General features: G+C 63.1%; 58 protein-coding genes and 1 tRNA gene. 30 read left to right on the top strand and 29 right to left on the bottom strand.

Annotated features, from left to right (window positions below):
- Positions 1–140: 140 nt before the first annotated feature.
- From V6590_RS16440 to V6590_RS16415, 6 genes are all read left to right on the top strand, one after another.
- Complete coding sequence (locus V6590_RS16440) at positions 141–677, top strand: EF-hand domain-containing protein (protein WP_335424766.1); 537 nt, start codon at positions 141–143, stop codon at positions 675–677.
- Positions 678–762: 85 nt separating this feature from the next.
- Entirely contained in the window at positions 763–1,551 is a 789-nt protein-coding gene (gene rpiA, locus V6590_RS16435) for a ribose-5-phosphate isomerase RpiA (protein WP_335424765.1), read from the top strand.
- 2 nt (positions 1,552–1,553) lie between these two features.
- On the top strand, positions 1,554–2,909 hold the full coding sequence (gor, locus tag V6590_RS16430) for a glutathione-disulfide reductase (protein ID WP_335424764.1): 1,356 nt from the start codon (positions 1,554–1,556) through the stop codon (positions 2,907–2,909).
- Between the two features lie 81 nt (positions 2,910–2,990).
- Positions 2,991–4,145: an FtsH protease activity modulator HflK gene (gene hflK / locus V6590_RS16425; RefSeq protein ID WP_335424763.1), complete on the top strand. Its 1,155-nt coding sequence runs from the start codon at positions 2,991–2,993 to the stop codon at positions 4,143–4,145.
- Position 4,146: 1 nt separating this feature from the next.
- A complete protein-coding gene (hflC, locus tag V6590_RS16420) occupies positions 4,147–5,034 on the top strand; it encodes a protease modulator HflC (protein WP_335424762.1) in 888 nt (295 codons plus the stop codon).
- A gap of 178 nt (positions 5,035–5,212) precedes the next feature.
- Positions 5,213–6,679: a DegQ family serine endoprotease gene (locus tag V6590_RS16415; protein WP_434063275.1), complete on the top strand. Its 1,467-nt coding sequence runs from the start codon at positions 5,213–5,215 to the stop codon at positions 6,677–6,679.
- Positions 6,680–6,753: 74 nt separating this feature from the next.
- Here the strand turns inward: V6590_RS16415 and V6590_RS16410 are convergent, their stop codons facing one another.
- Together V6590_RS16410 and V6590_RS16405 are read right to left on the bottom strand one after the other, a co-directional pair.
- The gene (locus V6590_RS16410) at positions 6,754–7,395 is read right to left on the bottom strand and encodes an HD domain-containing protein (RefSeq protein WP_335424761.1); all 642 of its coding nucleotides are present in this window, start codon (positions 7,393–7,395) and stop codon (positions 6,754–6,756) included.
- The gene (locus tag V6590_RS16405) at positions 7,392–7,922 is read right to left on the bottom strand and encodes a peptidoglycan-binding domain-containing protein (RefSeq protein ID WP_335424760.1); all 531 of its coding nucleotides are present in this window, start codon (positions 7,920–7,922) and stop codon (positions 7,392–7,394) included. The genes V6590_RS16410 and V6590_RS16405 overlap by 4 nt, the downstream gene beginning before the upstream one ends.
- 180 nt (positions 7,923–8,102) lie before the next feature.
- Between V6590_RS16405 and V6590_RS16400 the strand changes: the two genes are divergently transcribed.
- Positions 8,103–8,426, top strand: a complete 324-nt coding sequence (locus V6590_RS16400) for a 2Fe-2S iron-sulfur cluster-binding protein (RefSeq protein ID WP_335424759.1) — start codon at positions 8,103–8,105, stop codon at positions 8,424–8,426.
- A 1-nt stretch (position 8,427) separates the two neighbouring features.
- On the opposite strand, the gene V6590_RS16395 is transcribed toward V6590_RS16400, so the two are convergent.
- Positions 8,428–8,835, bottom strand: coding sequence for a DUF1178 family protein (locus tag V6590_RS16395; RefSeq protein ID WP_335424758.1), 408 nt, complete (start codon positions 8,833–8,835; stop codon positions 8,428–8,430).
- A 55-nt stretch (positions 8,836–8,890) separates the two neighbouring features.
- On the bottom strand, positions 8,891–9,376 hold the full coding sequence (locus tag V6590_RS16390) for an NUDIX hydrolase (RefSeq protein ID WP_335424757.1): 486 nt from the start codon (positions 9,374–9,376) through the stop codon (positions 8,891–8,893).
- 184 nt (positions 9,377–9,560) lie between these two features.
- Between V6590_RS16390 and V6590_RS16385 the strand changes: the two genes are divergently transcribed.
- The 3 genes from V6590_RS16385 to thpR are packed head-to-tail and all read left to right on the top strand — an operon-like array spanning position 9,561 to position 11,839.
- On the top strand, positions 9,561–10,106 hold the full coding sequence (locus V6590_RS16385) for a glutathione peroxidase (protein ID WP_434063274.1): 546 nt from the start codon (positions 9,561–9,563) through the stop codon (positions 10,104–10,106).
- Positions 10,103–11,275, top strand: a complete 1,173-nt coding sequence (locus V6590_RS16380; RefSeq protein WP_335424756.1) for an acetoin utilization protein AcuC — start codon at positions 10,103–10,105, stop codon at positions 11,273–11,275. The genes V6590_RS16385 and V6590_RS16380 overlap by 4 nt, the downstream gene beginning before the upstream one ends.
- Before the next feature lie 21 nt (positions 11,276–11,296).
- Positions 11,297–11,839, top strand: a complete 543-nt coding sequence (gene thpR, locus V6590_RS16375) for an RNA 2',3'-cyclic phosphodiesterase (protein ID WP_335424755.1) — start codon at positions 11,297–11,299, stop codon at positions 11,837–11,839.
- On the opposite strand, the gene V6590_RS16370 is transcribed toward thpR, so the two are convergent.
- The gene (locus V6590_RS16370) at positions 11,824–13,107 is read right to left on the bottom strand and encodes a 3-deoxy-D-manno-octulosonic acid transferase (RefSeq protein WP_335424754.1); all 1,284 of its coding nucleotides are present in this window, start codon (positions 13,105–13,107) and stop codon (positions 11,824–11,826) included. The genes thpR and V6590_RS16370 overlap by 16 nt on opposite strands.
- Positions 13,108–13,174: 67 nt before the next feature.
- Between V6590_RS16370 and V6590_RS16365 the strand changes: the two genes are divergently transcribed.
- Complete coding sequence (locus V6590_RS16365) at positions 13,175–13,672, top strand: hypothetical protein (protein ID WP_335424753.1); 498 nt, start codon at positions 13,175–13,177, stop codon at positions 13,670–13,672.
- A gap of 2 nt (positions 13,673–13,674) precedes the next feature.
- Here the strand turns inward: V6590_RS16365 and V6590_RS16360 are convergent, their stop codons facing one another.
- The 7 genes from V6590_RS16360 to V6590_RS16330 form a co-directional block, all read right to left on the bottom strand.
- On the bottom strand, positions 13,675–15,099 hold the full coding sequence (locus V6590_RS16360; RefSeq protein WP_335424752.1) for an amidase: 1,425 nt from the start codon (positions 15,097–15,099) through the stop codon (positions 13,675–13,677).
- Positions 15,100–15,161: 62 nt separating this feature from the next.
- On the bottom strand, positions 15,162–16,187 hold the full coding sequence (locus V6590_RS16355) for an extracellular solute-binding protein (protein ID WP_335424751.1): 1,026 nt from the start codon (positions 16,185–16,187) through the stop codon (positions 15,162–15,164).
- Between the two features lie 27 nt (positions 16,188–16,214).
- Positions 16,215–17,018 (bottom strand): ABC transporter permease, encoded by an 804-nt coding sequence (locus V6590_RS16350; RefSeq protein WP_335424750.1) that lies wholly within the window; start codon positions 17,016–17,018, stop codon positions 16,215–16,217.
- The gene (locus V6590_RS16345; protein WP_335424749.1) at positions 17,011–17,916 is read right to left on the bottom strand and encodes an ABC transporter permease; all 906 of its coding nucleotides are present in this window, start codon (positions 17,914–17,916) and stop codon (positions 17,011–17,013) included. The genes V6590_RS16350 and V6590_RS16345 overlap by 8 nt, the downstream gene beginning before the upstream one ends.
- Before the next feature lie 4 nt (positions 17,917–17,920).
- Positions 17,921–18,985: an ABC transporter ATP-binding protein gene (locus tag V6590_RS16340; RefSeq protein WP_335424748.1), complete on the bottom strand. Its 1,065-nt coding sequence runs from the start codon at positions 18,983–18,985 to the stop codon at positions 17,921–17,923.
- A 69-nt stretch (positions 18,986–19,054) separates the two neighbouring features.
- Entirely contained in the window at positions 19,055–20,509 is a 1,455-nt protein-coding gene (locus tag V6590_RS16335; RefSeq protein ID WP_335424747.1) for an amidase, read from the bottom strand.
- A gap of 70 nt (positions 20,510–20,579) precedes the next feature.
- On the bottom strand, positions 20,580–20,885 hold the full coding sequence (locus V6590_RS16330; RefSeq protein ID WP_335424746.1) for a DUF6476 family protein: 306 nt from the start codon (positions 20,883–20,885) through the stop codon (positions 20,580–20,582).
- Here V6590_RS16330 and V6590_RS16325 point away from each other — a divergent pair.
- From V6590_RS16325 to V6590_RS16300, 6 genes are all read left to right on the top strand, one after another.
- The gene (locus V6590_RS16325; RefSeq protein WP_335424745.1) at positions 20,884–21,945 is read left to right on the top strand and encodes an RluA family pseudouridine synthase; all 1,062 of its coding nucleotides are present in this window, start codon (positions 20,884–20,886) and stop codon (positions 21,943–21,945) included. The two genes, V6590_RS16330 and V6590_RS16325, sit on opposite strands and share 2 nt — an antisense overlap.
- 228 nt (positions 21,946–22,173) lie before the next feature.
- Positions 22,174–23,067: an RNA polymerase sigma factor RpoH gene (gene rpoH / locus V6590_RS16320; protein WP_335424744.1), complete on the top strand. Its 894-nt coding sequence runs from the start codon at positions 22,174–22,176 to the stop codon at positions 23,065–23,067.
- Between the two features lie 294 nt (positions 23,068–23,361).
- Positions 23,362–24,066 (top strand): phosphatidylserine decarboxylase, encoded by a 705-nt coding sequence (locus V6590_RS16315; RefSeq protein WP_335424743.1) that lies wholly within the window; start codon positions 23,362–23,364, stop codon positions 24,064–24,066.
- A 3-nt stretch (positions 24,067–24,069) separates the two neighbouring features.
- Positions 24,070–24,831 (top strand): CDP-alcohol phosphatidyltransferase family protein, encoded by a 762-nt coding sequence (locus V6590_RS16310; RefSeq protein ID WP_335424742.1) that lies wholly within the window; start codon positions 24,070–24,072, stop codon positions 24,829–24,831.
- The gene (locus V6590_RS16305) at positions 24,821–25,441 is read left to right on the top strand and encodes a class I SAM-dependent methyltransferase (RefSeq protein ID WP_335424741.1); all 621 of its coding nucleotides are present in this window, start codon (positions 24,821–24,823) and stop codon (positions 25,439–25,441) included. The genes V6590_RS16310 and V6590_RS16305 overlap by 11 nt, the downstream gene beginning before the upstream one ends.
- Before the next feature lie 97 nt (positions 25,442–25,538).
- Positions 25,539–26,516 (top strand): Gfo/Idh/MocA family protein, encoded by a 978-nt coding sequence (locus V6590_RS16300; RefSeq protein ID WP_335424740.1) that lies wholly within the window; start codon positions 25,539–25,541, stop codon positions 26,514–26,516.
- 9 nt (positions 26,517–26,525) lie between these two features.
- Here V6590_RS16300 and V6590_RS16295 read toward each other — a convergent pair whose 3' ends face one another.
- Positions 26,526–27,488: an NADPH:quinone oxidoreductase family protein gene (locus tag V6590_RS16295; protein WP_335424739.1), complete on the bottom strand. Its 963-nt coding sequence runs from the start codon at positions 27,486–27,488 to the stop codon at positions 26,526–26,528.
- 312 nt (positions 27,489–27,800) lie between these two features.
- Here V6590_RS16295 and V6590_RS16290 point away from each other — a divergent pair, with 312 nt between their 5' ends.
- The 4 genes from V6590_RS16290 (at position 27,801) to V6590_RS16275 (ending at position 30,874) form a co-directional block, all read left to right on the top strand.
- Positions 27,801–28,163, top strand: a complete 363-nt coding sequence (locus tag V6590_RS16290) for a helix-turn-helix domain-containing protein (protein WP_335424738.1) — start codon at positions 27,801–27,803, stop codon at positions 28,161–28,163.
- Positions 28,164–28,229: 66 nt separating this feature from the next.
- A complete protein-coding gene (locus V6590_RS16285; protein ID WP_335424737.1) occupies positions 28,230–29,030 on the top strand; it encodes an inositol monophosphatase family protein in 801 nt (266 codons plus the stop codon).
- A 112-nt stretch (positions 29,031–29,142) separates the two neighbouring features.
- Entirely contained in the window at positions 29,143–30,489 is a 1,347-nt protein-coding gene (locus V6590_RS16280; RefSeq protein ID WP_335424736.1) for an 8-oxoguanine deaminase, read from the top strand.
- A 67-nt stretch (positions 30,490–30,556) separates the two neighbouring features.
- The gene (locus tag V6590_RS16275) at positions 30,557–30,874 is read left to right on the top strand and encodes a hypothetical protein (RefSeq protein WP_335424735.1); all 318 of its coding nucleotides are present in this window, start codon (positions 30,557–30,559) and stop codon (positions 30,872–30,874) included.
- A 32-nt stretch (positions 30,875–30,906) separates the two neighbouring features.
- Here V6590_RS16275 and guaD read toward each other — a convergent pair whose 3' ends face one another.
- A complete protein-coding gene (gene guaD, locus V6590_RS16270; RefSeq protein WP_335424734.1) occupies positions 30,907–32,184 on the bottom strand; it encodes a guanine deaminase in 1,278 nt (425 codons plus the stop codon).
- A gap of 120 nt (positions 32,185–32,304) precedes the next feature.
- On the opposite strand from guaD, the gene mgtE reads away from it, so the two are divergent.
- Positions 32,305–33,684: a magnesium transporter gene (gene mgtE, locus V6590_RS16265; protein WP_335424733.1), complete on the top strand. Its 1,380-nt coding sequence runs from the start codon at positions 32,305–32,307 to the stop codon at positions 33,682–33,684.
- Positions 33,681–34,229: a 5-formyltetrahydrofolate cyclo-ligase gene (locus tag V6590_RS16260; protein WP_335424732.1), complete on the top strand. Its 549-nt coding sequence runs from the start codon at positions 33,681–33,683 to the stop codon at positions 34,227–34,229. Before mgtE ends, V6590_RS16260 begins: the two co-directional genes overlap by 4 nt.
- A gap of 75 nt (positions 34,230–34,304) precedes the next feature.
- Here V6590_RS16260 and V6590_RS16255 read toward each other — a convergent pair whose 3' ends face one another.
- The 13 genes from V6590_RS16255 to V6590_RS16195 form a co-directional block, all read right to left on the bottom strand.
- Complete coding sequence (locus V6590_RS16255; protein WP_335424731.1) at positions 34,305–35,618, bottom strand: DUF8689 domain-containing protein; 1,314 nt, start codon at positions 35,616–35,618, stop codon at positions 34,305–34,307.
- A gap of 74 nt (positions 35,619–35,692) precedes the next feature.
- Positions 35,693–36,190 carry a prepilin peptidase gene (locus tag V6590_RS16250; RefSeq protein WP_335424730.1) on the bottom strand — a complete coding sequence of 166 codons (498 nt, stop codon included), beginning with the start codon at positions 36,188–36,190 and terminating at the stop codon, positions 35,693–35,695.
- Between the two features lie 3 nt (positions 36,191–36,193).
- The gene (locus V6590_RS16245) at positions 36,194–37,042 is read right to left on the bottom strand and encodes a tetratricopeptide repeat protein (RefSeq protein WP_335424729.1); all 849 of its coding nucleotides are present in this window, start codon (positions 37,040–37,042) and stop codon (positions 36,194–36,196) included.
- Positions 37,043–37,080: 38 nt separating this feature from the next.
- Positions 37,081–37,551, bottom strand: a complete 471-nt coding sequence (locus V6590_RS16240; protein WP_335424728.1) for a tetratricopeptide repeat protein — start codon at positions 37,549–37,551, stop codon at positions 37,081–37,083.
- Positions 37,552–37,658: 107 nt separating this feature from the next.
- On the bottom strand, positions 37,659–38,633 hold the full coding sequence (locus V6590_RS16235) for a type II secretion system F family protein (protein ID WP_335424727.1): 975 nt from the start codon (positions 38,631–38,633) through the stop codon (positions 37,659–37,661).
- Between the two features lie 7 nt (positions 38,634–38,640).
- Positions 38,641–39,609: a type II secretion system F family protein gene (locus tag V6590_RS16230; protein WP_335424726.1), complete on the bottom strand. Its 969-nt coding sequence runs from the start codon at positions 39,607–39,609 to the stop codon at positions 38,641–38,643.
- 9 nt (positions 39,610–39,618) lie between these two features.
- Positions 39,619–41,070: a TadA family conjugal transfer-associated ATPase gene (locus V6590_RS16225; protein WP_335424725.1), complete on the bottom strand. Its 1,452-nt coding sequence runs from the start codon at positions 41,068–41,070 to the stop codon at positions 39,619–39,621.
- Positions 41,071–41,093: 23 nt separating this feature from the next.
- On the bottom strand, positions 41,094–42,374 hold the full coding sequence (locus V6590_RS16220) for a CpaE/TadZ family protein (RefSeq protein ID WP_335424724.1): 1,281 nt from the start codon (positions 42,372–42,374) through the stop codon (positions 41,094–41,096).
- A gap of 266 nt (positions 42,375–42,640) precedes the next feature.
- Entirely contained in the window at positions 42,641–43,294 is a 654-nt protein-coding gene (locus V6590_RS16215) for an OmpA family protein (RefSeq protein WP_335424723.1), read from the bottom strand.
- Between the two features lie 5 nt (positions 43,295–43,299).
- Positions 43,300–44,691: a type II and III secretion system protein family protein gene (locus V6590_RS16210; RefSeq protein WP_335424722.1), complete on the bottom strand. Its 1,392-nt coding sequence runs from the start codon at positions 44,689–44,691 to the stop codon at positions 43,300–43,302.
- Positions 44,692–44,925: 234 nt separating this feature from the next.
- Positions 44,926–45,828, bottom strand: a complete 903-nt coding sequence (cpaB, locus tag V6590_RS16205; protein ID WP_335424721.1) for a Flp pilus assembly protein CpaB — start codon at positions 45,826–45,828, stop codon at positions 44,926–44,928.
- Positions 45,829–45,871: 43 nt separating this feature from the next.
- Entirely contained in the window at positions 45,872–46,045 is a 174-nt protein-coding gene (locus V6590_RS16200; RefSeq protein ID WP_335424720.1) for a Flp family type IVb pilin, read from the bottom strand.
- Between the two features lie 144 nt (positions 46,046–46,189).
- Positions 46,190–46,381, bottom strand: coding sequence for a Flp family type IVb pilin (locus tag V6590_RS16195; protein WP_335424719.1), 192 nt, complete (start codon positions 46,379–46,381; stop codon positions 46,190–46,192).
- Positions 46,382–46,756: 375 nt separating this feature from the next.
- Here V6590_RS16195 and V6590_RS16190 point away from each other — a divergent pair, with 375 nt between their 5' ends.
- Entirely contained in the window at positions 46,757–47,638 is an 882-nt protein-coding gene (locus V6590_RS16190; RefSeq protein WP_335424718.1) for a lytic transglycosylase domain-containing protein, read from the top strand.
- 72 nt (positions 47,639–47,710) lie between these two features.
- Positions 47,711–47,794: transfer RNA gene (locus V6590_RS16185), tRNA-Leu, on the top strand.
- A gap of 562 nt (positions 47,795–48,356) precedes the next feature.
- Here the strand turns inward: V6590_RS16185 and murD are convergent.
- Together murD and V6590_RS16175 are read right to left on the bottom strand one after the other, a co-directional pair.
- Positions 48,357–49,757, bottom strand: coding sequence for a UDP-N-acetylmuramoyl-L-alanine--D-glutamate ligase (gene murD / locus V6590_RS16180; protein WP_335424717.1), 1,401 nt, complete (start codon positions 49,755–49,757; stop codon positions 48,357–48,359).
- A 66-nt stretch (positions 49,758–49,823) separates the two neighbouring features.
- On the bottom strand, positions 49,824–50,498 hold the full coding sequence (locus V6590_RS16175; RefSeq protein ID WP_335424716.1) for a GNAT family N-acetyltransferase: 675 nt from the start codon (positions 50,496–50,498) through the stop codon (positions 49,824–49,826).
- 51 nt (positions 50,499–50,549) lie between these two features.
- Here V6590_RS16175 and V6590_RS16170 point away from each other — a divergent pair, with 51 nt between their 5' ends.
- The 5 genes from V6590_RS16170 to V6590_RS16150 all read left to right on the top strand — a co-directional run.
- The gene (locus V6590_RS16170; protein WP_335424715.1) at positions 50,550–50,903 is read left to right on the top strand and encodes a cupin domain-containing protein; all 354 of its coding nucleotides are present in this window, start codon (positions 50,550–50,552) and stop codon (positions 50,901–50,903) included.
- A 136-nt stretch (positions 50,904–51,039) separates the two neighbouring features.
- Entirely contained in the window at positions 51,040–52,209 is a 1,170-nt protein-coding gene (locus V6590_RS16165; protein WP_335424714.1) for a peptidoglycan glycosyltransferase FtsW, read from the top strand.
- Positions 52,210–52,211: 2 nt separating this feature from the next.
- Entirely contained in the window at positions 52,212–53,309 is a 1,098-nt protein-coding gene (locus V6590_RS16160) for a UDP-N-acetylglucosamine--N-acetylmuramyl-(pentapeptide) pyrophosphoryl-undecaprenol N-acetylglucosamine transferase (RefSeq protein ID WP_335424713.1), read from the top strand.
- 31 nt (positions 53,310–53,340) lie between these two features.
- Positions 53,341–54,762, top strand: a complete 1,422-nt coding sequence (gene murC / locus V6590_RS16155) for a UDP-N-acetylmuramate--L-alanine ligase (RefSeq protein WP_335424819.1) — start codon at positions 53,341–53,343, stop codon at positions 54,760–54,762.
- Positions 54,763–54,937: 175 nt separating this feature from the next.
- Positions 54,938–55,533: hypothetical protein (locus tag V6590_RS16150; RefSeq protein ID WP_335424712.1), on the top strand; the 596-nt coding region annotated here is incomplete at its 3' end.

Here is a 55,533-nt window from a genome sequence, read left to right as displayed (position 1 = left end):
CGGTCAGTGTGGGCTCTTCGCGCAAGCGGTCAGGACAGAACTCAAGCATTTCTATCTTTGGCGCAAGCGACCCGTTCAGCACCATTAGGGATTTCTTAACCGGAATCAGTCGAAGTGGGCTTGAACATAAGGGGAACATGATGCGGCTGTTATTGATCCTGTTTGTGCTATGGCCCGGTTTTGCGCTGGCTGACCCTGATCTGCCTGCCTCTGTGAAGGCGCGCATCCTGAAGGCACCTGACCGATGGCTGGCCGAAATGACCCGCCTCGTTGCCGGGTTTGGCGGACCGGCAGGGCTGACGTCCGAAGGGATCGACCGTCACGTCGCGGTGGAACGGGCTGCTGCGCGTGCCAATGCGCTGCGCGATCTGCTCAGCGCGGATCTTGATGGCGATGGCGCTGTCTCGGCGGAAGAAGGGCAAGAGATGAACCTGGTGCTGTCGGCGCGGGGGCGGGGGGCCTGGGCCTTGCGCCAGGCGGCTGCCGATCAGGATGGCAATGGCACCCTGGTTGGCGCCGAAATTGTGGGCTTTGCGCAAGCGCAAGCCCTTGACCGGTTTTCTGACCGGCGGGCCGATGGACTGCGCGCCGTCCTCGCCTTCGATGCAGACGGGGACGGTGCCGTGTCGATTGCGGAACTGCTCAAAGGGGTGGCCACGCTTGTGGACGGGGCCTGATTGCGGGACGGGCGCGGGATAAGCACTCGCACCCGGCGCGGGATTTGCCTATAAGCAGGCAGGATCACGTCTCTGGAGCCCTGCCATGCCCGCCGACCTTTCGCCCATCGACAAGGCCAAATTTGTCGCCGCCAAACGCGCGGTGGACTATGTGGAAACCGGGATGAAGCTGGGTCTGGGCACTGGGTCGACAGCGGCATGGATGGTGCGCTGCCTGGCTGAACGGATCCGTGAAGAAGGGATTCGGGTGGTTGGTGTGCCGACCTCGACCCGCACCGCCGAACTGGCCCGGCAACTCGGTGTGCCGGTCATGTCGTTGGACGAGGCGAAATGGCTGGACCTGACCATTGATGGCGCAGATGAAATCGATGCGCAGATGAACCTGATCAAGGGGGGCGGGGCGGCGCTGCTGCAGGAAAAGATCGTGGCCACCGCCAGTGACCAGATGATCGTGATTGCCGATGCCGCCAAGGAAGTAGGCCATCTGGGGGCCTTTCCTTTGCCGGTCGAGGTGATCCCCTTTGGTTGGCAGACCACCAAGGCGCTGATCGAGGAAACGCTGGTCAGCATGGATGTGCTGAACCGCGATGTGACGCTGCGGATGAATGGCGCGGCACCGTTGGTGACGGATGAGGCCAATTACATCCTTGACCTTCACCTGAAGCGGATCGGCAACCCGCGTCAGCTTTCGTTGGTGCTGAACCAGATCCCGGGTGTGGTGGAAAACGGGCTGTTCATCGACATTTGCGATGTGGTGGTGATCGGCCATAGCGACGGGCGTGTCGCGGTACGCGACATCAATTCCGGCGAAACCAGCGACGACCGCATCGAATTTGCCCCGACCGACAATATCTTCGCCAATATGGACGACTGATCATGGCCTATGACTACGATCTCTTCGTGATCGGCGGCGGTTCGGGCGGCGTGCGCGCGGCGCGTATTGCCAGTGCCGAAGGCAAGGCCCGCGTCGGTCTGGCCGAGGAATCACGGATGGGGGGCACCTGTGTCATCCGGGGCTGCGTGCCGAAAAAGCTGATGGTCTATGCCAGCGAATATCCGGGCACGATGGCCGATGCCCGCGCCTATGGCTGGGAGGTGACGGCCGGCGGTTTCGACTGGTCCCGCTTTCGCAGCCAGCTGGAGACCGAACTGACCCGGCTGGAAAATGCTTATCGCAGCACATTGAAGAATGCCGGGGTCGAAACCTTTGATCTGCGCGCCACGGTGGTGGATGCCCATACCGTGCAATTGGCCGATGGTCGGCGGTTCAGTGCCGGGCATATCCTGATCGCCACCGGAGGGCGCCCCTTTGTGCCCGATGTGCCCGGGGCGGAACTTGCGGTCACCTCGAACGAGATGTTCCATCTGCCTGCGTTGCCTGCCCGCGCGGTCGTGGTGGGCGGCGGCTATATCGCCAGCGAATTTTCCTGTATCCTGAATGGGTTGGGCGTGAAGGTCACCCAGATTTATCGTGGGGCGAAGATCCTGCGTGGCTTTGATGACGAGGCGCGCAGCCATGTGGCCGAAGCCATGGCCGCGAATGGTATCGAGATCCGCTGCAATGCCGATGTGACCGCGCTGGAACAAACAGCAACCGGGATCACCGTGCAATTGACCGAAGGCCGGGTCGAGGCCGATCTTGTGCTTTACGCCACCGGGCGGCGCCCCAACAGCGCCGGGCTGGGGCTGGAGGCGCTTGGTGTGCAGATCGCAGCCAGCGGGGCGATCCAGGTTGACGGCAACAGTCAGACCAGCGTGCCGTCGATCTATGCCGTGGGCGATGTGACCGACCGGATCAACCTGACCCCGGTCGCGATCCGCGAAGGCCATGCCTTTGCCGATACGGTGTTCGGCGGCAAGCCTTGGCAGGCCGATCATGATCTTGTGGCCAGCGCTGTCTTTACCCAGCCGGAACTGGGCAGCGTCGGGCTGAGCGAAGAGGCCGCCCGCGCCACTGGCCCGATCGAGGTTTATGTCGCACGCTTTCGCCCGATGCAGTCGCTGTTTGCCGGGCGCGACGACCGGGTGTTGATGAAATTGGTGGTGGGTCGCGACAGCCGTCGCGTGCTGGGCTGCCATATCGTCGGCCCGGGGGCGGGCGAAATGATCCAGTTGGCCGCCATCGCGGTGAAGATGGGGGCCAGCAAGGAAGATTTCGATCGCACCGTCGCCGTGCACCCGACCATGTCAGAGGAACTGGTGACCATGCGAAGCCCGGTCCGGCGTGACTGATCGCCGCAGGGATCGGGGTGGCTTGATTTTTGCGGCGGAATGACCAGTTAGCAACTAACGGAACAGGACGGGGAACGGCCGATGGCGAATGGTGGACCTTGGGGTGGCGGCGGCGGCGGTGATGACAACCGCGACGGACGCAATGACGGGCGTGGCCCGCGCAGGCCCGCTGGCAATGACGGGCCGCAGATCCCCGAAATCGACGAGATCGTCAAGAAAGGCCAGGAACAACTGCGCGTGCTGATGGGCGGGCGTGGCCGCTCCGGCAATGGTGGCGGTGGCGGTGGGGGCGGCGGCAATCCCGTGGGCCCGATCTTTTCCGCGCAGGGGCTGGCGCTTGGTGCGCTGGTGGCTGTGGGTCTTTGGGGCTTCATGTCCTTCTACACGGTGAAGCCGGAAGAACGTTCGGTCGAATTGTTTCTGGGGGAATTCAGCGCCGTGGGCAATCCGGGGCTGAACTTTGCACCCTGGCCGCTGGTGACGGCTGAAAAGGTTCAGGTGACCGGCGAACGCACCACCGATATCGGCACGGGCAGCAATGGCCAGAATGACAGCGGGCTTATGCTGACGCGCGACCAGAACATCGTGGATATCGAGTTCCAGGTGGTCTGGAATGTGTCGGACCCTTCGGCCTATCTGTTCAACCTTGCCGACCCGACCGATACGATCCGCGCCGTGGCCGAAAGCGCGATGCGCGACATTATCGCCCGGTCGGAACTCGCGCCGGTGCTGAACCGCGATCGCGGGGCGATCGCCGCCGATCTGCGGGCCAATGTGCAGGCCACGCTGGACAGCTACAAGGCCGGGATCAATGTGGTCCGGGTGAACCTTGGCCGGGCCGACCCGCCAGGCGCCGTGATTGATGCCTTCCGTGATGTGCAGGCCGCGCAGCAGGAACGCGACCGGCTGGAAAAAGAGGCCGATGCCTATGCCAACCGTGTAACCGCCGAAGCCCGGGGTGAGGCCGCACGGCTGATGGAGGACGCTGAAGCCTACCGCGCCAAGGTGGTGAATGCCGCCGAGGGTGAGGCCAGCCGCTTCCTGTCGGTCTATGCCGAATATGTGAAGGCGCCCGATGTGACGCGCCAGCGCATGTATCTGGAAACCATGGAAAACGTGCTGGGCCGCATGAACAAGGTGATCCTTGATGGCGTTTCGGGCGAACAGGGGGGCGTGGTGCCCTACCTGCCGCTGAATGACATGATTGCGCCGCGCGCATTGCAGGGGGGCAACTGAGATGGCCAAGGCACAGATCATCCTTCCGGCGCTGTTTGCGCTTGGGGCGCTGGCCCTTTCGTCGGTCTTCATCGTGGATGAACGCGAAAAGGTGCTGGTGCTGCAATTCGGTCAGGTGAAGCAGGAAATCAGCGAACCGGGGCTGGGCTTCAAGGTGCCCTTCATCCAGGACGTTGTGCGCTACGACGACCGTATCCTGGGCTTGCCCACCCCGCCGGCGGAAATCACCCCGCTGGATGACCGCCGCCTGGTGGTCGATGCCTTTGCGCGGTGGCGCATCGTCAATCTGGTCGATTTCCGCGAGGCGGTCGGCTCGGGCGGGGTGGATACCGCCCAGATGCGGCTGCAGAACATCCTGTCGAATGCGATCCGCGAGGTTCTGGGGGCGGTGCCGTCCAACGCCGTGCTGTCGGAAGACCGCACCGCGCTGATGAACCGCATCCGCGACATTGCCCGGCGCGAGGCGAACAGCCTTGGCGTCGATGTGATCGACGTGCGACTGACGCGCACCGACCTGCCGGAACAGAACCTTGAAGCGACGTTCGCCCGGATGCGGGCCGAACGTGAACGCGAGGCGGCGGATGAGCGGGCGCGTGGTGGCGAAGCGGCGCAACGTGTGCGCGCTGCTGCCGACCGTGCCGTGGTCGAACTTACATCCGAGGCGCGCAAGACTGCCGAAGTGGTGCGCGGTGAGGCGGATGCGCAGCGTAACGCGATCTACGCCCAGGCCTTTGGCAAGGACCCGGAATTCTTCGCTTTCACCCGGTCGCTGACGGCTTATGAACGGGCGCTGCGCGAAGGGAACTCCTCCATCGTGATGCAGCCCGACAGCGCGTTCTTCAACTATCTGAATGATGCAAATGGCCGCGCGGCCCCGGCTGCACCCTGACAGACCGGAATACCGAACCGGGCCGCCCTTCGGGGCGGCCTTTTTCTTGCAATGTTTTTCACATGCAGTTGAGGGCGCGCGACGGGGTTTGCATTGCGCGCAACCCCACTTACCTGTTTGCTGTGACCATGATCCCGGCGCGCCCGGGAATGGATTTGCGACCGAAAGGAGTTCTGCGGTGCAATCTCAAGCGATGATCCTGCAATTGCCCCAGCCTGATACCAGGCTGCGGTTGATGCGCCTGCTGGGGGCTTCCCTCCTTGGGGTGGCCCTCGCGCTCGGCTCGGCCGGGCTGACCCATGCGCGCGGCGCCCCCGAAAGCTTTGCCGATCTGGCCCAACAGATCAGCCCTTCGGTGGTGAACATCACCACCTCTGCCGTGGTCGAAGCTTCGACTGATGACATGCCGCGCCTGCCAGAGGGTTCGCCCTTTCAGGATTTCTTTGACCAGTTCCAGAATGATGAAGGAGGGCCGCGCCGGTCCGAGGCGCTTGGCTCGGGCTTTGTCATTTCGGAAGACGGCTATATCGTCACCAACAACCATGTGATCGAAGGTGCCGACGAAATCGAGATCGAGTTCTTCTCGGGGGACCGTCTGCCGGCCAAGCTGGTGGGCACCGATCCCAAGACCGATATCGCGCTCTTGAAGGTGGACAGCAGCAAGCCCCTGCCTTTCGTCAATTTCGGGGATAGCGATCTAATGCGCGTGGGCGATTGGGTCGTGGCCATGGGCAACCCGCTGGGACAGGGCTTTTCGGTCAGCGCGGGCATCGTGTCGGCCCGCAATCGTGCGCTGAGCGGCACCTATGATGACTATATCCAGACCGACGCTGCCATCAACAAGGGCAATTCGGGTGGGCCGTTGTTCAATATGGATGGTCAGGTGATTGGGGTGAATACCGCGATCCTGTCGCCGACAGGCGGGTCGATCGGCATCGGCTTTTCGATGGCATCGAATGTGGTGACCAAGGTGGTCGATCAGCTGCGCGAATTCGGCGAAACCCGGCGCGGCTGGCTGGGCGTGCGGATTCAGGACGTGACACCGGATGTGGCCGAGGCGATGAACCTTGCAACCGCTGCAGGGGCGCTGATCACCGATGTGCCGGATGGCCCGGCCAAGGATGCGGGCATGCTGGCGGGCGATGTGATCACGATGTTTGATGGCAAGCCGATCAAGGATGTCCGGGATCTGACGCGCCGTGTGGCCGATGCCCCGGTGGGCGAGGCCGTGCGCGTGGAGGTGCTGCGCGAAGGCAAGTCAGAATCCCTGACCGTGACCCTGGGCCGTCGCGAAGAGGCCGAGGCCGTCGAAACCTCTGCCAAGCCCGGCGAGGCCCCCGCCCCGAAAGAGGCCGAACTTCTGGGCATGACCCTGGCCCCGCTGACGGCTGACAGCCGCAAGGCGCTTGGCCTTTCGGCAGATGCGCAGGGGCTGGTGGTCACCAAGGTCGATGCCGCGTCGGAGGCCTATGGCAAGGGGCTGCGCGAAGGCGATCTGATCACCGAGGCCGGCCAGCAGAAGGTGCAGCGCATCAAGGATCTGGAGGACCGTCTGGCCGAGGCCAAGGAAGCCGGGCGCAAGTCGATCTTGCTGCTGATCCGCCGGGGCGGCGATCCGCGCTTTGTGGCGCTGCCGCTGGAATAAGCCGGGCCGTCAGGCCACGCGACGCAACACAGGACGGCGGCAGGATCACCCTGCCGCCGTTTTGCATGTGGGGATCAGCCGATTTCGCGCAGAAGGCGCGTGCGGAACGAAGCCATCCATTCTGCGGCCTCCTCCGCCATGCGGCGGCCTTCGGCGGTCTGCATGGTCTGGACGATGGGGAACAGCTTCACTTCCAGATGATCCAGCGCAAAGGCGCGATCATCCAGCGGACGGTTTTGGGCCAGAGGGTCACCCGAATCGAACAGTGCGCCGCCCATGGCACCTGCAACACTGAACATGCGGGCAATGCCAAGGGCGCCAAGCGCCTCAAGCCGGTCGGCATCCTGCAGGATGCGCGCCTCCAGCGTTTCGGGGGCAATCCCGGCAGAAAAGCTGTGCGCGGCAATGGCATGGGCAACCGCGTTCAGCTTTTCGGGCGGAAAATCGGTCTGCGCCAGCCAGGTGCAGGCAAATTCGGCCGACAGTCGCGAGGCCTGCGCCCGGTCGGGATGGTTTTTCGGCAGGTTCACCACATCGTGGAAGATCGCGGCCGCCAGCAGGACTTCGGCATCCGCCTCCGGGTGATCCAGCGCGATGCGCTGGCAATTGCGCCAGACCCGGCGCAGATGGCCCAGATCATGCGCGGCATCGCGTGCCGCCCCCCAATGGGCCAGCACGGCGGCCTCATAGGTGGCCTGTCTTTCGGTCGGGGTCACAAATCCTCCAATGCCGTGGCGATGATGCCAAGGCTGCGCGCCCCGGCCAATGAGATGACCGGACTGTCCAGCCCGAGCGGTTCCTGAAAACGGCGGATCGCATCGCGCGTGGCGGCATCCATCATCCCGGTCACTGGTTGCAGGAAATATCCCCGGGCCTTCAGCGCACGCTGCAGGGTGGCGATGAAGTCCACCGTCATCGCCTCGGCGCAGGGGGTGCGGAAATGTACCACCGTGCGATCCTGCACCATGCGCTGACGGGTTTCTGTGCTGATCTGCGCGGGGCTGATCACCCGGCCCGTGGCATCGGTCACGGCGGGGGCAAGGATCACCTGTTCGCTGACCGTTTCGATGATCGCAGGTGTGACATCGGTGGCCCAGCATTCGCCGGGCTTGCCTTTCGGGGGGGGCGTATCGGGATCGCGCGGGCGGATGATTTCAGCCCCCAGATCAGCATTGCCGGGCGCGACCGGCACACCCCCCGGCGTGCAGGCGGAAAGAAGCGCCGCCGCGATCATTGCTGTCATGCCTGTACGGCCCATACTGCCCCGTTGTTCGCGTGCCGGTTGATCCGGCCTTGACCGGCTGCAAGATAGCGGCATTCCACGGGCGGCGAAAGAGGCGTGGCAATGTCGCAGGCGCACTGGAAGCCCTGCGCCGAATGTCCTATGTGTTGCGCAAAGGAAGTGATCGAAGGGTCCGTCGAAATGGCGAAAATCACCTATGTGGAACATGGTGGCAAGCAGCATGTGATCGAGGTCGCAAATGGCCTGACCGTGATGGAAGGCGCGCGCGACAATGGCGTGCCGGGGATCGAGGCCGATTGCGGCGGTGCCTGCGCCTGTTCCACCTGCCATGTCTATGTCGCGCCGGAATGGGTGGATCGTCTGCCCAAGAAAGACGCGATGGAAGAGGACATGCTGGATTTCGCCTGGCAACCCGATCCTGTTCGCTCGCGCCTGACCTGCCAGTTGAAGGTCAGCGATGCGCTGGACGGGCTGGTGGTGCAACTGCCCGAAAAGCAGATCTGATCTAATTGGTCTTGCGCGCGGGCAGGAAGGGCAGGGGCGCCACTGGCACCCCGTCTTCCAGCAGCTTGCGGGCCTCATCCGGGCGGGCTTCGCCATAGATCGCCCGGGTCGGGGCCTCGCCATCATGGATGGCGCGGGCTTCGGCGGCGAAGTTCATCCCGACATATTCCGAATTCGCCTCGATCTCGGCGCGCAGGGCTGCCATGGCCTGTTCGATCTGGGATTGCGGTTCAGCCAGGGGGCGCGTGGCGGAAACCGCCGGGGCCATCAGCGCCTTTTCCACCTTGGCACTTCCGCAGACGGCGCAAGACACCAGACCACGCCGCTGCAAATCGTCAAAGGCCGCACCACTGGCGAACCAGCTGTCGAAATCATGCCCTTCGGCGCAGTGCAGCGAAAATCGGATCATCGCAGGGGTCTTTCGGGCGGATCAAATCCAGAGGTGGCGTTGATCCCGGTCATGGTCAAGGCAAGGCGGGAAGATCGGCCAAACCCTCCAGCCTGGCCAAAATGCGCTTCAAACCGGGTTCGGCCACTTTGCGCGCGGCCTTGGCCGGCGAAAACCACTTGCGACGGCGCTGCCGCATTTCGGGGAAGCGGTTTGCGAGCTTTTCGACCCACAGCGGAAACACCTCCACCTGACAAGGCACGGTTTCGCCCGGTGCGTCGCTTTTGCCAAGGTTCTTGTCATAGCTGTAGTCACCGATCGGCCGGTCGGTGGGTTTGCCTTCGACACCGGCTTCTTCCCAGGCCTCGCGGGCGGCGGAATGTGCCGGGTCCAGATCCTTCATCGGCCAGCCTTTGGGGATCACCCAACGGCCGGTATCGCGGCTTGTCACCAGCAAAACTTCAATCCCGGCGTCGCCACGACGCCAGCACAGCGCCCCATATTGCTGCCGGGGCGCTTCCCCCCGGTTTTCTAGGGGGCGCGGGGTACCATCAACCATCATCACCAAATGCCTGCCGAAGTCCTCAATTCCACGTCGCCGGGATCGCCGCGTCGCGATACGTCCGTTTTATCCTGATCCGCAAGAATAGGTATTTTGTTAATGCATTGCCAGCAGGCATTGGGATTTTTTCGGGTTTGACGCCATTTCCTGCCAAGCTAGCTTTGACACAGGGCAGCGGCGGAGAATGGCGATGCGCATCGGGCGGCGAGGGATTGTTGTGGGTCTGGGCCTTCTGGCGGCGGGCATGGGTCATGCAGGCGACGGGGCGGCACCGACATTCCGCTTTGCCGCGATCGAGGGGGGCGAGATTGATACCGCAGGCTGGCGGGGGCGCCCGGTTCTGGTGGTCAACACGGCCTCACTATGCGGGTTCACCCCGCAATTCGACGGGCTGCAGGCCCTGCAAGACCGATATGGGGCGGCGGGGCTGGTGGTGCTGGCCGTGCCATCCGATGACTTCCGGCAAGAACTGTCGGACGCGTCAGCGGTCAAGGAATTCTGTGCCGTGAATTTTGACCTGACCCTGCCAATGACCACCATCACGCCGGTGCTGGGGCGCGGGGCGCATCCGTTCTATCGCTGGATGGCGGATGACCATGGCTTTGTGCCGGGTTGGAATTTCAACAAGGTGCTGCTTGGGCCGGATGGCCAGCCCGTCGGCACCTGGGGATCGGCGGCCCGGCCCCTGGGTGGGGCCATCGAAGCCGCGATCAAGGCGCAATTGGGGTGACAGGCCCGATCTTTCTGGGATCGGACATTTATCGCGGCTCGTCCTACGGGCCGCGTCATCCGTTGCGGGTGCCGCGGGTGCCCGTGGCAACCGATCTGTGCCGGGCGCTTGGCTGGTTTGGCCCGGGCCGCTATCGCAACAGCCCGCGCGCCAAGCCGGCGGCGCTGTCGCTCTGGCACCATCCGGCCTATGTCGCGGCCCTGCAAGAGGCCGAGGCGCTTACCCGTGCTGGCCAGCCTTTGCCCGAGGAATGGCGGGCACGGTTCGGGCTGGGAACGCTGTCGAACCCGGCCTATCCCGAGATGTTTCGCCGCCCTGCCACCGGGGCCGGGGGGATGCTCTGGGCGGCGGAATGGTTGGCCACACGCGCCGCTGGGGCGGTGCATGTGCCGGGTGCGGGGACGCATCACGGCCTGCCTGATCGGGCGGCAGGCTTTTGCTATCTCAATGACGTGGTGCTGGGCGTGAAGGCGCTGCAGCATCTGGGTCTGACGCGGCTGGCCTATATCGACATTGATGCCCATCACGGCGACGGGGTGGAACTGGCCTTCGCGGGCCAGCCTGATGTGCTGGTGATCTCGGTCCATGAAGAGGGGCGCTGGCCCTTTACCGGGGCCTTGCGCGATGATGCCGGGGGCAATGCCTTCAACTTGCCGGTGCCCAAGGGGTTCAACGATACCGAAATGGCGGCGGTGCTGGATCGGTTGATCCTGCCCCGCGTGGCCGCCCATCAGCCGCAGGCCATCGTGCTGCAATGCGGGGCTGACGGCGTGGAGGAAGACCCGCTGGCGCGGCTCTCCCTGTCAAACCGGGCACACCTGTCCGTCCTGAAGGCGCTGCGCCCGCTTGCGCCCCGGCTGATCGTGACGGGCGGCGGCGGCTATAATCCCTGGACGGTGGGCCGGTTATGGGCGGCGATCTGGGGTGTCCTGTCGGGACAAGAACTGCCGGATCGCCTGCCGCCCGATGCGGTGGCGGTGCTGGCGGCGCTGGATTGGCAAGGAGGGGGCCGCCCTCCACCTGCGCCTGCCCTTCTGACCACGCTGGTCGATGCGCCGCGCGACGGGCCGCTGCGCCCGCAGATCCGCGACCGGCTGGATCGGCTGGCCCTGCGCCCCGATCCGGCCCATTTGGCAGGAACGTCGCGCAACCCCTTGCCCGTCGGCTGAAATTCGCTCACCTTCCCCGTCATGATCCGCAGCTTCATCGCCCTGCCCATTCCCGAGGACATCTGCCAGAAGCTGCGCCTGCTGCAGTTTCTGCTGCCCTTGCCCGCCCGGGTGGAGCCCGAGGATTTTCACCTGACCCTGGCCTTTCTGGGCGATCAGCCCGTGGATCGGCTGGAAGAGGTGCATGACGGGCTGGAACGTCTGGCTGCGCCGCCCTTTCCCATGCTGCTGGAAGGGGTGGGGCTGTTTGGCGGGGCCAAGCCGCGTATCGCCTTTGCAGCGCTGCCACCCAATCCGGCGCTGATCCATCTTCAGGCCAAGGTGGCGCGCGTGGCCGTGGCGGCCGGGATATCAATCCCGGCGCGGGGGTTTACCCCGCATGTCACGCTGGGCCGTTTCGATCCGCCCGCGCCCGATGCGGCATTGCGTCTGGAACGCGCTGTAGCGGCAGAACAGGGGTTTCGTGCCGGGCCATGGCTGGCGTCGGAACTGGTCTTGTATGCCAGCCATCCCAAGGCCAAGGGACAGCGGTATGAACGCCTGTCCACCTATCCTCTGGCCTGATCGATCAGCGCCAGCACCCGCGTCAGCAGAGCCGCCGTGTCTTGCCCTCCGGCCAGAACCTGCCGGGCTTGCGCGGCAAGTCTGGCCTGCAGGTCAGCATTCAGCCCGGCCAATGCAAGGCCAAGCCCCTGCACATTGGCCACGGAAATCGCCCCTTCAGCCTGGTCAAGATGTTGGAAGATTTCAAGAAAGTTCGATGTTGAAGGACCATGCAGCAGCGCCGATCCATGGGCGGCGGGTTCAAAAGGCGTATGGCCCCCGCGATCTGCAAAGCTGCCGCCGATCACCGTTGCCCCCGCCATGCCATACCAGGCCCCCATTTCCCCCAGCGTATCGGCCAGATAGACTGCGGTGCCCGGCCCCGGTGTCTCACCCTGGGATCTGATCGCGAAATCCAGCCCGCGCGCCGCGATCATCGCCGCCACGGCAGCGCTGCGCCGGGGGTGACGCGGGGCAAGTATCAGCAGATCGAACTGCGCCCGTGCCGCCATGAAGGCGTCCAGCATGATGTCTTCCTCGCCCTCATGGGTCGAGGCCGCCAGCAGGATGCGGTGGCGGGGGCTGGGCGAGGGAAAGGGCGGGGGGACCGGATCGGCCTGCAGGGCCGCGGCCTTCAGCATCAGCCGGGGGGCCAAACGGTCGGCTGGCAAGCCAAGCGCGCAGAGCCGCGCCTCCGATCCGGCATCCTGCGCCGAAACCAGCGCAAAACGGTGCAAGGTCGCGGCGATCAGATGCGGTGCCAGCCGCTGCCAATTCCGGGCCGATCCCGCTGACATTCGCGCTCCAAGCCCGATCACCGGCCCCGGCATCCGGGCTATGCGTTCGGGCCAAAGCTCGTTTTCCAGCAGGATCAGCGCCTTGGCCTGTGTTCTTGCCAACAGGCGTGCCACGCAGCCCGGTGTATCGAACGGCGCCAATTGCGCCTGCACCCCCGGCAGGCCCCAGTCTGCCACCATCTGCCGCGCCGTTTCGGTGTTGCTGGTGACAAGCACCGCCAGACCCGGTCGCGCCGCGATGATCTGCGCCAGCAGAGGCCGCACCGATGTCAGCTCGCCATTCGACGCCCCATGCAGCCAAACGTCGGCGCGGGGCGCTGTCAGGCCCAAACGGGCCCGTCCTGCGCCCGGTCCGACAAGCCCGCGCAACCGCTGCACCAGCAGATACGCCAGCAGCAACGGCAGGATGGCCCGCATGATGATCCGGTACAGCCGCACCTGTGCCCCTTTCTGATCCGCCCCGACATAGGCCCCATGGGCCCCGGCCTGCAAGAGCCTTGCGGCTTGGCAGGCGTGGCCAGCCCTGCCATGTTGCGCGCAACGAATATGACAGGCCCCCATGCGTTCATTGATTGCAACGATCCTTCTGGCGCTGCCGACCCTTCCGCAGCCCGCCTTTGCTGCCCCTGCCTGCCCTCAGGCCGAACTGGTGCATTTGCCGGGGCAGGGCGAAGCCATCGTCGAGGGTGTGCAGGGTGGGCTTTGCCTTTTGCGCTTGGCAGATGGTCGGCAGATCAGCGCGGCCCCCGCCGATCTGATCCCGGTCGCGGCGGGCGACACTCCGCCCGCGCCTTCGCTGCCGCTGGGTTTGTTTCGCTGCCAGTTTCCTGGCGCAGGGCGCGCGCCCTTTGGTCTGGCCATCGCGCCGGGGCTCTATATCCTTGACGATGGCAGCGCCGGTAGCCTGAGCCAGACCGGCGCGGATATCAGCTTTGACAGCGGCCCGCTGCAAGGGGCCCCGGCCCGGATCGAAAGTTCAGGCCCTGTCCCCCAACTGGCGCTGACCCCGCCAGGCACGCGTGCCGAAGCCCGCTGCCTGCCCTGGCACGCGGAGTGAGGTCACAGCGGCGGCGGGCGACGCCCCGGCCAATCGGTTGCCAGATGATAGCACTGGCCCATCGCCAGAATCTCGGCATCCGAGCCGGTCCGCCCGATCAGCTGCATCCCCATCGGCAGCCTGTCAGGGCCAAAGCCGCAGGGCAAAGCCAGCGCGGGCAGGCCGATCAGGCTGACTGGAACCACCACCTCCATCCAGCGGTGATAGGTGTCCATCATCTGGCCATTGATCTGCTGCGGCCAGCGCCATTCCACCGGAAAGGGCCAGACCTGCGCTGCGGGCATCACCAGCGCGTCAAAGCGCCGGAACAGCTTGGCCGCCCGTGCATACCAGCGTGACCGGATCACGCTGGCGGCATGCACCTCTGCTGCCGTCAACCCCAACCCTTGTTCGATCTCCCATTGCGTTTCGGGCTTCAGCTTGTCCCAGCTGGCGGGTGTGTCGCGCAACCCGCCCTTGGCCCCGGCATTCAGGAAGGCGCGCAGCGTGGTCCAGGCCTGCCAGAGCTGTTCTGCCGGGAAGGGTGGGGGGATGTCTTCGATCTGGGCGCCCTGATCGGCCAGAACTTGCAGACCCGCGCGGCACATATCCAGAATTCCGGACTCGCAAGGATAGGCCCCGCCCCAGTCGCCCAGCCAGCCGATGCGCTTGCCGCGCAGATCGGTTTGCAGCAGATCGCCATAGGGCGCGGTCGGGCGGCCAAAGGGCACCTCCGGGTTCTCGCCCGCCAGCACAGCCAGAAGCAGGGCCAGATCCTCGATATTGCGCGCCATCGGCCCTTCGGTCGCCAGCGTCGCCATGAAACTGTCGCCCATCGCATCACCCGGCACGAGACCCCAGGTCGGGCGGAAGCCATAGATGTTGCAAAAGGCCGCCGGATTGCGCAGCGATCCCATCATGTCGCTGCCATCGGCTAGCGGCACCATCCGCGCCGCCAGCGCGGCTGCAGCCCCGCCCGATGATCCGCCCGCACTGCGCGTCAGATCATAGGGGTTGCGGGTTGCCCCGAAGACCGGGTTGAAGGAATGGCTGCCATGGCCCCATTCCGGCGTATTGGTCTTGCCGATGAAGATGGCCCCGGCCGCCCGCATCCGTGCGGCGACCAGATCATCCGCGCCCGGCACAAAATCGGCAAACAGTGGCGATCCCCAGGTGGTGCGCAGCCCTTGCACTGCCACCAGATCCTTCACCGCAATCGGCAAGCCATGCAGCACACCGCGCGGTGCGACGTCATCCAGCGCCTGCGCCTCGGCCATCAACGTGTCAGGGTCGCGCAGGCTGACGATGGCAGTGATGGCCGGATTGGCCGCCTCAATCCGCGTGAGATGCGCGGCCATCACTTCCGATGGCGCGATGTCGCGCAACGCAATCCTGCGGGCCAGCTCTGCCGCGCCCATCCCGGCAAGCTCCACTCCCGCCTCCTTCATCTTGGTTCAAATATCCTCAGGGGGTGCGGGGGGCAGACAGCCCCCCGCGGCATCATCCGGGATTACTTCTGCAGCTCGGTCCAGATCGCGGTCACATATTCCTGCGCCTTGCCGGTGCAGGTGGGCAGGAAGACCCCCGCCGCCTTGTGCGCTTCGGGGATCACCACTTCGGGCGCGGTCTTCATGTCTTCGGGCATGAAGGCCTCGGACCCGGCGATGCCATTGGCATAGCGCGCAAAGGCCGAAATCATCGCGGCATTTTCCGGCACCATGATGAAGTCGAGGAACTTGTAGGCCTCTTCCACATTCTGCGCGTCCTTCAGCAGCGCGACCGAATCCATGAACAGCGGATAGCCTTCCTTGGGATAACCATAGGCCACATCCGCATTGGCCACCCGTGCCCGCATGGTTGACCCGTTCCAGTTGACCGAGGCCGCCCAGTCATTGTTCGACAGCTTTTCGGTCGCGCCGTAATCCATGCTGATCCAGTTCGGTTTGGCTGCGATCAGGGCATCGCGCGCCTTTTTCAGCACTTCGGCATCTTCGCTGCAGGGCTGACCACCGGCCCACATCGTGGCCATCGCCACCACGTCGTTCATTTCGGGCACGACATTGACCTTGCCCTTCAGCTCCTCCGGCACTTCCAGCCAGACCGACGAGGTGTTGATGTCGCCGCCATAAACCTTGGTGTTCACGGCAATGCCGGTCGAACCCCACTGCCACGGAATGGTGAACTTGCGGCCCGGATCCCAGGTCACATCTTGCCATTCGGGGGCGATATTGCCCTTGTTGGCCAGCTTGCTGGCGTCCAGTTCGACGATCAGGCCCTTTTCCACCCAGATCGGCACATAATTGGCGGAAGGCACCACCAGATCGAAACCGTGGCCGCCAGCCTCGATCTTGGCCAGCGCGGTATCATTGCTGTCGTAATCGGTGACGGTGACCTTGATCCCGGTCTCGGCTTCGAATTTCGCCAACAGTTCGGGGCTGGTGTAATTGCCCCAGTTATACAGTTGCAGCACGCCTTCGGCGCTGGCAAGGCCGGTCGAGGCCATCAGCAGGGCGGTGGCAGTCAGAAGTCTTTTCATGGTTGTCTCCCGGTTGGTTCTTGTTGTTCATCCCTTCTTCCGCGTCAGCAGGAAGAAGGCCGTCAGCAGCAGCACCGTCAGCGCCAGCAATCCGGTCGAGATCGCGTTGACCTCGGGCGTGATCGCGCGGCGCATCTGGCCCAGCATATAGGTAGGCAGGGTGTCCTGTCCGCCCGATTTCACGAATTCGGTTATCACCACGTCATCCAGACTGATGACGAAGGCCAGCATGGCCCCGGCAAGGATGCCCGGCGCCAGCAGGGGCAGGGTGACATGGCGGAAGGTCTGCCAGCGGCTGGCATACAAATCGCCTGCTGCGGTTTCCAGGCTCATGTCCATCCCCTCCAGCCGGGCGCGGATCGGCAGATAGGCAAAGGGGATGCAAAAGGCCGAATGGGCCAGAACCAGATAGCCCAGACCCTGATAGCCGGTCCATTGCTTGACCATGCCGAACAGGATCAGCAGGGCCACCGCGGTTACGATTTCGGGCACCATCAGGGGCTGGTTGATCATGACATAGACGAATGTCTGGCCCTTGAACGCCTTGCGCCGGGTGGTGCCAAGTGCCGCCAGGGTGGCCGCACTTGTCGCGATGATGGCGGCCAATGTGGCAATGGTCAGCGACCGCAGGGTTGCGGCCTTCACCGCCTCGTTTTCCCAGGCGCGGGCGAACCAGTGCAGCGAAACCCCTTCCCAGACCGCGATGGAGGTTCCGGCATTGAAGGCATAGGCCACTAGCGTGAAGATCGGCAGATACAGTGCCACGAAGGCCAGCACGGCGATGGTGGCAAAGCCTGGCAGGCGGGCCGGTTCGAACACACGCTCAGCCATGGCTGTTCTCCTTGCTGGCGGCGCGGACATAGACCAGCAGCGCCACCATGACGATCATCAGAAGCGAGATCGACAATGCGGCGCCCAGGGGCCAGTTGCGGCCCTGACCGAACTGCAGTTCGATGAAATTGCCGATCATCATGTTCTTGCCGCCCCCCAGCACGCGCGGCGTGACATAGGCCCCGAGCGAGGGCACGAAGACAAGGATCGACCCGGCCACGATGCCCGGCCGCACGATGGGCAGGATCACCCGGCGCAAGACCTGCAGGCGGCTGGCATAGAGATCATAGCCCGCCTCCAGCAGCCGCATGTCGAAGCGATCAATCGCGGCAAAGAGCGGCAGCACCATCAGGGGCAGATACACATAGGTCATCCCCATCAGCACGGCGGCATCGGTGTTGATGATGCGCAGGGGCTCGGAAAACAGGCCCAGCTTGATCATCACTGTATTGAACAGACCTTCGTTGCGGATCACCTCGTTGATGGCAAAGGTGCGGATCAGAAGGTTGGTCCAGAACGGAATGGTGATGAGAAACAGCCACATGGCCCGCGCCTTGGGCGGGCGTGTCGCGATGAACCAGGCAGTGGGAAAGCCGACGAGGAAGGTCAGTCCGGTGGTCAGCAGCGACAGTTTCACCGAGCGCCAGAAGATCGTCAGATGGGCATCGGCGAGCTTCAGCGTGTCGTCAAAGATGTCCTTGGTGTAAAGGATGCCCATCCAGCCATCGGTGCTGAATTCCCAGACCACATTGCCGTATTTGCCGGGCGTCAGGAAGGAATAGACCAGCACGATCAGTAGCGGACCGGCGGCGGCGACGGTCAGGATCACGAGTGCCGGGCTGACCAAGGCCCAGGCACGGCGGGTGGCGGCGGCTTCGGCTTGGGTTTCCAGGCTCATGGCGCTAATCCCCCAGAACCTGCGCCGCACCGGGCGCAAAGCGCAGCCCGACCCGGTCGCCGCTGGCCAGACCCACATCGCCGCTGGGGTTGCTTTGCAGCCGCGCCACCACCTCTGTGCCATCGCTCAGATGCAGATGCACATGGGTATCGGTGCCGAAATAGACGCAACTGCGGATCGTGGCGGGGATTGCGCCGGTTTCGCCTTCCGTGACCAGCCGCACCTGTTCTGGGCGCACAGCCAGCGTGGCGCTGCCGCTGCGGCCTTGCGCGTCCACCTCGATCCGTTCGCCGCCAGCCAGCAGGGCGGCATTGCCCTGCAAGGTGACGGGCAGGAAATTCGTCTCGCCGATGAAGCTGGCGACAAAGCGGTTGACCGGGCGGGTATAGATGTCGCGCGGGGCACCGATCTGCTGGATCTTGCCCGCGCTCATCACCCCGATCCGGTCTGACATGGTCAAGGCCTCTTCCTGATCATGGGTGACAAAGATGAAGGTGATGCCGGTTTCGGTCTGCAGCCGCTTCAGTTCGATCTGCATTTCCTTGCGCAGCTTCAGGTCCAGCGCAGACAGCGGTTCGTCCAGCAACAGCACCTTGGGCTTGGGCGCAAGGGCCCTTGCCAATGCGACCCGCTGCTGCTGACCGCCCGACATCTGGGTGATCTTGCGATCCGCCAGATGTTCCAGCTTGACCAGCGCTAGCATGGCGCGCGCGGTGTCTTCGACCTCGGCCCGGGGCTTGCCCTGCATCTGCAACCCAAAGCCCACATTCTGCGCCACCGTCAGATGCGGAAACAGCGCATAGCTTTGAAAGACCGTATTCACCGGGCGCTTGTTGGGCGGCAGATGGGTGATGTCTTGCCCATCCAGCCGGATCTGACCCGAAGTCGGTGTGTCAAACCCGGCGATCAGCCGCAGAAGCGTGGTCTTGCCGCAGCCCGAAGGGCCAAGCAGCGTAAAGAACTCGCCCCGCCTGATATCGACCGACACATCGTCCAGTGCCCTGACTGCCGCCGCGCCCTGCCCGAACGCCTTTATGGCATTGCGCGCCTCGATGATCGTGTCAGTCACTCTGCCACCCCGCTGCTGAGTCTCGATCCGATTTTGATCATATTTTCGCGACAACTGAAGTGGCGCAAGTCATTTCATGCGCACAGGAGGCTTGCGCGTTTCCCTAGGGGCAGATTTTTCCACTTCTGCACAAAGGGCGATCAGGTCATCATCCGCACCGAAGGCTGCCGCCAGATGAATGCCGATGGGAAGCCCGGATTTCGTCATGCCCAGCGGAACCGAGGCTGCCGGTTGCCCGCTGGCATTGAACACGGCGCAGAAGGGCGAATATTCGAAAATGCCGCCCGGCCCGGTGCGATAGGCGACGTAATCTTCGGTCGTATGGGCAAAGCGGCCGATCTGGGCAGGCGGTTCGGCCAGTGTGGCCGACAGGATGATGTCGCAATGGTCGAACACGGCTGCCATCTGGCGGCCAAAGGCGTGAATTTCCCCCACAGCCTCCAGATAGCGGGTTGGATGCAGGCTTTCGGCATGGGCCACGGCCCCCCGGCCCACACCTTCGACCAGATCGGCGGTCAGCGCCCGGCCCTTCAGCGCCTTGCGGATGCCAAGCGCGGTGCCGATGCCGACGATATCGGTCCAGGCCCGCATCATCATCGGCACATCGGCGGCTGGCAGGCCCGGGGTGACCTCATGCCCCAGAGATTCCAGAAGGCGGGCGGCGGCTTGCACGGCGGCGGCCACCTCAGGGTGGATGGATTGGCCGGTAAAGGTGCCTTCGACCAGCATGATGCGCATCCGGCGCGGTGGGCGGCTGATCGCCTCGGCATGGCTGCGGCGCAGGGGTGGGGCGTGATAGGGTGCCCCCGGATCAGCCCCGGCGCAGGCATCCAGCATGACTGCCGTGTCGCGCACAGTATGGGTCAGGAACCCGTCGATCGCCATGCCGGCCCAGCCTTCGCCGACATAGGGGCCATCGGGCAGCCGCGCCCGTGTGGGCTTGAACCCGAACAGCCCGCAGCACGAGGCCGGAATGCGCACCGAACCGCCGCCATCCGATCCATGCGCAATAGGCACGATGCCGGCCGCCACTGCAGCACCCGCGCCGCCCGACGATCCGCCGGGCGTGTGGTTCAGGTTCCAGGGGTTCCGGGTCGGGCCACGATAGACGGCGGCCTCGGTCGCGGCACCGATGCCGCCTTCCGGGCTGGTGGTGCGGCCCCAGACCGCCACCCCGGTGGCGGCGATGCGGTCGAAGATCGCGCTGTTCTGCGTATAACGGGTATTGGCCAGAAGGCGCGATCCGTTGTGCGACGGGTAATTGATCGCCTCGCACCCCAGATCCTTCAGAAGGAAGGGTACGCCGTGGAACGGCCCGCGCGGCAGGCCCACACCGATGGCCCGCCGCGCCGCCAGTTCCTGCGGCAGCACCACGGCATTCAGCCTTGGGTTCAGCAATTCGCAAGCGGCGAGCGAGGCTTCCAGCAGGTCGGTTGGGCTGACCTCGCGCCGGGCGACAAGGGCGGCCAGATCGGTGGCATCCCGCGCGTCAAAGGTTTCCAGCATCCCGACTCTCCCTGACATTTTTCCCCATGCTGGCGGGGGCAAGGGGGCGGGGCAAGGCCGGGTCCGACAGGGTGATGTCGGAAATGCCTTAGCGCTGGATCAGGATTTCCTGTGTCAGCCGCCCGTCGGGGGTAAAGACGAACATCCGGCCATCGGTGGTCACGACGCCGATCCAGTCGCGGCCCCGGGTGATCGCCTCGGGCGTCGCGCCTTCGGGCAGGGCAATGCTGTCCGGCAGGGGGGGGGCGGCGGGCTTTCCCAGCGGCAGACGGGTGACAAGCAGCCCGACGATGGTTATGACGCCCGCAATCAGCGTGAGCGTCAGCCCCGTCACCAGCCGCTTAAGCCAGCGCAGTTCGGGCGGAAAGACGTTCGGTTCGGAAGGATCATCCATGACCAGCCCCCTTGAAGACGATGACGACGCGCCCGAGGGCTTGTTGCGTGTGGTGATCGGCGAAGACCCGCCCGACCGTCTGGATAAGGCCTTGGTGCGCGAAGTGCCAGAGGAAGCCGCGCTGTCGCGGTCGCGTCTGATGAAGATGATCGAAGCGGGGCATGTGCTGCGCGATGGCCAGCCGGTGACCAATCCCAAGGCCCGGGTGGCCGAGGGTGAGGCCTATGACCTGATCATCGAGGTTGCCGAAGATGCGGCGACCCTGCCTGAGGACATTCCGCTGGATGTCCTGTGGGAAGATGCCGATCTGATCGTGGTGAACAAGCCGGTCGGCATGGTGGTTCATCCGGCACCGGGCTCTTACAGCGGCACGCTGGTGAATGCGCTGCTGCATCACTTCGGCGGCGCGCTGTCGGGGGTGGGCGGTGCGCGCCGCCCCGGCATCGTGCATCGCATCGACAAGGACACTTCGGGCCTGCTGGTCGTGGCCAAATCCGACCGGGCCCATCACGGGCTGGCCCGGCAGTTCGAAAAGCATACGGTGAACCGCCATTATCTGGCTTTGGTGCATGGCGTGCCTTCGGCCGCCGATCCGCGTCTGCGCGGGGTGAAGGGGGCAAGTTTCGAACAAGGCGGTATCCTGCGCATCGCCACCCATCTGGCCCGCCACAAGACCGACAGGCAGCGGCAGGCCGTGGTCTGGAACGAGGGCCGCCATGCCATCACGCGTGCTCGGGTGCTGGAAATCTATGGCACGCCCGAAACTGCGGCGCTGGTGGAATGCTGGCTGGAAACCGGGCGGACCCATCAGATCCGGGTGCATATGGCCCATGCGGGCCACGGGCTGATCGGCGATCAGACCTATGGCGGCAAGCGGCGCGTGGCACCCAAGGCGGTGGGCGATGCGGCGGCCGAGGCGGCGAACCAGTTTCCGCGTCAGGCCCTGCATGCGGCAACGCTGGGCTTTCTGCACCCCGTCACCGGTGAAACCCTGCAGTTCGAGGCACCACTGCCGCCCGACATGCAGGCGTTGGTCGATCTGTTGCGCCGTGACGGATAAGGACAAGGCGGGCTGTGCGCCGGTCTGCGGCTTGCGGGGGCCTTCACACAGATGCGTGAAAGTTCTGACACAAATCTTATATTGCCGACGGAACATTCCCATCTGCCGTTGAACAGGACGTGACGGGTCAGGGCTGCACGCAATGGTTGCGGGTTGCCTGACCCGGTCCTAGACTGGGCGCTGCATGCGGGGAACACATCCGCAGGGGCGCCTGAAGGGGGTCAGAGAATGAGTACCTATACCAATCTTCCCGCACCCAGCCCGGAACAGGGTCTGAACCGCTATATGCAGGAAATCCGCAAGTTTCCGCTGCTGGAGCCGGAACAGGAATATATGCTGGCCAAACGCTGGGTCGATCATCAGGACCCGGCGGCGGCGCACAAGCTGGTGACCAGCCACCTGCGTCTGGCGGCCAAGATCGCCATGGGCTATCGCGGCTATGGTCTGCCGCAGGCCGAGGTGATCTCGGAGGCCAATGTCGGCCTGATGCAGGCGGTCAAGCGCTTTGATCCCGAAAAGGGCTTCCGTCTGGCCACCTATGCAATGTGGTGGATCCGCGCCAGCATCCAGGAATACATCCTGCGGTCCTGGAGCCTGGTGAAGCTGGGCACGACAAGCGCGCAGAAAAAGCTGTTCTTCAATCTGCGCAAGGCCAAGGCAAAGGTCGGCGCGCTGGAAGAGGGCGATTTGCGTCCGGAAAACCTGGCCCAGATCGCCAAGGACCTTTCGGTCAGCGAGGCCGAGGTGATCGACATGAATCGCCGCCTGTCGGGCTCTGACGCCTCGCTCAATGCCACGGTGGGCAGCGAAGAGGGCGGCGCGCAATGGCAGGACTGGCTGGAGGATGAAGACAGCGATCAGGCCGGCGCCTATGCCGAGCGCGACGAGTTGGATGCCCGCCGCGCCCTGCTGGCCGAGGCGATGAATGTGCTGAATGACCGCGAAAAGGACATTCTGGTACAGCGCCGTCTGGCCGATGAACCGGTCACGCTGGAAGACCTGTCAGAAAGCTATGGCGTCTCGCGCGAGCGTATCCGCCAGATCGAAGTGCGGGCCTTCGAAAAGCTGCAAGCCCGGATGAAGGAACTGGCGCGCGGCAAAGGCATGCTGATCGACGCCTGACATGACCAGCACGGCATCGGGCGGGGGCGGCCATCGGCTGCCCCTTTTGCATTGCGGGCCGGAATTTGCCCTCTGGAAGCGCGCCTTGGCGGTATCTGCTCCAACCTTGCGCTGACTTTCGCGTGAAAGTTGCGATCCCTTGCGTCAAGGGGTTTACATCGCGTCGCATTTACCGTTCAAAGCGTCGCAATCCGCCCGCGCCTTGGCGCGGATCGAGTCGGATCGCAGGGCGGGCGTTGAACCCCCGCGCCGCAGTCACTACCAAGGGTGCAAACGGATCAAGGACAAGAGACCATGAGCGACCCGACCGACATGCTGAAGACCTTCATCAAGCCGATGCACCCGGAAGGGATCAAGTTCGTGGCGATCTTTGCCGCGATCACGCTGGTCCTGTTCTGGCTCTGGGAACCGCTGGGTTGGATCGGGGTCGGGCTGACAGTCTGGTGCTATTACTTCTTCCGCGATCCCAAGCGCGCCGTGCCACAGGGCGAAGGGCTGATGGTTTCCCCCGCTGATGGCGTCGTGTCGCTGATCGAACGCGCCGTTCCACCGCCCGAACTGGGCATGGGCGATGCGCCGATGCTGCGGGTTTCGGTCTTCATGTCGGTCTTCAACTGCCATGTGAACCGCGCGCCGATCGCCGCCCGGCTGGTGAAGATGGCCTATCGCCCCGGCAAGTTTCTGAATGCCTCGCTGGACAAGGCGTCGGAAGACAATGAACGCAACAGCCTGTGTCTGGAACTGGCCGATGGCCGCCAGATCGCTGTTGTGCAGATTGCCGGGCTGGTGGCCCGCCGGATCGTGCCCTTCGTGAATGAAGGGCAAGGGCTGAAGACCGGCGAACGCTTTGGCCTGATCCGCTTTGGCAGCCGGGTGGATACGTACTTGCCCGAGGGTGTGCAGCCGCTGGTCGCCGTTGGTCAGACCTGCATCGCCGGAGAAACGTTGATCGCGGAATTGGGCCGCGACCTGCCGCAGCGCCACGCGAAACTGGTGTAAGCCATGACCACCGACCGCCCGGAACGCCGCCTGCCGCTGGTGCGCCTGTTGCCCAATCTGATGACGGTCAGCGCGCTCTGCGCAGGCGTTACAGCCATCCGTTTCGCGGTGGAGGGGCATTTCAAGCTGGCCGTCGCGCTGATCCTGCTGGCCGCCATTCTGGATGGGCTGGATGGCCGTCTGGCCCGGCTGCTGCGCAGCGAAAGCCAGATCGGTGCGGAACTGGATTCGCTCTGCGATTTCGTGAATTTCGGCGTGGCGCCGGGATTCATCATCTGGCTTTGGGCGCTGCAGGACATGAAGGCCGCTGGCTGGATTGCAGTGCTGGTCTATGTGGTGGCCTGCCTGATGCGGCTGGCGCGGTTCAATCTGGGCAATCGCGCCATCGACAAGACCGCCGAGCAGACCGGTTTTCAGGGCGTGCCTTCGCCCGCCGGGGCCATGCTGGTTTTCCTGCCGATGTTTCTGGCCTTCACCCTTCAGACGGAACCGTTTCATGGCGGGCTGATCGCACTGTATATGGCGCTGGTGGGCGGCATGATGGTCGGGCGTTTCCGTACCCCTTCGTTCAAGCAGGTCAGCTTTGCCGCGCGCTATGTGCGCTATATCCTGCTGGGCTTTGTCGCGCTGATTGCGGCGATGCTGGCCTATCCCTGGGTCACGCTGGTGGCGGTGGATCTGGGCTATCTGATTGTCGTGCTTGTCAGCCTGATGCGCGGCACCTCCCCCCCGATCGAAGAAGAGGAACCGCTCGATGGAGCTTGAAGCCGTCGCCAAAAGCTATGCCCGCTGGGCACCGGTCTATGACCGGACCTTCGGGGCGGTGACCAATGCCGGCCGCCGCCGTGCCACCGGCTTTGCCAATCAGGTGGGCGGATCGGTGCTGGAAGTGGGGGTGGGCACCGGGCTCGCCCTGCCGTTCTATGCGCCGCATATGCAGGTGACTGGTGTCGATTTTTCAGAAGACATGCTGGCCAAGGCCCGGCAGAAGGTGCGGGAACAGGGGTTGCGGCAGGTGCGTGCGCTGCAACAGATGGATGCGCGCGATCTGGCCTTTCCCGACCAGAGCTTTGACAGCGTTTGTGCCATGCACATCCTGTCGGTCGTGCCCGAACCCGAACGGGTGATGGCTGAAATGGCTCGGGTTTGCCGGGTGGGCGGGCATGTGCTGGTGACCAACCATTTCGCCGCCGAGGGTAAGGGCCTGATGGCGCGGGTCGAACGTCTGTTTGCCCCGCTGTCCGATCTGCTGGGCTGGCACAGTGATTTCGAACGCGCCCGGGTGCTGGGCGATATCCGGTTGCAGCTGGTCGAGGAAGACGGGTTGCCGCCTTTTGGCATGATGACCTATCTGCGGTTGCGCCGGGTGGCCTGATCGCGGTTGTGCGCCAGTCGTTAGCGCCAACATTTCCCATTGCCGCCCAAAGCCGCCCTGCTTACCTTGCGGGCGGGGGACCATGATGGGGGAGCAGATGATCCGCTGGGGAATTCTGGGTGCGGCGAAATTCGCACGGGTGCACATGGGGCCTGCGATCCATGCCGCAGAGGGCGCGCGCCTTGTGGCGCTGGCCACAAGAGATGCGGAAAAATCGAATGGTTTCCGGGCGTTCTGCCCCGATCTTCATGTTCATGGCAGCTATGATGCCTTGCTGGCCGATCCAGGAATCGACGCGGTCTATATTCCCCTGCCCAATCACCTGCATCTGGAATGGTCGCTGAAGGCCATTGCGGCGGGCAAGCATGTGCTGACCGAAAAGCCGATGGTGATGCAGGCGGCCGAGTTTGATCAGCTGATTGCGGCCCGCGATGCCAGCGGGCTGCAGGTGGCCGAGGCCTATATGATCGTGCATCACCCGCAATGGCAGAAGGTGCGCGATCTGATCGATGCGGGGGAAATCGGTCGGATCGATCATGTCGATACGGCCTTCAGCTATGACAACCGCGCTGATCCGGGCAATATACGCAACCGCCCGGAAACCGGCGGCGGCGGGATTCGGGATATCGGGGTCTATACCTATGGTTCGGTCCGGTTTGCCGCGCGTGCGGAACCCGTGGCGCTGGAGGCGCGGCTGCGGCTGGAAAACGGGGTCGATACCTGGGCACAGGTGACAGGCGAAATGGCGGGGCCGCAGGGCCGATTCACTTATTCCGCGATAACATCCATGCGGCTTTTCCCCCGGCAAGAGGTGGTGTTTCAGGGCGAGCGCGGCTTGATCCGGGTAACCGCGCCGTTCAATGCAGGCCTGTTCGGCGAAGCGCAGGTGACCTTGCACCGCAACCCGAACCACATGGAATTGTTCCGCTTTCCGGCTTTGAACCACTATGTCCTGCAGGTTGAGGCCTTTGGCCGTGCGATCCGCGATGGCGGCGGTTATCCTTGCCCGCTGGAGTTTTCGAAAGGGACGCAGCAGATGATCGACCAGATCTTTGCGGTGGGTCGCGCGATCTGATCCAGCGGCCTAGCCCATGGTCACCACGACCTTGCCCGTCGATCTGCGTGCCTTCAGGCAGGCCAGCGCATCTGCGGCCTGTTCCAGAGGAAAGGTCTGGCTGACATGGGGGTGCAGGCTGCCCTCTGCGATCCATTGCGCCAATGTTGCAAGGCTGGCAGTCAGAACATCGGGGCGGAAGGTCAGATAGCCCCCCCAGTAGAGACCCATGACCGAAAGGTTCTTCACCAACAGCAGATTGGCGGGAACCTGCGGCACATCGCCCCCGGCAAAGCCGATCGCCAGCAGGCGACCTTCGGGCCGTGTGGCGCGCAGGGCCTCCATGAATGCGGGGCCGCCGACACTGTCATACATGACGTCGATGCCGCCAAGCGCCTTCAACTGACCACGCAGATCGGGGCTTTCGCTGTCAATCAGCACATCAGCCCCCGCCGCTCGGGCGACGGCAAGCTTTTCTGCGCCTCGGGCCGATGCAATCACCCTTGCGCCCATGCGTTTGCCGATTTCAACCGCTGTCAGCCCGACGCCACCTGCCGCCCCGGTGACGAACAATGTTTCCCCCGGCTGCAGCCGCGCTTTGTGATCCAGGGCCAGGTGCGACGTGCCATAGGCAATCTGAAAGGCCGCAGCGGTGACGAAATCCATGGTGCCGGGCAGGCGCAGGCAACGATGGGCCGCGAAATTCCCCTCGGGCGCCAATCCTCCCTGTCCGGCAAAACAGGCGACGCGATCCCCTGGGGCAAAGCCTGTCACTCCGGCCCCGATCTCGGTAACCGTCCCGGCAAGTTCCATCCCCATGGTAAAGGGCAGGGCGGGGATATCCTGATACTTGCCGTCGATCATCAGCAGATCGGCAAAGTTCAGGCCGCAGGCGGCAATCTGCACACGCAGCTCACCCGGCCCCGGAGGCGGGAGAGGGATTTCTGCAAAATCAGGTTGGGATCCCGTCGCGGCCAGTTGAAATGCGCGCATCATATCCTCGTCGCATGGGTGTTTCCCGGCGATAGTAAGGGGGCTGATTCTCTTGTCCAACCCACGGGATCAGCCCTAATTGCCGCGCTGCGGGTTTTGTGACGTAACGTTACCGCGGCTCGCAACCCAAGGTAGCCAAGCGATTTTCCATAAACTTGTTCATTCGTATAGCTGCATCTATCCTAAAAGACAGCTACTGCGATCACAAGTTGCGTGGAATACATGGGAAACATGGCATAGTGTAGGGATGCGGCTGCCAATGCCACGCCCTTTCGCGGAAGGGTTGAAGCCCATGATCAAGGAGTTAAGCATATGAAGCACCCAGTGGATGCGCATGTTGGCAAGCGAATCCGGCACCGTCGCTGGATGATCGGCATGACGCAGCAACAACTGGCTGACCGTGTCGGGATCAAGTTCCAGCAGATCCAGAAATACGAAACCGGCATGAACCGCGTCAGCGCGTCGCGCCTGTGGGATATTGCAGATACGCTGGGCGTGAATATCGGCTTCTTCTTCGAAGGCATCGACGAGACCCGCGAAACCGCAGGTCCGGTGGAAGGCGATATCCTGGCCGACAAGGAAGCACTGGAACTGGTGCGGTCCTATTATGCAATTCCCGAGGCACAGCGCCGCCGCCTGTTCGATCTGGCCCGCGTGCTGAGCGACGCGGCCTGATCGCCAGCGTCTTGCCCCCTTGCACCGGACGGGCTAGCCTGTCTCGTCCGGTGGGAAGGGTGAACCATGGCAGAGCTTTCAAACGAAACGCGTGCGGAACTGATTGATGTTGCGCACGCTCTGGCCGACGCGGCGCGCGAGGCGACCTTGGTGCATTTCCGATCGCTGGCGCTGACGGCGGAATCCAAGGAAAGCCAGCGGTTCGATCCTGTGACCGTGGCCGACCGGCTGAGCGAAGACAGGATGCGTGCCATTCTGGCGCAGCGGCGTCCGCAGGATGGTATTCTGGGCGAAGAGCGCGGGTCACAGGCCGGAACCACTGGCCTGACATGGGTGCTCGATCCCATTGACGGCACAAGATCCTATCTTGCCGGCACACCCACCTGGGGGGTTCTGATCTCGGTCGCGGATGAAACCGGTCCGATCTACGGGATCATCGACCAGCCCTATATTGGCGAACGGTTCGAAGGTGGCTTTGGGCGGGCCCAGATGCAAGGGCCGCATTGGCAGCGCGCCCTTGCGACGCGCGGGCCGCGCGCCTTGGCCGATTGCCTGATCATGTCCACCTTCCCCGAGGTTGGCACCGCTGATGAAGCTGCGGCCTTTCACCGTCTGGCGCGCCAATGTCGGCTGACACGCTATGGAACGGATTGCTACGCCTATGCGCTGCTGGCGGCGGGTCATATCGATCTGGTGGTCGAGGCCGGGCTGCAGGCTTATGATGTGCAGGCCCCGATTGCCGTGATCACAGCGGCGGGTGGCGTGGTGACCGATTGGCAGGGCCAACCCGCCCCGCAGGGCGGGCGCATTCTGGCGGCAAGCTGCCCCGATGTGCATGCCGCCGCCCTGGCGGTGCTGAACGGTTGACCCTTTGCCGCGCCGCGCGCTAGATTGACCGCGACGCGGCGAGTCCTTCCCCCTTCTGTCGCGCGTCCACAGGGCTTCCGAAGGGGCGTTTCACCAAACGGGGGACTCGTGCATGACACAGACCGAAATCCTGATCCGCAAGGCCGATGCTGTTGTCACGATGGATGCCGGGCGGCGTGAAATTGCCAGTGGCGATGTGCGCATTCGTGGCGGTGTGATCACAGAAGTCGGGCAGGGCTTGACCACATCCGGCACGGTGGTAGAGGCGGCGGGCTGTGTCGTGACGCCCGGTTTGGTGAATACTCACCACCACCTGTATCAGACCCTGACGCGCGCCGTACCGGGCGGGCAGGATGCGCTGCTTTTCGGCTGGCTCAAGACGCTCTATCCGATCTGGGCGCGCTTTGGCCCCGAAGAGATGTTTGTTTCGGCCCAGATCGGTCTGGCCGAACTGGCTCTGTCGGGCTGCAGCCTGACCTCGGATCATCTGTATCTTTATCCAAATGGCGCGCGGCTGGATGACACCATCGCTGCGGCGCGCGATGTCGGGTTGCGCTTTCACCCGACGCGTGGGGCCATGAGCATCGGGGAAAGCGCAGGTGGCCTGCCCCCCGACAGTCTGGTAGAAGCCGAGGCCGCGATCCTGAAGGATTGCATCCGCGTGGTTGATGCGTTCCACGATCCATCGGATGGTGCCATGGTCCGCGTTGGCCTTGCCCCCTGTTCGCCCTTCTCGGTCAGTCGCGATCTGATGCGCGACGCTGCCGTGCTGGCCCGCGAAAAAGGGGTCATGCTGCACACCCATCTGGCGGAAAATGACGAAGATATCGCCTATTCCCTGGCCCGCTTCGGCTGCCGACCGGGGCAATATGCCGAAGATCTGGGCTGGACAGGGCCCGACGTCTGGCATGCCCATTGCGTCAAGCTGGATAGTTCGGAAATCACAAATTTTGCCCAGAGCAGAACCGGTGTTGCCCATTGCCCATGTTCGAATTGTCGCCTTGGGTCGGGTATAGCGCCAGTGCGCGCCATGCGCGATGCGGGGGTGAAACTGGGTCTCGGGGTCGATGGATCGGCCAGCAACGATGCCGGAAACCTGATGGCCGAGGCGCGGCAGGCCCTGCTGTTACAGCGTGTGGCACGGGGGGCCGATGCCATGTCGGCGCGCGAGGCGCTGGAGATCGCCACGCTGGGCGGCGCACAGGTGTTGGGGCGCAGCGATTGCGGCAGCCTTGCCCCCGGGCAGCGGGCTGATGTGGCGATCTGGGATCTGCGCGGGATCGAGGCGGCGGGGGCTTGGAATCCAGTTGCGGCGCTGATCCTGTGCGGCCCGACACGGGTGCGCGATCTGTTCGTTGAGGGCCGTCAGATCGTGCGCGATGGCCAGATGACCACGATTGATCTGGGCCGGGTGGTCGAAACCCAGAACCGCCTGGCCCGCCGTCTGGCCGGGCTGTAATCCTGCCAAAGCTTGCAGAACCGGCGTCGAACGGGCATCACCGGACCCAGCAGCACGGAGCAAACCGATGACCCATGACTACAAGGCCCAAAGGGCGGAAACCCTTGAAAGCTTCGCTTCCTTCGCGAACGAGGCGCCCGAACAAGCCGTGATCACCTATCAGTTCTACCCCGAAGACGTGGATGCCGATTGGGACGGGCTGGAACGCGCCCTGCAGGCCAAAGGGTTCCGCACCCAGCGGGATGAGGATGAAGACTTGCTGGATGCCCTGATCGGCCCGGTGAAGATCACCGCCGAAACCATCTGGACCCATGAGAAAATCGCCACCGAGATCGCTTTGGGGTTCGATTTCACCCCCGATGGCTGGGGCCTGATCGAAGACTGACCGGCGCGGCCTCGCTGTTAGGCCTAGCCTGCCTATTTGCGCCGGGCACCTGCGATCCACACCGCGCTGATCGCCCGGTCATCGCCCATCATGATGGTGGGAAACAACGCCTGCCACAGAGTGTTTGCCCGCGCGCTGGCCTGTGCGATGGCGGGGGTGGAGCCCAGATCGACCGCAATCAGATCGGCCTCCATCCCCGGTGCGATGTTGCCGATCTGATGCCCGGCCCGCAGGGCCTGCGCCGATCCCATAGTGGCCAGCCACCACAATTCGGCCGGATGCAATGCGCGGCCCTTCAGTTGCGCGACTTCATAGGCCGCTGCCATGGTCCGCAGCATGGAAAAGGACGACCCGCCCCCGGTATCGGTGGCCAATCCGATGCGCAGGCCCGCCGTCTTCAGCCCGCCCATGTCGAACAGGCCTGATCCGATGAAAGTGTTCGATGTCGGGCAATGGATCAGGCTGGCATCCACTTCGCGCAGGCGACAGATTTCGCGCGGTTCCAGATGGATGGCATGGCCATACAGCCCCCCCGTCCCCAGCAGGCCAAAGCGTTCATAGGTGTCCAGATAATCCCGCGCCTCGGGAAACAGGCCCCTGACCCAGGCAATTTCATCGATCTGCTCGCTCAGATGCGTCTGCATCAGGCAGTCGGGATGCGCGGCCCAGAGCGCGCCCAGGGCTTCAAGCTGTTCGGGGCTGGATGTGGGGGAGAACCGCGGTGTGATCACATAGGACAGCCGGTCCACCCCATGCCATTTTGCCAGCAATGCCGCACTGTCATCATGGGCGGATTGCGCGGTATCGCGCAGGCCTTCGGGGGCATTGCGATCCATGCAGGTCTTGCCCGTCCAGATCCGCTGCCCGCGCGCCTGTGCCGCCTGCATCAGCGCATCCACCGATGCCGGGTGGATCGTGGCATAGGAACAGACCGATGTGGTCCCTTCGGCCAGGGTGAGATCCAGATAGCGGGTGGCGATGGTCTGGGCATAGGCCGGATCGGCCAGCCGCATCTCTTCGGGGAAGGTATAGGTGTTCAGCCAGTCGATCAGCCGCTTGCCCCAGCTCGCGATGATCGCAGTCTGGGGGTAATGCACATGGGCATCGACAAAGCCGGCAGAAATCAGATGCCCGCCCATATCGGTGACCTTGGCTTGCGGCCAGTCGCGCCGCAGGGCATCGGCCGCACCCACAGCCCGGATGTGCCCGTCTGCCACCACCACGCCTTCATCCACCCGCGCGGCATCCGGGCCAGCCTCGAAAGGATCGGCCTTGAAATGCAGCACCCGGCCCAAGATCAGTTCCGCCATGCCCGTCTCCTGTTGCGCAGCGCAGATTAGGGTCTTTCGCGCCAAGGGTAAATTTCCGCCTGCACCCTGTTTCTTTGAAACAGCTTATCCTAAGGTCGCGGCAATCGGGCAGGGGATCGCATGGCAGAGTTTGACTCATTTTCAGCAGAGACAGAGGACGAACCGCTTGATCCGCGCCGGGTGGCCGCGATTCGTGCTGCAGTCGAGGCTGGCGATGCTGCGCGGCTGACCGGTCTGGTCGAACCGCTGCACGCAGCCGACATTGCCGACCTGCTGGAGCAGATGGCACCCGCCGACCGGCGCGATTTCCTGCGGCTTTACAGCGGCGAAATGGATGGCGACATCCTGTCGGAAATCGATGATTCGATCCGCGAAGAGGTGATCGGCGCCCTGCCGCATGATGTTCTGGCCGAAGCGGTCCGCGATCTTGAGACCGACGATGTGGTGGATATTCTGGAGGATCTGGAGGCCCCGGAACAGGCCATCATCCTCTCGGCGCTGACAGCGGCCGATCGTGCTGCTGTCGAACAGGCGATGGCCTATCCCGAATATTCGGCAGGCCGCCTGATGCAGCGCGAAGTGGTCGTGGCCCCCGCGCATTGGACAGTGGGTGAAACCATCGATCACCTGCGCGGTGCCGAATGGCTGCCCGATCAGTTCTACCATGTGATCCTGGTCGATCCGCGGATGCGGCCGCAGGGCTATGTCACCCTGGGGCGGCTTTTGTCCTCGCGCCGCGAAATCGCCTTGCGCGACATTGTGGAAGACAGTTTCCGCACCATCGAGGCGACGGAAGAAGAGGCCGAGGTCGCCTATATCTTCAACCAGTATCACCTGATTTCCTGCCCCGTTGTGGATGAGGGCGGGCGGCTGGTCGGTGTCATCACCATTGATGACGCGATGAACGTGCTGGATGAGGAACACGAAGAAGACATGCTGCGCCTCGCAGGGGTGGGGGATGAAAGCTCGCTCTCCGACGGGGTGCTGGCCACCGTGCGCCGCCGCATTCCCTGGCTTTTCATCAATCTGGTGGCGGCCAATCTGGCCGCGCTGGTGATTGCGCAGTTCGAAGGCACGATTTCCGGGTTGGTGGTTCTGGCCGCGCTGATGCCGATCGTGGCCTCCATGGGGGGCAATGCAGGCACCCAGTCGCTGACCGTGGCGGTGCGGGCGCTGGCCACCCGCGATCTGACCGGGTCCAATGCCTGGCGGGTCATCCGGCGCGAGGCCGGGGTGGGGCTGGTGAATGGCTGCGCCTTCGCGCTGGTCATGGGGGGCGTGGGCTGGGGGATTTATGGTTCTGGGCTGCTGGGGGGGGTATTGGGCGCGGCGCTGGTGTTCAATCTGTTCACCGCGGCGCTGGCGGGCACGGTTGTGCCGCTTTTGCTCGACCGGCTGGGCTTCGATCCGGCATTGTCATCTGGCACTTTCGTGACAACCATCACCGATGTCGTGGGCTTTTTTGCCTTTCTCGGCCTCGCCAGCATGATCCTGATATGACCATTACCGATACCAAATCTGCCGCCCGCAAGGCCGCTTTCGCCGCCCGCAAATCCGCCTTTGCCGCAGGGCAGGGGCAGGCCGCGCAGTTGCTGGCCGATTTCCTTGCCCCGCATCGCCATCGCCCCCTGGCCGGTTACATGGCGATGCGCACGGAGATCGACCCCATCGCGGCCATGGCAGCCCATGCCGGGCCGGTCGGCGTACCGGTGATCCTGGGCCCGGGTCAGGCGCTGAAGTTCCGCGAATGGACCCCGGGCTGTGCCATGATCGAAGGCGATTTTGGTGCCTTCATCCCGAAGGAAGGTGCCTGGATCGATCCCGAGGTGCTGATCGTGCCCTTGGTGGGCTGGGACCGGCGCGGCTTTCGGCTGGGCTATGGCGGCGGCTTCTATGACCGCACACTGGAAGGCCTGCGCGCCAAACGTCCGACTTTGGCCATCGGCTTTGCCTTCGCGGCGCAGGAACTGCCCGAAGTCCCCATTGAAGCCACCGATCAGCGGCTGGATGCGATCATCACCGAACAGGGCATCGTGACCTTCTGATCGCTGCCCCTTTATCGTGGCCCAAAAATCCTCCGGGGGGGCAAACGGCCCCCCAGCTATGTCGCCGTGCCCGGTTTACTTGGCGATTTTTTCGTCTTTCACAAACATGTTCGCCCAGGCCCGGTCGATCAGTTCGGGGCTCATCTGATAGGGGATGCCTTCGAATTCGCAGATTGCGATCATCTGATCGATCAGGAAGACCGGCTGGTAATTGGCGTAATTGTTGTTGATCGTCGGGTATTTGTTCTTCAGCAGATGCACCATGGCCGCCTGATCGATCGGCATCTTTTTCTTGCGGGCGATCATTGCGAAGATCTTCAGATAGTTTTCCTGGTTCGGCCCGTCGATCTTGATCTTGAAGAATATCCGGCGCAGGGCCGCGCCGTCGAAAATCTCATTCGGGTGGAAGTTTGTGGAAAAGATCACCAAGGTGTCAAAGGGGACGGTGAACTTTTCCCCTGATTGCAGTGCCAGAATGTCACGGCTTTCTTCCAGCGGTACGATCCAGCGGTTCACCAGTTTTTGTGGCGGGTCCGACTGGCGGCCAAGGTCGTCCACGATGAAGATGCCGCCATTGGATTTCAGCTGCAGCGGCGCCTGATAGGTCCGCGCAACCGGGTTGTAGGACAGATCAAGCATATCCAGCGTCAATTCGCCCCCGGTGATGACCGAGGGCCGCTGGCAATGCACATAGCGGCGGTCATACCGGTTCGACGTGCGGCGCAGGCTGTTGGGATCATCCGTCGCCTCTTCGGCGGCGGCATGCACGATCGGATCATAAACAGTGATCACCTGGCCGGAATATTCGATGGCGCGGGGAATATAGATCCGGTCTCCCAAGGCATCGCGAATGCCGTTGGAAATACTCGATTTCCCGTTGCCCGGCGGGCCATACATCAGGATCGACCGGCCCGACCCCACAGCAGGGCCCAGATTGCCGATCAGGTCTTCGGGCAGGATCAGATGACCCATGCCCTGCATCAGCTGATCGCGCGTCAGCTTCATGTTGCGCACCGACTGGCGCTTCACCTGTTCGCGATAGCTTTCCAGCGGAACCGGCATGGCTCCGTAATATTCCGATTGCGCCAGAGCGTCCAAAGCCCGCGCCTTGCCGCTTTCGGTCAGCTGATAGCCCATCTCGTTGCCCGATGTGGCATGCAGCGTGCCGGTGGCTTCGATCAGCTTCTGGCCACGGCCCATGTCGATCAGCTCTTGCGTGGCAGGAACCGGCAGGGCCACCTGCTGCGCGAGCTGCGAGACCAGGTCCAGATTGGTGCGGAACATGGTCTTGAGCAGAATGTCGCGCATCATCACCAGCGACAGGCCGGTTTCGGCCAGATTGCGGGGCGCAGTCGGGGCGATCACATTGGGGGTGACCTGCATGTTCATGGGCGTGACCTTCGGCCTTGTAGGGGGCGCTGCCCGGCCTGCGGGCATGCGCTGTCACCGCTCACAAGGCCAGATCAATTGGCCAGAATTGGGGCAAGAAGGTAGAAAATCAGCGTCCCCGACAGGGCCATCCCCATGGGAAACTTCTTGTGCGTCCAGCTGGCCCAATCCGGCGTGGCGCGGCGAACCGGGGGCAGGGCGCGCGCCAGACGATGCACGGCAAAGGCCGCAATCAGGCAGGCGGCAAACAGGGCCAGCACCTGCCGGATATCGCCAGTGGAAAAGACCGGGGCCATGGCCGCGGCGAATTTAGAATCGCCCGCCCCCGCCGCGCCCACTGCGCTCAGCATGAAGCCCGCAACCAGCACGATGCCCAGCACCGCCCAGCCCCAGCCCCAGGCAGGCAGTGAAAAGCTCATGGCCGGCAACCCGGCCAACGCCCAGACCCCGGCCATGGCCAGCACGGCCTTGTTGGGGATCTTCATGAACTTCATGTCCGACCATGCCACCCAGAGTGCGATGGGCAGCGACAGGGGCAAAAGCCACAGGGCAGCATTCAGAGTCAGGCCCATGGATCAGGCTTCCAGCGCAGCAAGGCTGTTGGCGGCGGCCTCGAAATGCTGGGGATGGGTTTCCACCGCCTCGCGCAGCAGGTTGCGACCCACATTCACATCGCCCTGCTTCACCGCGGCCAGACCCAGCGTATAGAGCAGCTCGGCCCGTTCCTTCTGGCTCATGTCCACGACCGGCAGGTCATATTTGCGCTGTGCCCCCCGTGCCAGCACCAGATTGTTCTTGGCGGTGAACATGGTGGGATCATGGGTCAGCGCTTCGGTGAACAGCCGTTCCGCCCCGGCATGGTCGCCGCGCGTCAGCTTGGAAAAGCCCCAATTGTTCAGCACATTGGCCGGTTTGGTGGTCAGGCCTGCCGCGATTTCATAGAAACTGTCGGCCTTTTTCCAGTTCTTGCGGCTGTCGGCCACCATCGCTTCCAGCCGGTAGCGTTCATAGGTTTCAAAGGTCGGGGGGATGCGGTTCAGTTCGGCCTCGGCCTCGGACCAGTTGTTCGACCGGATATGGGCATCGGCCAATCCGACGCGATCTTCATTCGTGCCATTGCCGGATTGCACCAGCGCGGCCCAGACCTTTGCCGCCTCTTGCGGCTTGCCCGCCCGCACCAGCGATTTTGCCAGACCGCGCTGCAGATCGGGGCGACCGGGGTTCTGCGCCAGCGTATTGCTGAAATAGGTGACCGCCTCGTTCGGGTCGCCCACGGTCAGCATGATATCTGACAGGTTGCTTTCGTCGATGACGTTGACGTCTTTCAGGGCCCGTTGCACTTCGGCATCCGACGTGCCGCGCCCGCAGCCCGCAAGGGCCGCCATGCCGCCAAGGCACAGCGCAAGAATGACAGGGTGGCGCATTTCGCGTCCTTTTGCTGCTCGGGTTCCGCGATCCTGCCCTAAAGCGCGGACAGGAGCACATATTCCCCCTGGCCCCGCCGCACGAGCGAGAAGTTGTGAACCTCTTTTTCCTCGGGTTCAGAATAGACCGAATTTTCCGACATGGCTATTGCGCGCTTCAGATTCTCGCGGATCGAGTCCGTCTTGCCACTGTCCAGCGCGAAGGCATGCTGAAAGACCACCCGTGCTTCGGGCACCTTGCCGCGTTCCATCAGCACGACACCCAGATTGTTCTGTGCCGGGACGAAAGACGGGTCCAGCTCGATGGCGCGGCGCAGCAATTGTTCCGACTGGCCAAGCCGCCCAAGGGCAAGATTGGCCGATCCCAAGGCGGAAAGGACATCCACGCTCATGCCGTTTTCGGCGGCGGCGCGCAGATAGGCCTTCAGGGCGAGTTCATGTTCGCCCGCCTCCATCAGCCGATGGCCGACCAGCAGGCCATCCACCCCATCCTTGCGGCTATCGGCCACGGGGGCGGCATTTTCGGCTTGCTGCAAAGCCGATCGGCCGCCCGGAACACAGGCGGCCAACAGCAGGACGGACAACAGAAAAACTGGTCTCAAGACGGCTCCGGCGTTCAGCCCCCACCGCCCAGCTGGGTGGCAATGCCATGGATCGACGGCCCGATCAGGATGATCATCAGCGGCGGCAGGGTGAACAGCATTGTGCCCAGTGTCAGCTTGGTCGGCAAGACGTTTGCCTTTTCTTCCGCACGCATCACGCGCTTGTCACGCATTTCGGCGGAATAGACCCGCAGCGCCTCGGCGATGCTTGTCCCGAAAGTGGCCGATTGTACCAGGGTGGTGACAAAGCTGGCCACATCCGGAACGCCGACACGTTCTGCCATGTCCTTGAGAACATGGACGCGTTCCTTGCCGGCCTTGACCTCCTGGCTCACGATTTCGAATTCCTCGGCCAGTGCCGGATAGCCCGCCCGGGTTTCCTTGGCGACGCGGTTGATGCACTGATCCAGCGATTGGCCCGCTTCCACACAGACCAGCATGAGATCAAGCGCATCGGCAAATCCGCAGATGATTTCCTCTTGCCGGGTCTGCAATCTGCGCTGCACCCAATAGGCGGGAAGGTAGTAACCCGCTGCCGCCGGAAGGATGGTGTAAAGGATCAGCGTCTGCGTCTCCATCTCGCCATGCTGGGCTTTCAGGATCATGGTGTAGATCAGGCCCAGGATCAGAAAGCCGATCCCCAGGCTGAATTGCGCGAAGTGATACATGCGCACGGCATTCTTTTGCCGATATCCGGCGCGCATCATCTTCAACCGCGAAGCCGACATCTGTTCGGCATTCTGGGGTTCCAGGAAGGCCGCATATTTTTCCAGCTTGGCGGCGCCGTCTCGCTGGCGCAGCGTGGCCCCTTCTTCCGACATGCCGCTGGCCTTGCGCAGCGCCTTGAGCTTGTCGAGAGGATCCTTGCGCTTTTGCAACAGCGTCGGCAGGGCCAGTGCCGTCAGCAAAAGGCCCAGGCCCAGCAGCACAAGCACCGGCCCCAAGGGCCCGAAACTTTCTTTCAGCAAGGCGTTGATAGTGTCGAACATGCCAGCCTCACACCTTGATATTGACCATGATCTTCATGAAGAAATAGTTGCAGGCCAGAAACACGCCCACCACCAGCGCAGCCGGCACGAACATCGAGGTTTCCTTTACCTTGTCGAAATAATCGGGCTTGATCATCAGGATCATCAGAAGCGCCACGATGGGGAACATGGACAGGAACATCCCCGACCATTTCGCCTCGGCAGTGATCGCCTTGACACGACGAAACAGCTTGAAGCGAGACCGGATGACCTTTGCCAGTCCTTCCAGGATTTCGGCCAGATTGCCGCCTGATTGCTGCTGGATGGTCACGGCCACGGCAAGAAAGCGCAGATCCTGGTTGTCCATCCGTTCGGCAAAGGCCTTCAGGCTTTCCGACACGTCGCGCCCATAGGCCGCCTCATCGCCGATAAAGCCGAATTCGGTGCCCAGCGGATCAGGCACTTCCTTGGCGACGATCGACAGGGCCGAGGCGAAGGGGTGCCCCACCCGCAGGCTGCGCACCATCAGCTCCACCGCATCGGGCAGCTGTTCCTCCATCAGCGCGATACGTTTCTTGGCCTTCTTGTTCACCCACATGTAAACCCCGCCCACGCCCATCGCGATGGCCAGAAGCAGACGAACCGAAGGCTCGGCCGGGGTGCCCACCTGCAGGCCGAAATAGGCAAACACCGTCAGCAGCCCCATCACCCCGATCAGCTGAATGGGCGAAAAGGCAATATTGGCCTTCTGCGCCCGGTCGGCCAGAATGGAATAGAGCGGGATCGACCGCGCATTCATGTGCTGGCCCATTTCCTTGCGGAGCTGTTCCAGAACCTTTTCGCGGTTGTTGGTCTTTTCCATCAGCGCAAGACGACGCGACATCCGGCTGTTGAGGCTGATGGATTTGCCGAAGACCGTCAGATAGATGCCTTCGACCAGCGCCAGAACGGCGACAAAGATCAGGACATATACGATAATTGCGGGATCTATCGTCATCATCGCACCTCAGGCAATCGGTTCATAGATGGAGGCAGGCAGGTTGAAGCCCCATTGCTTGAAACGGTCGGAGTAATGCGACCGCACACCGGTCGCATTGAACCGCCCGATGATCTTGCCATCCGGCGCAAGCCCCAGCCGTTCATAGCGGAAGATTTCCTGCATGGAGATCACGTCGCCTTCCATGCCGGTGATCTCGGTGATCGACACCATACGGCGCGATCCGTCCTGCAGGCGGCTGGCCTGCACGATCAGGTTCACAGCGCTGGCGATCTGGCTGCGCACGGCCTTCAGTGGCATTTCGATGCCGGCCATCGCCACCATGTTTTCCAGACGGCTGATGCCGTCGCGGGCGTTGTTGGCGTGAATCGTGGTCATTGATCCGTCATGGCCGGTGTTCATGGCCTGCAGCATGTCGATCACTTCCTCGCCGCGGGTTTCGCCCACGATGATCCGGTCAGGCCGCATCCGCAGCGCGTTGCGTAGGCAGTCCCGCTGGGTGACGGCACCCTTGCCTTCCACGTTGGGCGGACGGCTTTCCATCCGGCCCACATGCACCTGCTGCAATTGCAATTCCGCGGTATCTTCGATGGTCAGCACCCGTTCGCGGTTGTCGATGAAGCTGGACAGCGCGTTCAGTGTGGTGGTCTTGCCCGACCCCGTACCGCCCGACACGATGATGTTCAGACGGGTAGAGACGGCAGCTTCCAGATACAGTGCCATTTCCTCGGTGAAGGCGCCGAAGCGGACCAGATCGGGAATGCCCAGCTTTTCCTTCTTGAACTTCCGGATCGAGACCAGGCTGCCATCCACCGCCACTGGCGGCACCATGCAGTTGAAACGCGATCCATCGGCCAGACGCGCGTCGCAATAGGGGTTGGATTCATCGACCCGCCGCCCCACCGCCGACACGATCTTGTCGATGATCCGCAGCAGATGGCGTTCATCCTTGAAGGTGATGTCGGTCAGTTCCAGCTTGCCACCGCGTTCCACAAAGATGCGCTGCGGCCCGTTCACCAGAATATCGTTGACGGTTTCATCCTTCAGCAGCGGTTCCAGCGGGCCAAGGCCCATGACCTCGTCATACAGTTCCTGGTTCAGCGTGCTGCGATCCTGCGCGTTGAGCGCGACCGACATTTCGTCCAGCGCCTCGGCGCTGATCGCGGCGATCTCCGACCGCAACTGGCTTTCCGACGCCTTTTCCAGCGCGGCAAGGTTCAGGTTTTCCAGCAGGCGCTTGTGCAGCTCAACCTTCAGTTCCTGAAGCTTGTCCTTGCGTTTGCGTTCCTTTTCGGCGGCCGCCGCTTCGGCAGGCGCCTTCGGGGCCTGTCGTGCCGGAGCCAGCCCCGGTGGGGGCTTGGGCGCGGCAATGGGCGCGCGGGCGGCCCCGGGGGCCGGGGCGGGTGTGGCGGCTGCGGGCTTGGCAGGGCCCGCGTCAGGCTTCTTGAAACGCGAAAACATTACACTCCCCCATCAAATGCGGCTCAGGTCCGGGCGGACTCAGCGGCCTTGTTGGTGTCGAACAGGGTCTTGGCCAGTTTGCCGATTTCCTTGCGCAGCGCGTTCTTCGCGGCGGTTTCGGACAGGGGCAGGCCGTGATCATTGCTTTGGGTGACCTGCGCACCACCATCGGGCAGTTGCACCTCGATCGAGATATCCAGGCTTTCGGCCATCCGCTTTACACGTCCCTTGGCAGTGAGATCGGTAAAGCGGGGGGCGCGGTTCAGCAGGAAACGCAGCTTCTCATGTGGCAGCCCTTCGGCCTTCAGTGCGCGGGTCAGGCGCAGCACGTTCTGGGCGGAACGCAGGTCCAGTTCCATCAGCGCGAAATAGACATGCGCACGCGCCAGCACGGTTTCGGTCCAGGCCACGATGGTCTTGGGCATGTCGACCACGACGAAATCGAAATTCGCCATCGCCATGTCAAGGATGCGGGCAATGTCCTCTGGGGTGACAATGTCCAGCGGCAGCATGTCCGACGGGGCGGTGAACACATGCAGGCGGTCGTTGAAGGTCAGCATGGCCTGCAGGAAGGCATCGCTGTCGGCATGTTCGGTATCCTGCAGGATTTCGAACACCGCCTCGCGGCGCGGCAGGTCCAGATAGGTGGACACCGCACCGAATTGCAGGTCCAGATCAATCAGGCAGACCCTGGGGGGGGCGGATTTGTCGATATTGGCAAGTTCCCAGGCCAGATTGGCCGCAAAGGTGGTGGCACCAACGCCCCCGGCCAGACCATGGACCGGCAATAGTACGGCGTCGCGATCCCCCTTGGCCTTGAAACTGGGGGTGTGAACCGGCTCGTCCGGGTCGGCAGGCTGTGCCACAGGGGCAGCCACAGGGGCTGCCGGGGCGGGGGCCTGCTCCAGCCGTTCGATAGCCTCATGCAGCGCGCCTTCGGGCAGCGGATAGGGGACGAAATCATCGGCCCCCTGACGCAGCAATTGATGCAGGGCAACCGGGCTCAGCTGATCGGCGATCAGCACCACCTTGATGCCCTTGGATTTGGCGCTGCGGATCAGGTCGGCGATACTGCCCAGATCGACCTCGTCTTCGGCATCCACCGCCACGGCCACGAATTTGAGCGTGGCACTGTCGGGTTGTTCCAGAAAGATGCGGGCATCGGCGAAGTTCAGGTCGCCCCACATCTCGCCCAGTTCCTGTTCCATGTCGTCGATGAGCAGTTCAAAATTCTGCACATCCCGCGAAATGGTGCAGGCCAGGATCGGCGCGGGATCGGGCTGCAGGTTGGCCACACTCGTCATTGCCTCATTCCTTCCGGTTCCGGGACCCGGCAGCAGCCCATGGGGCAGGGTGCCCGGGCCCGGGCCGCCCAATCCGATGTGCTGCATCGCGGTTCCCGTGCGCAGGATTCTCCGGCGCAGGGTTCGATTGCCCCAAAATTGCTTGCGAAGTTTGGCAGGATTGGGGCCAAATCATCGACTTTCTGGGGTTTTTCGCCGTTCCGGAAACGGCGGAAGGGCAGACCCTGCGATCTGCCCTTCCGGTTTTTCCGAACTTGTCCAGCAGGTTACTGGCTTGGATTCACCTGCGTTGTAATGATTTTCGGTTTGGGATGTTCGCGTTCCGCCAGCACGATGTATTCGCGCATGATGACTTCGGCATATTTCCCGTTCAGCGGGATCGGTTTGCCGCGTTCGACAAAGCCTGCCACTTCCGTCACGGTGCGGCGGTTTTGCTGTTCCGGGCCGGATGTCTGGATGACCGGCCGGGTCTTGCCATAGGAAACCAGCGCCTGCAGCCGCGACCGCGACACGCCACGGCTTTCCAGATAGGCGACAACGGCCTGTGCCCGGCGCTTGCCCAGAGCCTTGTTGTATCCGGCCGAACCGACAAGATCGGTATGGCCATAGACCGAGAAGCGCAGTTCGGGGAACTGTCGGATCCAGTTGGCCTGATGATCCAGCGCCTTCATCGCTTCGGGTGTCAGTTGCGCCGAATTGAAGGCAAAGGTCACGGTCGAAGGCACTTCACGCGCGAAACGCTGGCCCAGTTCGATCCGGTAGTCCCGCTCGCCCGACATGATCAAAGTGTTGTTCAGCGTGGGCTGGCCAAAAGCGCCCTCGTCAACCTCGGCCCCCAATTCGCGATTGAACGACGGCCCACAGGCCGCAAGGCCTAGCGCAAGGGCGGGCAGCATCAGGTACTGCAGAAAGCGTGCCATCCCTCTCACTCCATCACATAGCCGTAAGAGCCGCTGAAATCCTGCCGGGCCACTTCGCCCGCCGGACCCTTGCTGCCTGCCACCTTGCCGAACAGGAACAGCTCCTTTTCGGTCGGGATGCGGACCCGGTCGGTCGGCAGCGCCAGAACCTGACCGCGCGTCGGAGTCACCAGATGCGGGGTGACGATGATCACCAGTTCGGATTGCTTGCGCTGATATTCGGCGCTGCGGAACAGGCTGCCCAGGATCGGGATATCGCCCAGCCACGGCACCTGCCCGTTCAGATCGCGGAAGTCATCCTGCAGCAGACCGGCGATGGCAAAGCTTTCGCCATCGCGCATTTCGACCGTGGTCGAAGTTTCACGGCGTTTGAAGGCGTTGACGCTGAACCCTTCGTTCTCGATGGCAATGGTGCTGTCGATGGCCGAAACGGCGGCGTTGATGGTCAGGTTGATCGCATCACCATCGACCACGATCGGGGTGAAGTTCAGCTCAACGCCGAAGGGTTTGTATTCGACGGTAATGCCATCTTCGTTGGCCACCGGGATCGGATATTCCCCACCGGCCAGAAACTTGGCTTCCTGACCAGACAGGGCCGTCAGGTTGGGTTCGGCCAGGGTGCGCACAACACCCTTGGATTCCAGCGCCTCCAGCAGCACGGCGAATTGCAGCGATCCGGCTGAAAAGCCCAGACCAAGCGCCGCATTGGCATTGGCCCTTGCCGTGATCGAGTCACTGCCGATGCTGTTATTGCCATTCAGCCAGGTGCCGGTTTCGCCGATCACGCCCACATCGGTGCCACCCGAAATCGCCAGCGACGACGACAGGTTCTTGGCGACCGAGCGTTCCATTTCGGCAAAGCGGACCTTCAGCATCACCTGCTGGGTACCGCCGACCGTCATCAGGTTCGACACCCGGTCCGGGGCATAGCGTTGGGCCAGATCCAGCGCGCGGTCCAGCTTGGCGGTTGACGAGACCATGCCCGACAGCACGATACCGTCATTGGCGGTGCGAACCTCGATATTCTCGCCCGGCAGGATCTGACGCAGGCGTTCCTTGAACTCTGCAACATCCGGGGCGACCTGGACTTCCACGTTGGAAATCAGCGATCCATCTCCGGCCAGAAGTGTCAGCGTCGTGCGACCGGGCGCCTTGCCCAGCACATAGACCGACCGGTCCGACAGGGTGTTGATATCGGCGATACCGGGGTTGGCAATCGACAGCTCCGCAAAAGGAACATCGCTTTCCACCACCACGGCACGGTTCATGGGCACATTGAGAGGGGCAGAAGCCGACCCTTCAAGCACCCGCAAATTCTGAGCCTGTAGGCAGGTTGCGGCAGTCGAGGCCAAGGCCATCGCCAGCATACCTGCCGCAAAATACGTCCGCACCTGCATGTGACCTGCCTTTCCGATCACGCCTCGTTACTCGGGTCTTCATGCCCGTTCATTTTGACAAAATGCCGGAAGCGGCGTTTTTTTGCAAGAATCAAAACCTTGTGGGGCAAAGTTACTGTGGAAAAGTTGCAACAGCCCCAATCTTTGTGGCAAAAGGCCCGACCGGACGCCAGATGCGGCATCGGGTCGGGCCCCATGACTCGGGTCTTGCTGAACAGGGAAAACCGGTTCCCGTCAGTTGGTGCAAGGGATCGGGATTTCCACCACTTCGCCCCCCTTGCGGGTCTTGATCGTGCAGACCTTCTGCTGCAACACCGGAGCCGCCTCGGTCGCTTCGATCCCCAGCAGAGCATTGCTGTCCACTTCGATCGGGCCTGTCACTGGGTTTGCATCACCCTTGGCCACCAGTGCAACGGAAAGCTTCCCGGTGGCCTGACCTTGGGTGAGGCGTGCCACCTGTTCGGGGCTTGCCGCGACGGTCATTGCCTTGGGAGCTTCGAAATTCGTGCCGTTTGTGCTGCCCTTCTTCTTGTCCATTTCCGGGCGATCCACCGCGATGATGGAAATCGAAGTCTCGATCAGCTGAGTGATTTCCTGCCCGCTGGAAGTGACGCCGGTCCAGTACACATCCACCTTGTTGCCGGGCTGCAGATAGCGCGATGCGCCTGACGCATCCGAAAACTTGATGGTAAAGGCCCGTTCGCCCGCTGCCAGCATGGTGGTCAGACCTGCTGCTTCTCCGGGTTCGGTCACCTTGATGGCCAGAATGGGTTCGAATTTCTCCATCTGACGAAGGACAAACCGCGGGCTGGTTTCGCCTTCTGCGAACAGCAGCGGATCGGCCGGCTCCTTTTCGGGGTCATCCCCGGCGGGGCGCGGCTTCACCCGGAAGACACCTTCAGGCAGAGCCTTTTCCTGCCAGTAGATTTCTTCCACGTCGTCACGCGTGATCGGGTCGCCATAATCCAGCGGTTTGTTCACCACATAGACCTTCACCAGCTTGCCAAGTTCGTCGCGCAAAGCGCGTTCCTTGTCCAGCTGGGCCTGGGTGTGCCCGATGTAATTCTGTGCCATATATACGGCAAATCCGGCCAGGGCCATGCCCAGGGCCAGAACTGCAATGAATACTGTCCGCATTCGTCCAAGTCCCCCTAAAACGTACCCTTGCGCGATGGCCTTGTCAGAAGAAGGAGGTGATCATGTCGCCGATGCGGCCCGCCGTGTCTTCAAAGACTGACTGTTGGATCACGACAAAGACCCCCGCCACCATCACGATCACCACTGCGGTCAGCACGACCCAGTCAACTGTGATGGCGCCGGTTTCGTCGCGCCAGAAATTGCGAAACGACCGCATGGTTCACACCCTCCAACCTTGCCGGATCCTGCCCTGTCGGATAGCCCGGCCGCGTACCTTTCTGTCCCGCCATAAGCATGAAGCTGCGGCTCTGGTGTCAGAGCCGCAGCATGAGATAGCTTCAATGCCGGGAAGGCACCGATATCAGCGATCGCGCGTCGCGGCTTCTTCCAGGTCTTCGACGATCACGTCAGCGGTGCTGTCGATGGCCGGCGAGATGGTCTGCACAACCACGATGCCCAGGCCGACGATTGCGGCGGTCAGCACCACCCAGTCAACGGTCACGGCGCCGGATTCGTCATTCTTGAACGATTTGAAGATGTTCAGCAGTTTCATCGTATAAGTCCCTTGCTTCAGGTGTTGCTCTGTTCTTGCCGCCTTCAGCTTTCGACCGGCCTCTGTTCCGATCCGCTGTTCGCTGCGGCATGGGCTCATATAGCCCCCTGATGGTGGCGGGAGTTGGGAGGCATTTGGGCCGAAGGAAAAATCTGCATAAAAGCCCTGACTTTCTTTCAAGCCATTGTAATAAAACAAATTAATCTTCCATTTACTTTTCGTCCGACCTGCGTTTCGGCGCGGCAGCGGGCCGACTGCGGCGAGATTGCGGCAAAACCGCCATGATCGTGGGGGAATCCGGGGCTGTGGCTGGCCACAAGCCCGCATTTCTGCAAGGATGGCGAAACAGAAAACCGGTAAACGGGCAGGAACCGCATGAGGCGGGCAGTTGCAGCAATCGTCACGGCCGGCACGATTCTGTCCGGTTCGATCCCGGCATGGCCACAGGCTGCGCCGGAGTTTGAAGATTTCACCTTTCGCAGCGTGAAACCGCCCGCGCCAGGCACGGGAAAGCGCATCACGATCCAGATTGATCCTGCCGAACAGGCAAGACGGCTGGCTGCCAGCCCCAAGGTCGACCGCGACAAGGAAGCCCAATCCGTAGCAGCGGCAGCATCGCCGTCTGCGCCTCTTGCGCCGGTGGCACCGGTTCCGGCGACTTACGCCTGGTTTTGGGACGTGATCCCAACCGCGCGTCAGGCTGTAGACGGGCGTTTTCCTTCGGCCATGGCGATGCTCAGCCAGGGACCGGGCGGTAGCGTTGTCAAATCCCCGCGGTTGCAGCACATGCAGGACATCGCAAATGCCTATGGCACAGAAATCCTCAAGGCCACCATCGGGACCGAGGTTTCGCCCGCGCTGGTGCTGGCGGTGATCGGCATCGAAAGCGCGGGGAAACCCGATGCGGTCAGCCATGCCGGGGCGCAAGGGCTCATGCAGTTGATCCCCGACACGGCCAAGCGTTTCGGCGTGACCGACGCCACCGATCCCGCACAGAACATCAAGGGTGGCGTGGCCTATCTGGATTGGCTGATGAAACGCTTCGACCGCGATCCATTGATGGTTTTGGCGGCCTATAATGCGGGCGAAGGCGCGGTCGAGGCGAATGACGGCGTGCCTCCCTATGCCGAAACGCGGGATTATGTGCCCAAGGTTCTGGCGGCCTGGCAGGTGGCGCAGGGCCTGTGCCTGACCCCGCCCGAACTGTTTTCCGACCCTTGTGCCTTTCGCGTGCAATCAACCGGCAGTTCCGGCTGACAGGCTTTCAGGCGGATAGCAGAATGCCCCTTTACCTTGCCGCGCGGCGGCCTATCCTGCGCGGAACTGCGGGCCTGCGTGGTGGAATGGTAGACGCCGGGGACTTAAAATCCCCTGCCTTCGGGCGTGCGGGTTCGAGTCCCGCCGCAGGCACCAGTAACGCACGGAATTGCACATGGTTCCGCGCTATCCGTCTGCAAAGCCAGCCGATTTTCGCTGGCGTGGTGATTTTGGCTGTCATCTGCGGGTAAACTTGCGCATCTGATTACGCATCTTTCCGCAGCGTGCGTAATCCATGGCTTCGATTTGAAAACTTGGCAAACAGTGGCGGGCCGAAATCGCTCGGCACGGGATTCGAAAGTCCAAGGTGTTTGGCACCAAGGGGAGGCGCGCGATTGGGCTGCCCGCGAGGAATACCTGATTCTGAACGGCGCGCAAATCGCTTCGACGTCCCTCTTTGGTGATGTTTTGGACCGCTATGCCCGTGAAGTGAGCATAGGAAAGCGCGGCGCAAAGTGAGAGCAGGTGCGGATCGAGATGATACGCCGCGATGCGATGCCGTAGCCCGTGACAGCGGGCAGAACGGGGTGCTGACTTGCTGGACAGCTGTTGTGATGGGGGCCGGGGAAGAGGGCTCTGCCCCCGCCCGTTCCGGCCCCGCGGGATATTCGGGCCAAGATCACCGCGATGGCGGTGTTCTGATCGGGAAGGTGCCGCCTTACCCGATCAGCGCCTTCACCCTGGCGGTGAAATCCTCGCCGCGCTTTTCGAAGTTTGGGTACTGATCGAAGCTGGCGGCGGCCGGGGCAAGCAGCACGACCTCGCCCGGCTGGGCCTCGGCGGCGGCGCGGGTTACGGCATGTTCCATGGTTTCGCAGATTTCATGCGGGGTTGCGCCGATCTGCAGCGCGAAATCGCGGGCGGAGAACCCTATCAGATAGGCCTTGACCACAGATCCCAGCACGGGTTCCAGCGCGGCGATGCCGCCTTCCTTGCCCATGCCGCCCGCGATCCAGCGGATGCGGGGGAAAGCCTGAAGCGCCTTGGCCGCAGCATCGACATTGGTGGCCTTGCTGTCATTGACAAAGCGCACCCCGTCGCGTTCGCCCACTAGCTGGCTGCGATGGGGCAGGCCGGCAAAGCTGTGCAGCGCGCCTTCGATCAGCCTGGGGGCGATGCCCAAGCTGCGGGCGGCGGCATAGGCGGCACAGGCATTCTGGTGATTATGGGCGCCGGGCAGGCCCTTGATCTCGCGCAGGTCGATGCTGGCCACCTGCCGTCCCTTGCGCCATTCCGACAGAAACCCCTTGCGGGCAAAGACCGACCAGCCAAAACCTTCGAGTTTTTGCCCGGCGGAAATACGGATCACCCGGTCATCCTCGGGGCCTTGCGCCAGTTGCCCGGCCATGAAGCGGCCTTCCAGTTCATCCACGCCCACCACGCAGCGATCCGGCCCGCCTTCGGCGAACAACCGGCGCTTGGCTGCGAAATAGCCACCCATCCCGTTATGACGATCCAGATGATCGGGCGACAGGTTGGTGAACACCGCCACATCCGGTGTCAGCGCCCGCGCGAGATCGGTCTGATAACTGGAAAGTTCCAGCACCACCACTTCGCCATCCTGTGGCGGATCGATGTCCAGCACCCCGCGTCCGATATTGCCCGCCATCTGGCTGGGGCGTCCTGCGACCTGCAGGATATGGTGGATCAGGGCTGTCGTGGTGGATTTGCCATTTGATCCGGTGATGCAGACCACCTTGGGGGCAGTGTCGAACTCATCCCAGCCTGTCGTTGCAAAGCTTTGGAAGAACAGGCCAATGTCATTGTCTACCGGGATGCCAAGGTCCAGCGCGCGGGCGATGACCTTGTTGGGCGTGGGGTAAAGATGGGGGATGCCGGGAGACGTAACCAGACAGGCCGCGCCGTCCAGCACGCCATGGCGCAGCAGATCGGTGCAGGTGAAGCCCTCTGCCTCGGCCTTGGCGCGCGCTTCCGCGCTGTCATCCCAGAGCAGCGGCTCGGCCCCGCCTGCCACCAGCGCCCGCGCTGTGGCAAGGCCCGACCGGCCCAGCCCAAGCACTGCCACTTTTCGCCCCGCATAGCCCTGTACCGGAATCATCGCCTACCCCTTCGCCATTTCCGGCGTGACAATGGGCATGGCCGGGCGCGGGTGCAAGGGCGGGGGTCAGACTGCCGACTTGGTGAAGAGAATCCACTCGGTGGCCGAAACCTGCCAGTCGCCCTTGACCACCGCGCGGCGGGCCACCTCGGCAAAGCCCTTGCTGCGATAGAGGGCCAGCGCCTCGGCATGGGTATCGGCGGCGATCAGGCTGATGGTGCTCAGCCCCGCCTGTCGCGCCACGGTTTCGGCCTGTGCCAGCAGCGCGCTGCCACAGCCCCGTCCGCGAAAATGCGCATCGGTGGCCAGCACATTCAGATACCAGCTGCCCGGTGCCAGGGCCTCAAGCTCCAGCAGCGGCACAAAGATCGGAGGCGTATCGGGGGCGATCGGTTCCGGCTCGGTCGCGGCCGGATAACCCAGCAGACCTGCGGCCACTTCGCCCTCTACCTCGGCCAGCCAGGCATTGCGGTAGGAAAAATTGCCGCTGTCTCGCGCCGCCCTTTCGCGGCCCAGTGCCAGCGGGTCACCGTCGGGCCCGACGGTCTTTTTCCAGAAATGCAGCGGCAGATCATCCGCCGCCATGTTGATGAACCGCACCAGATGCGCGGCATCTGCCGCCGTTGCCGCCCGGATCAGCATGTCCTGCTCCCCTGCCGTTGAACCCGCGCCACCGGTGAAGCAAACCCAGCCGCCCGATGCAAGCGCGGATATGGCCGCCGATCCTGCTTGCCAGCCCATGACTGCCTGCCCTAACCAATAGGTCAGAACCGCAACCTAGGAAGGTTAGACATGAGCGATATGGTTTTCCGCTTGCCCGCGCCGGGCCCCGAGCCCTTGCTGACTGACCTTGAAGGCTGGATCAAGGTCGAAGGCACCCCGATGATGAAAACCTGGGTGCAGCATACGTCACTAGATGGCAGCGTGATCAGCGGCACATGGGAGGCAAGCCCCGGCACCTGGCATGCCAGCTACAAGTTCTACGAATTCGTGCATCTGATTGAAGGCCAGATCACCATTACCCCCGACGGGGGCGACCCGGTCACCTTGCGCCCAGGCGATGGCTTTGTGGTCGAACCCGGGTTCAAGGGCACCTGGAAGATCGAGGCCCCGGTGCGCAAGCATTTCTGCATCAAGCTGAAGTAAGGGCATTGCGGGGCAGGGGCGCGCATGGTTCCCCTGCCGAACCCCTAGCCATGACCGCCATTTCCCGCTAATCTGATCCGAACAGCCGGGGATCACATCCGGCATTCAAGGCAAGCAGGCAAATCAGGCGGTTCCCATGACTGAGATGGTCTATGGCTCGATGCCCGTTCGGGTGACCGAGCCGGTTCTTCCCCGTTGGTGGCGCACCATTGACAAATGGTCGCTAACGGCGGTGCTGATCCTGTTCGGTATCGGCATTTTGCTGGGTCTTGCCGCCTCGGTGCCGCTGGCCAGCCGCAATGGGCTGGACCCGTTCCACTATGTGCAGCGGCAGGCGTTTTTCGGCGGGCTGGCGATTGTCACCATGCTGGGCGTGTCGATGTTGCCGCCCGAAATGGTGCGCCGGATCGGCATTCTGGGATTTGTCCTGTCGCTGATCGCGCTGATGTTTCTGCCGCTGCTGGGGACCGATTTCGGCAAGGGCGCGGTGCGCTGGTATTCGCTGGGTTTCGCCAGTTTCCAGCCATCCGAGTTTCTGAAGCCCGGCTTCATCATCGTGACGGCCTGGTTGATGGCTGCCTCGCAAGACATCAATGGCCCGCCGGGCAAGGTGATCTCGCTCGGGCTGGCGGTGCTTGTCGTCTTCTTCCTCGCGATCCAGCCCGATTTCGGCCAATCCATGCTGGTGATCTTTGGTTGGTGCGTGGTCTATTTCATCGCCGGGGCCTCGATGACCGTCATTACCGCCATCCTTGGCGCGATTGGCGCGGTGGGATTTGTGCTTTACGGCACTTCGGAACACCTTGCCCGCCGGATTGACGGCTATCTTTCGGCCGAGGTCGATCCCCGCTCGCAGCTGGGCTATGCGACCAACGCCATTCAGGAGGGCGGGTTCTTGGGCGTGGGCGTGGGCGAAGGTCAGGTGAAATGGACATTGCCTGACGCGCATACCGATTTCATCATCGCGGTTGCGGCCGAGGAATATGGGCTGATCCTCGTGCTGTGCATTCTCGCGCTCTATGGCTGTGTCGTGGTGCGGTCGATGTTCCGGCTGATGAAGGAACGCGATCCCTTTGTGCGGCTGGCAGGGGCCGGGCTGGCCTGCATCTTTGGCGTGCAGGCGATGATCAACATGGGCGTGGCCGTGCGGTTGCTGCCCGCCAAGGGTATGACATTGCCCTTTGTCTCGTATGGTGGTTCGTCGGTGATTGCTGCCGGATTGACGGTTGGCATGTTGCTGGCGCTGACCCGCAGCCGTCCGCAAGGCCGGATGGAGGATATCCTGTTCCGCCGTGGAGGGCGCTGATCATGGCACCCAAGGCCCCGCTTGTGATGATCGCCGCCGGGGGCACCGGCGGCCATATGTTCCCGGCGCAGGCGCTGGCCGAGGCGATGATCGCCCGGGGTTGGCGGGTGAAACTGTCCACCGATGCGCGAGGGGCTCGCTATGCCGGGGGCTTTCCGCCTGAGGTGCAGATCGACGAAGTGTCGTCGGCCACCTTTGCGCGGGGTGGGGCTCTGGCAAAGCTTGCCGTGCCGTTCCGCATTGCGGGCGGGGTGATCGCGGCTGTTGCTGCCATGCTGCGCGACCGGCCCGAGGTGGTGGTGGGCTTTGGCGGTTATCCGTCGATCCCGGCGATTGCCGGGGCCACAGTCCTGCGTCTGCCGCGCATGATCCATGAACAGAACGGCGTGCTGGGGCGGGTGAACCGGCTCTTTGCCCGCCGCGTGCAGGCGGTGGCCTGCGGCACATGGCCCACCGCCCTGCCCGAAGGGGTGGAAGGCATCCATACCGGCAATCCGGTGCGGGGGGCCGTGCTGGACCGTGCCGCCGCCCCCTATATTCCGCCCGGTGATTACCCGATGAGCGTGGTGGTCATCGGCGGCAGTCAGGGCGCGCGCATCCTGTCAGAGGTGGTGCCTGCCGCCATTGCGGCCTTGCCCGAAAACCTGCGCCGCAACCTGCGGATCGCCCATCAGGCCCGCGCCGAAGACCTGCCCTCAGTGGTGCAGGCCTATGACAGCGCGGGCATCAGCGCCGATGTGCAGCCCTTTTTCACCGATATTCCGCGCCGCCTGTCCGAAGCGCAGCTGGTGATCTCGCGGTCGGGCGCGTCGTCCATTGCCGATATCTCGGTCATCGGGCGACCTGCCATTCTTGTGCCCTTTGCCGCCGCCACTGCCGATCATCAGACCGCCAATGCGCGCGGGCTGGTTTCCGCCGAAGCCGCGATCCTGATCCCCGAATCCACCCTTGACCCCGCCACGCTCAGCGCGCAAATGGCCGCGGTGCTGTCGAACCCGCAAGCGGCGGAGCAGATGGCTGCCAATGCCCTTGCGCAGGGCCGCGCCGATGCCACCGACCGTCTGGTCGATCTGGTGCTGCGGCTGGCCAAGACTGCCTGATCCACCATTTGCCCTGCCCGGAACGATTGCCATGAACGCCACCAAACTGCCGCTGGAACTCGGCCCCATCCATTTCGTCGGCATCGGCGGCATCGGCATGTCGGGCATTGCCGAGGTGCTGATGACCCATGGCTACCGGGTGCAGGGGTCGGATGCCAAGGCGTCAAAGATCACCGACCGTCTGGTCGCGCTTGGGGCCACGGTGTTCGAAGGCCAGCGCGCCGAGAATATCGGGGATGCGGCGGTGATCGTGATTTCCTCGGCCATCAAGAAGGGCAACCCCGAACTGGAAGAGGCCCGCCGCCGCAAGCTGCCGGTGGTGCGCCGCGCCGAAATGCTGGCCGAACTGATGCGCCTGCGCTCCAACATCGCGGTGGCGGGCACCCATGGCAAGACGACGACCACCACCATGGTCGCCACGCTTCTGGACAAGGGCGGGCTTGACCCGACGGTCATCAATGGCGGCGTGATCCATGCCTATGGATCGAATGCCCGCGCCGGGGCAGGGGAATGGATGGTGGTCGAGGCCGATGAAAGCGACGGGTCGTTCAACCGCCTGCCCGCCACCATCGCCATCGTGACGAATATCGACCCCGAACATATGGAGCATTGGGGCAGCATCGAAAACCTGCGCAAGGGCTTTCTCGATTTCGTGTCGAACATCCCCTTCTACGGGCTGGCCGTCTGCTGCACCGATCACCCCGAGGTGCAGGCGCTGGTCGGTCGCGTCACCGACCGCCGGGTGGTGACCTTTGGCTTCAATGCGCAGGCCGATGTGCGGGCGGTGAACCTGAAGTTCGAAAATGGCAAGGCGCACTTTGACATCCTCCTGCAAGGTGAGGGGGAAGGTTCGAAAATCGAAGGTTGCGTTCTGCCCATGCCAGGCGATCACAATGTGTCCAACGCGCTGTCGGCGGTGGCCGTGGCCCGCCATCTGGGCATGAAGAAGGATGAAATCCGCGAGGCGCTGGCGGGATTTGCCGGGGTGAACCGCCGCTTCACCAAGGTGGCCGAGGTGAACGGCACCACCATCATCGACGATTACGGCCACCACCCGGTCGAGATCGCCGCCGTGCTGAAGGCCGCGCGGCAGGCCATTGCGGGCCGCCCCGGCGCGCGCGTGATCGCCGTGCATCAGCCGCACCGCTACAGCCGGTTGTCGAACCTGTTCGAGGATTTCTGCACCTGTTTCAACGAGGCAGATGTCGTCGGCATCGCCGAGGTCTATGCCGCGGGCGAAGACCCGATCTTGGGGGCCAGCCGCGATGATCTGGTGTCGGGCCTGATCGCCCATGGCCACCGCCACGCCCGCGCGGTGATCGACGAAACCGATCTGGCCCGCCTGTTCCGCGAACAGACCCGCCCGGGCGATATCTTCGTCTGCCTGGGCGCGGGCACGATTTCGGCCTGGGCCAATGCCCTGCCGGCACGGCTGGTCGAACAGGCGGCCTGATTTCGGCGCAGGCGGCGGATCGGTTTAGGCTATTGAACTGTTTTGCAATCCCTGCTGATCCGGCGTTGCAGGGCTAGACTTGCCTTCCACTGCATCTTGTGGTGGAAAATTCGGCAAGGAAACTTGGTGCATCGTCGGTCATTCTATTCGGCCTGACTTGCACGGGGGAAGTGTCATGTCTGAAAGCCGCTACCGTCTTTCCAGGGTTCTTTGTGCTGCAGTCGCGGTCGGCTTGGCCCTGACGGGAACTGCGCCGTCTGCAAGCGCCGAAACCGACCGCTACACCCCGCGTATCGAATGTGGCCCCGAGGCGCCGAAAGGAAAGCGCCTGCACAGGGGAAAGAACCACATCGAAATCGAAAGCGAGATGAAAGAAGCACATACCTCGAGATTTAGCGGCAGAACCTATTTCATGGTTCAGCGCTATGCGCTCATCAAGCGAAGTAATTGCTGGGTGTCATTCTGGGTCTATCAAGATGATCTTTCATCTGAAGCACCTTTCCAGCGTGCGACCGGTACATTCTACGAAGTGGAAAACTATGAAAAGTACTGGAACCAAGCAACAGCCTATCGTCACTTTGGCGCTACTATAGAAGTTGATAGGGCTAGGGCCCTTTTGACTTTGGTTGATCCTGAGGCTGCCGCCTGTGAGAAGAAGGCAGTGCAAATATCAAACTCGTTGCAAGGCCCCATACTAGGGTCCAGACTCATTGATCGTCAAAGCCAGAAGATGACGGTTGCGGCGAGGGCGACGGCGGAGAGGAAGGTCTT

The sequence above is a fragment of the Gemmobacter denitrificans genome (assembly GCF_036964905.1).
GTDB classification, from domain to species: domain Bacteria; phylum Pseudomonadota; class Alphaproteobacteria; order Rhodobacterales; family Rhodobacteraceae; genus Gemmobacter; species Gemmobacter denitrificans.
This window is presented reverse-complemented; position numbering and strand designations above follow the sequence as displayed.

Bases quoted from the DNA above. Each gene is read 5' to 3' on its own strand.
- V6590_RS16175 (WP_335424716.1), bottom strand. From the start codon at position 50,498: ATGGGCTGGCAAGCAGGATCGGCGGCCATATCCGCGCTTGCATCGGGC.
- V6590_RS16310 (WP_335424742.1), top strand. From the start codon at position 24,070: ATGACCACCGACCGCCCGGAACGCCGCCTGCCGCTGGTGCGCCTGTTG.
- V6590_RS16255 (WP_335424731.1), bottom strand. From the start codon at position 35,618: ATGAACATGCAGGTCACCCCCAATGTGATCGCCCCGACTGCGCCCCGC.
- rpiA (WP_335424765.1), top strand. From the start codon at position 763: ATGCCCGCCGACCTTTCGCCCATCGACAAGGCCAAATTTGTCGCCGCC.
- V6590_RS16260 (WP_335424732.1), top strand. From the start codon at position 33,681: ATGACCATTACCGATACCAAATCTGCCGCCCGCAAGGCCGCTTTCGCC.
- V6590_RS16305 (WP_335424741.1), top strand. From the start codon at position 24,821: ATGGAGCTTGAAGCCGTCGCCAAAAGCTATGCCCGCTGGGCACCGGTC.
- V6590_RS16290 (WP_335424738.1), top strand. From the start codon at position 27,801: ATGAAGCACCCAGTGGATGCGCATGTTGGCAAGCGAATCCGGCACCGT.
- V6590_RS16250 (WP_335424730.1), bottom strand. From the start codon at position 36,190: ATGGGCCTGACTCTGAATGCTGCCCTGTGGCTTTTGCCCCTGTCGCTG.
- thpR (WP_335424755.1), top strand. From the start codon at position 11,297: ATGATCCGCAGCTTCATCGCCCTGCCCATTCCCGAGGACATCTGCCAG.
- V6590_RS16440 (WP_335424766.1), top strand. From the start codon at position 141: ATGCGGCTGTTATTGATCCTGTTTGTGCTATGGCCCGGTTTTGCGCTG.
- V6590_RS16215 (WP_335424723.1), bottom strand. From the start codon at position 43,294: ATGGCACGCTTTCTGCAGTACCTGATGCTGCCCGCCCTTGCGCTAGGC.
- V6590_RS16365 (WP_335424753.1), top strand. From the start codon at position 13,175: ATGCGTTCATTGATTGCAACGATCCTTCTGGCGCTGCCGACCCTTCCG.
- V6590_RS16350 (WP_335424750.1), bottom strand. From the start codon at position 17,018: ATGGCTGAGCGTGTGTTCGAACCGGCCCGCCTGCCAGGCTTTGCCACC.
- V6590_RS16315 (WP_335424743.1), top strand. From the start codon at position 23,362: ATGAGCGACCCGACCGACATGCTGAAGACCTTCATCAAGCCGATGCAC.
- V6590_RS16190 (WP_335424718.1), top strand. From the start codon at position 46,757: ATGAGGCGGGCAGTTGCAGCAATCGTCACGGCCGGCACGATTCTGTCC.
- V6590_RS16280 (WP_335424736.1), top strand. From the start codon at position 29,143: ATGACACAGACCGAAATCCTGATCCGCAAGGCCGATGCTGTTGTCACG.
- V6590_RS16200 (WP_335424720.1), bottom strand. From the start codon at position 46,045: ATGCGGTCGTTTCGCAATTTCTGGCGCGACGAAACCGGCGCCATCACA.
- V6590_RS16230 (WP_335424726.1), bottom strand. From the start codon at position 39,609: ATGACGATAGATCCCGCAATTATCGTATATGTCCTGATCTTTGTCGCC.
- V6590_RS16225 (WP_335424725.1), bottom strand. From the start codon at position 41,070: ATGTTTTCGCGTTTCAAGAAGCCTGACGCGGGCCCTGCCAAGCCCGCA.
- murC (WP_335424819.1), top strand. From the start codon at position 53,341: ATGAACGCCACCAAACTGCCGCTGGAACTCGGCCCCATCCATTTCGTC.
- V6590_RS16400 (WP_335424759.1), top strand. From the start codon at position 8,103: ATGGCGAAAATCACCTATGTGGAACATGGTGGCAAGCAGCATGTGATC.
- V6590_RS16295 (WP_335424739.1), bottom strand. From the start codon at position 27,488: ATGCGCGCATTTCAACTGGCCGCGACGGGATCCCAACCTGATTTTGCA.
- V6590_RS16395 (WP_335424758.1), bottom strand. From the start codon at position 8,835: ATGATCCGATTTTCGCTGCACTGCGCCGAAGGGCATGATTTCGACAGC.
- V6590_RS16385 (WP_434063274.1), top strand. From the start codon at position 9,561: ATGGCGATGCGCATCGGGCGGCGAGGGATTGTTGTGGGTCTGGGCCTT.
- V6590_RS16245 (WP_335424729.1), bottom strand. From the start codon at position 37,042: ATGCGCCACCCTGTCATTCTTGCGCTGTGCCTTGGCGGCATGGCGGCC.
- cpaB (WP_335424721.1), bottom strand. From the start codon at position 45,828: ATGCGGACAGTATTCATTGCAGTTCTGGCCCTGGGCATGGCCCTGGCC.
- V6590_RS16285 (WP_335424737.1), top strand. From the start codon at position 28,230: ATGGCAGAGCTTTCAAACGAAACGCGTGCGGAACTGATTGATGTTGCG.
- V6590_RS16360 (WP_335424752.1), bottom strand. From the start codon at position 15,099: ATGAAGGAGGCGGGAGTGGAGCTTGCCGGGATGGGCGCGGCAGAGCTG.
- V6590_RS16345 (WP_335424749.1), bottom strand. From the start codon at position 17,916: ATGAGCCTGGAAACCCAAGCCGAAGCCGCCGCCACCCGCCGTGCCTGG.
- V6590_RS16235 (WP_335424727.1), bottom strand. From the start codon at position 38,633: ATGTTCGACACTATCAACGCCTTGCTGAAAGAAAGTTTCGGGCCCTTG.
- V6590_RS16390 (WP_335424757.1), bottom strand. From the start codon at position 9,376: ATGATGGTTGATGGTACCCCGCGCCCCCTAGAAAACCGGGGGGAAGCG.
- V6590_RS16220 (WP_335424724.1), bottom strand. From the start codon at position 42,374: ATGACGAGTGTGGCCAACCTGCAGCCCGATCCCGCGCCGATCCTGGCC.
- murD (WP_335424717.1), bottom strand. From the start codon at position 49,757: ATGATTCCGGTACAGGGCTATGCGGGGCGAAAAGTGGCAGTGCTTGGG.
- V6590_RS16195 (WP_335424719.1), bottom strand. From the start codon at position 46,381: ATGAAACTGCTGAACATCTTCAAATCGTTCAAGAATGACGAATCCGGC.
- hflK (WP_335424763.1), top strand. From the start codon at position 2,991: ATGGCGAATGGTGGACCTTGGGGTGGCGGCGGCGGCGGTGATGACAAC.
- V6590_RS16405 (WP_335424760.1), bottom strand. From the start codon at position 7,922: ATGACAGCAATGATCGCGGCGGCGCTTCTTTCCGCCTGCACGCCGGGG.
- gor (WP_335424764.1), top strand. From the start codon at position 1,554: ATGGCCTATGACTACGATCTCTTCGTGATCGGCGGCGGTTCGGGCGGC.
- V6590_RS16325 (WP_335424745.1), top strand. From the start codon at position 20,884: ATGACCAGCCCCCTTGAAGACGATGACGACGCGCCCGAGGGCTTGTTG.
- rpoH (WP_335424744.1), top strand. From the start codon at position 22,174: ATGAGTACCTATACCAATCTTCCCGCACCCAGCCCGGAACAGGGTCTG.
- hflC (WP_335424762.1), top strand. From the start codon at position 4,147: ATGGCCAAGGCACAGATCATCCTTCCGGCGCTGTTTGCGCTTGGGGCG.
- mgtE (WP_335424733.1), top strand. From the start codon at position 32,305: ATGGCAGAGTTTGACTCATTTTCAGCAGAGACAGAGGACGAACCGCTT.
- V6590_RS16335 (WP_335424747.1), bottom strand. From the start codon at position 20,509: ATGTCAGGGAGAGTCGGGATGCTGGAAACCTTTGACGCGCGGGATGCC.
- V6590_RS16330 (WP_335424746.1), bottom strand. From the start codon at position 20,885: ATGGATGATCCTTCCGAACCGAACGTCTTTCCGCCCGAACTGCGCTGG.
- V6590_RS16275 (WP_335424735.1), top strand. From the start codon at position 30,557: ATGACCCATGACTACAAGGCCCAAAGGGCGGAAACCCTTGAAAGCTTC.
- V6590_RS16165 (WP_335424714.1), top strand. From the start codon at position 51,040: ATGACTGAGATGGTCTATGGCTCGATGCCCGTTCGGGTGACCGAGCCG.
- V6590_RS16170 (WP_335424715.1), top strand. From the start codon at position 50,550: ATGAGCGATATGGTTTTCCGCTTGCCCGCGCCGGGCCCCGAGCCCTTG.
- guaD (WP_335424734.1), bottom strand. From the start codon at position 32,184: ATGGCGGAACTGATCTTGGGCCGGGTGCTGCATTTCAAGGCCGATCCT.
- V6590_RS16355 (WP_335424751.1), bottom strand. From the start codon at position 16,187: ATGAAAAGACTTCTGACTGCCACCGCCCTGCTGATGGCCTCGACCGGC.
- V6590_RS16300 (WP_335424740.1), top strand. From the start codon at position 25,539: ATGATCCGCTGGGGAATTCTGGGTGCGGCGAAATTCGCACGGGTGCAC.
- V6590_RS16210 (WP_335424722.1), bottom strand. From the start codon at position 44,691: ATGCAGGTGCGGACGTATTTTGCGGCAGGTATGCTGGCGATGGCCTTG.
- V6590_RS16160 (WP_335424713.1), top strand. From the start codon at position 52,212: ATGGCACCCAAGGCCCCGCTTGTGATGATCGCCGCCGGGGGCACCGGC.